Raw genomic sequence first — 57671 nt, 5'->3', positions numbered from 1 at the left:
GCGCCTGTTTGAAAAGGTCCACGGCGCGGTAATGGGCAAGGTTCAGAGTGCGCCGTGGCATAAGCGGCTGATCTTTGCCTGGTCTCTTCGTCAGGGCCGGCGCCAGTTCCAGGCCGATCAGGCCGGACGCAAACGCGCCGGCATCTCTGCCTGGTACCTTCGAATCGCCGACAAACTGGTGCTGGGCAAGCTGCGCGAGGCTCTGGGGGGCAACCTGCTGTTTATGTCCGCCGGAGGCGCCCGGTTGGATGACAAGGTCAACGCTTTCTTCCAGTACATCGGCATTCCAGTGCTGGCAGGATACGGTGCCACCGAGACCACCGCAACCGCAACCTGTAACCGGCTGGATCGCATCGCCACCTCCGGCGTCGGTCTGCCGCTGCCGGATCTGCAACTGCGGATCGGAGAGGATGACGAGGTACTGGTGAAAGCCGATACCGTGATGGCGGGCTATTACAACCGGCCGGAAGACACCGCGGCGGCGTTTGTGGATGGCTGGTACAAGACCGGTGATGCCGGTTACCTGGACAACGATGGCTTTCTGCACATCACCGATCGCATCAAGGAGCTGATGAAAACCTCCAACGGTAAGTACATCGCCCCGCAGCGGGTCGAAGGGGTGGTGACCCTGGAGCCGATGGTGGAACAGGTGGCCATCATCGCCGACAGCCGCAACTTTGTGTCGGCGTTGATTGTGCCTAACTTCGAGCTGCTGACCGAGTGGGCGACTGCCCAGGGATTGTCGTTTGGCAGCGACCATGAGCTGGTCAGCCTGCCCGAGGCGCAAGCGGAGATCCAGCAGCGCATCGATGCCCTGCAGACCGATCTGGCCCGCTACGAGCGGGTGAAGCAGATCTGCCTGCTGCCGCGGCCGTTCAGCATGGACAAGGGCGAACTGACGCCAACCCTGAAACTGCGCCGCAAAGTGATTGGCGAAGTGTTTGCCAAAGAGATCGAAGCGATGTATCACCGCAAGCACTGAGTGGAATGACCCACAGCGCCCTCGCCGGTTCACGCCGGCGGGGGCTTTTTTGTGGCCGGGATTGGCGAAACTGCGGCGCAGGGGACATACTCAAGTCGTTATTTTGGGAACGTTGTTTCAAGCTGTTAAGGTCAGGATGCCGCACCGCCTGAGTAATGGATGAGTTGCCATGCCCCCAAAACAGATACTCGCTTTTCTGCTGTGCCGTGACCGCGCTTTGCGTTGCCTGTTGTATGCCTGTGTCCCTGCATTGCTGTTTTACGCCCTGTCGCTGATGACGATGTCTGCCGCCGGATTTGAACTGATGGAGATATTGCGGGATCCGGCCCAGCAGAGCGGTCAGTCCAGTTTTCTGGGCTTTTTGTCCAACATCGGTACCTGGGTCTGGGTGTCGGCTACCGCCATCCTGGTGTTCGCCCTGTGGTGTGGCCGGGGGCGAAGGCATGGCGAGCTGTTGCTGCTGATGGCGGCGTTGTCATCGATGCTGGCCATTGACGACTTCTTTATGATCCACGACCGCTACGTCAACCAGAAGATCTGCTATCTGGCCTACGCCCTGTTTGCGCTGGCGTTGGTGGCGCGCCATTTTCGCACCATAGTCTCCAGCCAGGGGTTTGCCTTCTTGCTGGCAGGCGGCTTGCTGGCGTTGTCCATCGTCACCGATCTGATTCAGAACCGGCTTCCCATGGATTACGCCCACGTGCAGGTGGTGGAGGAGGGGTTTAAGTTTATCGGCGCCGTCACCTGGCTCTACTTCAGCGGGCGAATGGCGGCGATGGCGTTGCAGCCATCGGCGGAGAGTGCCATCAAAAAGCCCCGCTCGATGGCGGGGCTTGAGGAGACTCGGCTTACTTGATGCGCATGCCAGGTTTGGCACCGGAGTCCGGCGACAGGATGTAGAGTTCATCCTTACCCGGGCCGGCGGCCAGCACCATGCCTTCGGAGACACCGAACTTCATCTCACGGGGGGCCAGGTTAGCGACCATCACCGTCAGGCGGCCTTCGAGATCTTCCGGAGCGTAGGCGGATTTGATGCCGGCAAACACCTGTTTGGTTTCACCGCCCAAGTCCAGCTGCAGCTTCAGCAGTTTCTTGGCCTTTTCGACATGCTCGGCCTTGGCGATACGGGCGACGCGAAGATCCACCTTCATGAAATCGTCAAAGCTGACGGTGTCGGCGATGGGGTCTTTGGCCAGCTCGTCGTTGTCACCCTCTGCCTCGGCAGCCGGCGCCTTAGGCGCTTCAACCACCAGGTTCTCTTTGGATGCATCGACCATGGCCGCAACCTTGTCGGTTTCCACGCGTTGAATCAGCGGCTTGAACTTGTTGATGCCGTGACCGGTCAGGGTGGTGTTGATGCCGTCCCAGGTCAGTTCGCTGCCCAGGAACGCCTCGACGTCGCTGGCCATCTGCGGCAGTACCGGCTTGAGGTAGATCATCAGGATGCGGAACAGGTGAATGCCCATGGAGCAGACCTGATGGGCCTTGTCTTCCTGGCCATCCTGTTTCACCAACTGCCACGGCGCCATATCGGCGATGTAGCCGTTGGCCTTGTCCGCCAGTGCCATGATTTCGCGCATGGCGCGGCTGAACTCGCGGCCTTCGTAGCATTCGGCGATGCTGTCCTGGGCGGCCTGGAACTCGGCCAGCAACTCAGGGGCATCGACTTGCTCGGACAACTTGCCGTCGAAGCGCTTGCTGATGAAACCGGCGGTACGGGAGGCGATGTTCACCAGCTTGCCGACCACATCGGAGTTTACCCGCTGGGTAAAGTCCTCCAGGTTCAGATCCAGATCGTCGATGCGGTTGTTGAGCTTGGCGGCGTAGTAGTAACGCAGGTACTCGGGGTTGAGGTGATCCAGGTAGGTGCGGGCCTTGATAAAGGTGCCGCGGGACTTGGACATCTTGGCACCGTTGACGGTGACGTAACCGTGGGCATAGACACTGGTGGGTTTACGGAAACCGGCACCATCGAGCATCGCAGGCCAGAACAGGCTGTGGAAGTAGATGATGTCCTTACCGATGAAGTGGTACAACTCGGCGTCGGAGTCGGCCTTGAAGTAGTCATCGAAATTCAGATCATCGCGCTTGTCACACAGGTTCTTGAACGAGCCCATGTAGCCAATAGGCGCATCCAGCCAGACGTAGAAGAACTTCTCGCCGTTGGTGCCGGGAATGTCGAAGCCGAAGTAGGGCTTATCGCGGCTGATGTCCCACTTCTGCAGGCCCTGCTCAAACCACTCCTGCAGTTTGTTGGCCATCTCCTCCTGCAGCGAGCCGGAACGGGTCCAGGCTTGCAGCATCTCTTTGAAGGCCGGCAGGTCGAAGAAGAAGTGCTCGGAATCACGCAGGATCGGAGTAGCACCGGAGACCACGGATTTGGGGTTCTTCAGATCCGTCGGGCTGTAGGTGGCGCCACAGTTGTCGCAGTTGTCGCCGTTCTGGTCATCGCTGTCGCACTTAGGGCAGGTGCCTTTGACGAAACGGTCCGGCAGGAACATCTCTTTTTCCGGATCAAACAACTGGCTGATGGTGTTGGTTTTGATGTAGCCGGCGTCGTTAAGACGGGTGTAGATCAGGCTGGCAAATTCGCGGTTCTCTTCACTGTGCGTGGAGTGGTAGTTGTCGAAACCAATCTGAAACTCGGCAAAATCGGCCTGATGCTCTTTGGCCACCTCGGCGATCATCTGCTCCGGTGTCATGCCCAGCTGCTGGGCTTTCAACATAATCGGAGTGCCGTGGGCATCGTCGGCACAGACGTAGGTACAGTGGTGCCCTCTGAGTTTCTGGAAACGAGACCAGATGTCGGTTTGGATGTACTCCAACATGTGTCCCAGGTGAATCGGACCGTTGGCGTAGGGGAGGGCGCTGGTAACCAGAATCTTTCTTTGTGGAGATGCCATTTTATCTCTTGCATGCAGTGAATTACGGAAGAACAGCCAGTTTAACCGATAGACGGCGCATTTTCATCCATCCAGTGTGTTGTTGCTTGCATATTGCACACGCGAAAGAGGAGAGTTCTGGTACACTTGGCGCAATCTCTCAGTACGGAGCGTGAGCGTGAATCCGAATCCCATTAACGATCAGCTGCCCGAGGCCCTCTCTGCCAAGGTTCTGTCCATCCTTTCCACCCAAATCGATCCTTTCCTGAATCAGAACCTGGTTGAAGCCGGTCTGGTGCGCAGCCTCGACCTCGACGGTCGTTGCCTCAAGCTTGGATTGGTGTACCCCTATCCCTGTCAGAGTAAATACCGCCAGCGGGTGATGGCCCTGACCAATGCCCTGGCCAAACTCGAAGAGATTGACGAGGTGGAGTGCGAGATCGGACTCAGCGTTCCCCAGGTGCAGGCCGAAGGACAGGCGGAAGCCGTCAAAGGGGTGAAGAACATCGTTGCGGTTTCCTCCGGTAAGGGCGGCGTCGGCAAGTCCACCACTGCGGTTAACCTGGCCCTGGCCCTGGCCAGCGAAGGCGCCCGAGTGGGACTGCTGGACGCTGACATCTACGGCCCATCCGTGCCGATCATGTTGGGCGTCAACGACTTCCAACCGGTGAGTACCGACGGCAAAACCATGGAGCCGGCGTTTGCCCATGGTCTGGCAGCGATGTCCATCGGCTTTATGGTCACCGAAGACCAGGCGACCGTCTGGCGCGGGCCAATGGCCGCCGGGGCGCTGGTGCAACTGTTGAATGAAACCAACTGGCCGGATCTGGATTATCTGGTCATCGACATGCCACCGGGCACCGGTGACATTCAGCTGACCCTGTCCCAGCAGGTGCCGGTGGCCGGCGCCGTGGTGGTCACCACGCCACAGGACATCGCCACCGCCGATGCCCGCAAAGGCATCACCATGTTCAATAAGGTCAACATTCCGGTACTGGGTATTGTTGAGAACATGAGTTACCACATCTGTGGTCAGTGCGGCAGCAAAGAGCATCCGTTTGGCACTGGCGGTGGTCAGGCGACCGCCGAACGTTACGATGTACCTATGCTGGGCGAACTGCCGCTGAACGTGGCGATTCGTGAAGCGGTGGATGGTGGCAACCCGACCGTGGTAGCGGATCCCGACGGCGACATCAGTGCCCAGTACAAGGCGATTGCCCATAAAACGGCGGCGGCATTGGTGAACCTGTCCGAGCCGACCGCGCTGGAGATCGAGATTTGCGACGAGTAGGCGCCCAGCGCGCCTATGGTTCACACTAGTATTATTTCTTTCACTTTTATCTGAAGTACACATCATGGTTAATGAACAACAATGCGTTATCATCGGCATCGCCGGTGCCTCAGCTTCTGGCAAGAGCCTCATCGCCAGAACCATTTGCGACGATCTGCGTCAGGATTTGGGCACCGACCAGATTGCCATGATTACCGAGGATTGTTATTACAAGGACCAGAGTCACCTGTCCATGGAGGAGCGGGTTAAAACCAACTACGACCATCCCAATGCCCTCGACCATGAGTTGCTGTGCCAGCACCTGGCGGCGCTGCGTAACGGCGAGTCAGTACAGGTTCCCAACTACTCCTACGTGGAGCATACCCGGATGCAGGAGAGCACCCAGGTCACTCCGAAGAAGGTGATCATCCTGGAAGGGATTCTGCTGCTGACCGACCCGAACCTGCGCCAGCACATGCACGCGTCGATCTTTATGGACACGCCGCTGGACATCTGCCTGCTGCGCCGCGTGCGTCGCGACGTCGAGGAGCGCGGTCGGACCATGGATTCGGTGCTGGAACAGTATCAGCGCACTGTACGGCCGATGTTCATGCAGTTTATCGAGCCTTCCAAGCAACATGCGGACATCATTGTGCCTCGCGGGGGTAAAAACCGCATCGCCATTGATTTCCTCAAAGCCAAGATTCGCCAGCTGGCCAGCTAACGGCCGCGGTAATAATAATAAAAGTGTACCCAAAGGTTTAAGGGATAGAACTATGCGTCTTACCGACATTGAGATTGAACAGCACCTGGACGACGGCCTGGTGGTGATGGAACCACGACCGACCCAGGATAAGATTTCCGGGGTCAGCGTGGATGTGACCCTGGGCGATAAGTTCCGGGTGTTTAAAGACCACACCTGTGCCTCCATCGATCTGTCCGGCCCCAGAGACGAGGTTCAGCGGGCGCTGAACAGTGTCATGAGCGACGAGATCGCCATCGGCGAAGGAGAGGCCTTCTACCTGCACCCGGGCGAACTGGCCCTGGGCGCGACTCTGGAATCGCTGACTCTGCCGGCGGACATCGTCGGCTGGCTCGATGGTCGCTCGTCGTTGGCCCGCCTGGGCCTGATGGTACACGTGACCGCCCACCGCATCGATCCCGGCTGGTCCGGTCAGATTGTGCTGGAGTTCTACAACAGCGGCAAACTGCCGCTGGCGCTGCGCCCTGGCATGACCATCGGTGCCCTGAATTTTGAAAAGCTGAACATGGCCTGTGCCCGACCGTACAATAAGCGCAGCAATGCCAAGTACCGGGATCAACAGGGTGCCGTGGCCAGCCGGATCACCCAGGACAGCTGATGCCGAACTGGGTCGATGGCCAGCGCAAGGATGAGCTGGCAACCGCAGACAGAGGCCTGAACCTAGGGGATGGCCACTTCAGCACCCTGAGGGTCAGCGGCGGCCGTATCCTGGCCTGGCCGTTGCATCGTCAGCGGTTGCAACACGCCTGTCAGCGCCTGTCGATGGGACAGCCAGACTGGGACTCGCTGCAACGTACCCTGGATCAGGCGCTGGCTCACTGCGACCCGTCCGAGGCGGTGATCAAGGTGGTGATCACCCGTGGCTGTCAGGGCCGTGGCTATGATCCCTTGCTGGATCGCCCGCCGACGGTGATCGTCTCGACCTTCGACTACCCGCAGCACTACCTGGAGTGGCAACGACAGGGGGTGACGCTGGATACCGCCCGACTGCGCCTCGGGACGCAACCGGCGCTGGCGGCCATGAAGACCCTGGGTCGACTGGAGCAGGTGCTGCTGCGGCGGGAACTGAAGCTACACAACGCCGATGATCTGCTGGTGCTCGACAGTGACAACCGGATCATCGAAGCCAGTGCCGCCAACCTGTTTCTGATTCAGGGTTCAACCCTGATCACACCGTCGCTGGCCCGCTGTGGTGTGGCAGGGGTGATGCGTCATCAGTTGCTGCGCAGCGCCGCCGACCATGGCTGGACGCTGCAGGTTCGTGATGTCGTGGGCGCCGACCTGGACCGCTGTGACGGTGCCTTTATCACTAATGCTCTAATGGGGGCGGTGCCGGTAATTGGCATCGACGGCCGTCCGCTGCCTATCCCTCACTCTTTTTCTGACATTCAGCGCTTACTACTATGTTGAAATCTCTGGCCGCCAAGGTGGTGCTCTCCCTGTTCAGCCTGATTCTGGCTGGTGTTATCGGTGCTGCCTACCTGGTGCATCAACTGGATGTGCAACTGAACCAGCCACTGCAACTGGGCGAAGTCACCGAGTGGCGACTGCCCGAGGGCTACAGTGTGAACCGGGTGGCCGATAACTGGTCCGGGCGTGGCTGGGTAGAGACCTCGTTCTGGATTAAGCTGGCGGTCAAGCTGGATCCGCAACTGGCCCACATCAAGGCCGGCACCTATGATCTGGATCCGTCTCAATCGCTGAAGCAGACGCTGGCAATGCTGGTCAGCGGCGACCAGAAAGTGTTTCGCATTACCCTGGTGGAGGGCGAGACCGTTGCCCAGGCGCTTGAGCGGATTGAGGCCCATCCCCAGCTGCAACGGACGGTAGAGTCTCCGCAGCAACTGGCGGCGCTGATCGGCTTTGACGGCGACAATCCGGAGGGGATGATCTTTCCGGACACCTACCAGTTTCACGCCGGTGACAGCGACCGTGGCCTGCTGAAACGGGCCGCCGAGCGTCTGAATCAGGAGTTGGATCGTGCCTGGGCGTCGAGGCAGTCGACTTTGCCTATTGGCTCGGCCTATGAGATGTTGATTCTGGCGTCCATCATCGAGAAGGAGACCGGCCTGGGCAGCGAACGGCCGCTGATCGGCTCGGTGTTTGTCAACCGGCTCAACAAGCGGATGCGGTTGCAGACCGATCCGACGGTGATCTATGGCATGGGCGATGCCTACCAGGGCAACATCCGTAAACAGGATCTCAGACAGATGACGCCGTATAACACCTACCGTATTCACGGCCTGCCACCGACACCCATCGCTATCGTCGGCCGTGAGGCGTTGATGGCGGCGGCACAGCCGGTCAGCAGTCACTATTACTATTTCGTCGCCCGGGGGGATGGCAGCCATCAGTTTTCCGAAACGCTGCAGCAACACAACCGGGCCGTTAACCGATACATAAGAAAGCGATAATGAATCAACCGAAGTTTCCCTCATTTGTGGTTATCGAAGGCCTGGAAGGGGCGGGTAAAAGCTCTGCCATTGAACGGGTCAACCAGTGGTTTGCTCGCCATTTTCCCGATCTGGAGCGGGTCAATACCCGCGAGCCCGGCGGCACGCCGCTGGCGGAAGAGATTCGCGAGATCTGGAAGCGGCCACGGCAGGAGGCGATGGCGCCACTGACCGAGTTGTTGATGGTGTACGCCTGTCGGGCCCAGTTGGTCGAGTCGGTGATTAAACCGGCCATCGCCGCCGGTAAGGTGGTGATAGGCGACCGCCATAACCTGTCATCGGTGGCTTACCAGGGCGGCGGACGAGGCCTGGAGCAGGAGGTGGCCGGACTGTCCGACATCACCCTGGGGCAGTTCAAACCCTGCCTGACCTTGTACCTGGACATCGAGCCCAAGCTGGGCCTGGAGCGAGCCCGCGGCCGCGGTGAGTTGGATCGCATCGAACTGGAGAGCCTGGATTTCTTTGAGCGGGCCCGGCGGTGCTACCTGGATCACGCCGCTACCGATCCCGATACGGTCACCATCGATGCCTCCCAGACCATCGAGCAGGTACAGGCGGACATCGAAGCCGCCCTGGCCAAGGCGCTGCTGTGAATAGCCTGCCCGGATCGCTGGCAGCCATGCCCTGGCTGACTCCCAGTTGGCAGTTGTGGCAACAGGCGCGCGCCGGTCATCGCCTTAGCCACGGCTGGTTGCTGTGTGGCGGAGAGGGGGTGGGCAAACACCGCCTGGCGCTGGCGCTGGCCCACAGCTTGCTGTGCGAACAGGGCAGTGACTGCGGTCTGTGCCGGGGCTGCCAGCTGTTGGCCGCAGGCAATCACCCGGATTTCATCGAACTTAAGCCCGATGGCAAGATGATCAAGGTGGAACAGATCCGCGCCTTGCTGCAGGAGCTGTCCCACACCGCCCATCAGGGCGGGGCAAGGGTGGTGGTGGTGCATCAGGCCGATGCCATGAACGGCGCCTCTGCCAACGCCCTGCTGAAGACCCTTGAAGAGCCCGCCGACGGGGTGCACATTTTGCTGGTCAGCGATCACGTTAACCGCTTGCTGCCGACCATCGCCAGTCGCTGCCAACGTCTGTTGGTGGCCTCGCCGACCCTGAGCCAGAGCCAGGCCTATCTCGGCCAGCCGGCGCTGCCGCCGGAGAAACTGGCCCGCTACCTGAAGCTGCTGGGGGGACCGCTGGCGCTGCATCAGGCGATGGAGCAGCAGCGTCTGGAACGAGTCGACGCCTGGCAACAGGCCTGGCAACGCAGCCTGCACAGCGGGCTGCTGGACGCCGAGCTGGTAAAGCTGGATGCCGACGACGCGGCGCTGGCGCTGAAACTGCTCTATATTGAACTGGTAGCAGATCAAAAAAGCTATATCAATCAGGTATACAGCCGTTTGCCACTGGCACGGGCCGTGGCCGATGCCTATCAGACCTTTCAGTTACAGTCGGGTTTGAATCATGTGGCGGTGTTCCAGCAACTTCTGGGCCATGCCTGACCCCGCAAGACAGGAGCGTCAATGGAGCGATTGCACTGCCAGTTTGCCAACGCCAATCAGCTGTATCTGGCGTACATGGGGTTTTTGTCCGAAGGCGGGCTGTTTTTTCCCTCCTTGTCGCCCTGGCAGCTGGGCCAGAGAGTCTGTGCCAGTTATCGTCTTCCCGATGACCCGCAGGAGCATCGTTTCGACGGGGTGGTGGTGTGGCTTAATCCGGTGGCCGACAAGGAGCGGCCTCAAGGGGTCGGCGTACGCTTTGGCGATGATCACAGTCGCCATCGACACCGCATCGAGCAGGTACTGGCAGATCAGTTGTCCTCTACCCAATTGACCTCAACCCTATAAGCCCTTAAGCTCTGTCGCCTTATTTTTTTCCGGAGTAACCCACCCGTGCTGATAGATTCCCATTGCCATCTGGATAGACTGGCCGAAGAGCCCACCCCTGAGTCGCTGGCCCCCGTAGTGCAACGGGCCCGGGATGCCGGTGTGCAGCAGATGTTATGCGTCTCCGTCAGCCAGGCCGGCTATCAGCAGATGAAGGCTCTGGTGGAGCCGTATCAGGATGTGCTGCTGTCCTGCGGGGTGCACCCGCTGGATATTAAAGAGGGATTTTGTCGCGACTGGCTAGAGCGCGAAGCGGCGGACTCGCGCGTGGTCGCCATCGGTGAAACCGGGCTGGATTACTACTACAGCAAGGACAACATCGCCGATCAACAGCAGGCGTTTGCCGAGCACATTGAGGTGGCCAACCGACTTAACAAGCCGGTGATCGTTCACACCCGGGATGCGCGCGAAGACACCATCGGCATTCTTAAAGATGGCCAGGGCGTGCAGGGAGTGTTGCACTGCTTTACCGAGAACTGGGAGATGGCCAAGGCGGCACTGGATCTGGGGTTGTACATCTCCATCTCCGGTATCGTTACCTTCCGCAACGCCGAGCAACTGCGGGACGTGGTGCGAAAACTGCCCATGGATCGCCTGTTGGTGGAGACCGACTCACCCTATCTGGCACCCATGCCTTACCGGGGCAAGCAGAACCAGCCGGCCTATGTGAAAGAGGTGGCCCAGTTTGTGGCGGACCTCAAGCACGTCTCTTACGACGCGCTGTGTCAGCAGACCGGGGACAACTTCCACGCCCTGTTCGGTCGTCGTTGATCGGACTGTCGCTGCCATGGTGACGGTGATTGGACCGTCACCATGGGTGCAAGCTGGGTTGGCGGTGCGGCGGGCCAAATTGCAGACAAAAAAAAGCCCATAACCACTCCAAGTTGTCACAGGCTTAGGGGAACTGTTCGGGCACGCCGCAGCGCACCTGTATAAAATCTCATCTAAAGGTAGCTGAAAAAAACTGCTTTGACCAATCAGTGAATCGTATTTTTTTGTTCGATTCGCTGTCTGGTTTAATGCTGCCTTTTTCCGCTTTACTTTAGTGCGACTTTATCCCTGACCAGCTCCCGGGGCAGTGAATTTTTCAGTTTGTTATTCACCCATTTGGCCAGCCCCAGAGGAAAGCCCCGATAGCTGACAATCACTTCACCCTTCCGTTTGTCCGAATTGTCCATGGCCACATCCCGCCCTTGCAGGTACTGCACTGCCTGAGCGTCATCCAATGCCATCGATGACGGGCTGTCCTGGCCCAGCAGCATCACCGCCTGGTGGCTGATCTTGATGCCATGTTTGTGGCACTCGGCCACCTTGAGTCCCAGCCGCTGCATTCGAATCTTATCGATAAAGGCATCGCTGCCTTTGGGAAACAGCCACAGCTCTTTGTCCCGGCTCATCAGGGTATGGCTGTCCGGTAGGCTAAGGCCAAACTGGCTGTGCAGGTGCGCCTCCAGTTCCTCGGCCTGCTTGCGGCTGGCAAAGCCGAACGGGAAACGACCCAGGCGGGGCTTTCGGTAGTCGCTGTCTACCGGCTGGGTCTTTCGGATGGCGGCAATAAAGAAGCCTTCGCTGTCGAACACCTGCGGCCAGATGTGCAGGAAGCCCTCACGGGTGATCGCCTTATGGGCATCGCCAAACAGGCCGGTCAGGTCTTCAAAGGCCACCGCGTCGGGGAAGCGCTGCTGCAGGTGGTGGCAGACATCCTGGTTTTCTCTGTGGTTCAGGGTACAGGTGGAGTACACCAGCACGCCGCCGGGCTTGAGGGCCACAAACGCCGATTCGATCAGGTCCCGCTGCATGGCGGCAATGGACTCGGTGGACTCCAGAGACCAGTTATTGAGGGAATCCGGATCCTTTCTCAGGGTGCCTTCACCGGAGCAGGGGGCGTCCAGCAGCACCGCATCGAAGGTTTCCGGCAGGGTCGGGCCAAACACCCGGCCATCGAAGTGGGTCAGATTAACGTTGCCGATCCCCAGTCGCTGCAGGTTGGCGTGCAGCCCTTTGAGCCGGGATGCGGAGTATTCATTGGCGATCAGTACCCCCTCATTATCCATCCAGGCCGCCAGTTGAGTGGTCTTGGAGCCGGGTGCCGAGGCCACATCCAGCACAGCCTGGGCGTTGTTCACCAGACTGGCCATGGCGGCAGGTGGCATCATCGATGAGGCTTCCTGAATGTAGAACAGGCCGGCCAGGTGCTCGATGGTATTACCCAACATGGTGGACTCATCGTCACGGGTGAGCCAGTAGCCGCTGTCGCACCAAGGCACAGGTTCAAAATGCCAGCCCTTAGGCCGCATCATCTCAATGAACGACGGGCAATCGATTTTCAGGGTATTGATGCGAATGGATCGGCGCAGGGGCATCTGGCTGTAACGGACAAAGTCGTCCATGGTAAGGTGTTCTGGTAGGATCTCGCTGATGGAATTGAGGAAATCCTGTCTTATGTGCGCCATGGTCTGTACCAACATCGTGAAAAAACGGCGCCAAATATAGCATAAAGCGGTTTTGAAAAGGGGATCCGGGTGTTAAATCGATTGTGGCTGGGGCTGTTTGTTTTGGGAACCGTCTCCGGAATCTGGCAGTGGCTGATGCATGATCAGGCGCTGATCTTCACCCAGATGACCAACTCGTTGTTTGAGATGGCCAGCTTAACGGTGGAGATCGCCATCGGTTTGCTCGGGGTACTGGCGTTGTGGCTGGGGCTGATGCGCATCGGCGAGCAGTGTGGCCTGATGGAGTGGCTGGCCGCCCGCCTGTCACCCTTGTTTTCGCGGTTGATGCCGGAGGTGCCAACGGGCCATCCGGCGCTGGCGTCGGTGACCATGAACCTGGCTGCCAACGCCTTGGGCCTGGACAACGCCGCTACGCCTATGGGGTTGAAGGCGATGCGGGATCTGCAAAGCCTCAATCCTACTCCCCATGTGGCCACCAATGCCCAGATTCTGTTTCTGGTACTCAATACCTCGTCAGTCACCCTGCTGCCGGTCACGGTGTTTATGTACCGGGCGCAGCAGGGGGCGGCGAACCCCACCGATGTGTTTATTCCCATCTTGCTGGCGACCCTGGCGTCGACCCTGGCGGGTCTGATTGCCGTCGCCAGTATTCAGCGAATTCGGCTGCTGGACCGGGTCGTGGTGTTGTGGGGCGGGGTGGCCCTGGCGGCGCTGCTGGCGTCCATCAGTTACCTGATGACGCTGTCGGCCCAGGCGCTGGAGCAGGTGTCGTCGCAGATCAGTGGCCTGGTGCTGGCCGCCGTGGTGATGGTGTTCCTGGGGTTGGCGAGTCATCGAAAAATCAATGCCTACGATGCCTTTGTCGGCGGTGCCAAGGAGGGGGTGTCGGTGGTGTTGACCCTGCTGCCTTACCTGTTGGCCATGCTGGTGGCCATCGGTTGGTTTCGGGCATCCGGGGCGCTGGACGGGGTGCTGTCGGCCTGTGCCGCGTTATTTCACGGTCTGGGCATGGACACCCGCTTCGTCGATGCGTTGCCCACCGCCATCATGAAGCCGCTGAGTGGCTCAGGGGCCCGGGCGATGATGGTGGAAACCATGGCGGTGCACGGGGCGGACTCCTTCGCCGGGCGGCTGGCGGCGATGTTCCAGGGATCGACGGAAACCACCTTCTACGTGTTGGCGGTGTATTTCGGTTCGGTGGGGATTCGCAACGGCCGCCATGCGGTATTCTGTGGCCTGACCGCGGATCTGGCTGGCATCTCTGCCGCCATTGCCGTGGCTTATCTGTTTTACGGCTGATAGAGACGGGATCAAAAAAGGCGCCGACGGGCGCCTTTTTGGGTTTTAGAAGCTGGGCCGCCACCTGAGCCACTGTTTCTCGGCCTGCTCATACAGGGCAAAGCGGGTAAGGGGCTTGACCTTGTTGTCGTCGGTGGTGCTGGATTCGGTGGCAAAGGCGATGCCGCCCATCAACAGGGTATCCAGGGATTCGGTGTGAATCTCGGCGCCGCTGAACAGCCCCACTTTGACCGATAGGCCACTGGCGTTCCAGAAGCGGCTACTGGTATTGACCAGGTGACGATACCGGGGTTTGAGTTCGATGGTGATCTCCACCCGGCTGGCATCTTTGGCCAGTCCGTGTCGAACCACTTCGCCCACGGTGATCTGCCGATACAGTACCGGACTGCCGATCTTGACCGAGCCCAGTTGAGACTGAGTCAGCACCAACCGCAGTGACTGCTCATGCTCGTCCGGTGCCGGGGGCTCGGCCAGTGCCTGAAACTCACGCTGTCGCGGGCCGTCTTCGATGCCGGGCAGGGCGGACAGGTGGTTGCCCAGTACCAGGTTGGCAACGTTTTTGGTGCCGGTCAGACCCAGCTGGGCTTCGGCAACGTAGAAGCGGGCTCCCTCCACCAGGAAGCGTTGTTGCCACTGGGGATCCAGCGTCAGGGTGGCTTTGAGCCGCTTCAGATCCGGGGTCAGTTGCAACCGTTCCACCAGGCCCAGTTGCTGCTGATGGTATTTCACCGGCGCGCCCTGCTGGATGTCGGCATCGGCATCCAGGTAGACGGTGGCGCGAACCTTGGGGCTCAAGGCATCGTTGCGGTTGAGGTACAACCATTTGTCCCGTTCGCCGGTGCCGGCGCCGGCGAGGTTATCAAAGGCGATGCCGCCGCGCAGCAGGGCCATGGCGGCGGCGGTGTCGATCTCGAACTGGGTCAGGGACCCGCTGATGCGGACGCCACTGTATTTCCAGAAGCGGGTCTTGTCGGAGATCAGGTGCTGATAACGGCCCTCAAGGGCCAGTTTGATCTCAAATTGGTCACCCTTGAGCTGCAGGTCGCGGACGTTACCGACCTCCATTTGGCGGTAATAGACCGGAGCGCCGATGGCCAGGCCATCGGCCTTGTCGCTGTTAAGCCGCACCCAGAACGGTTTCGGGGCCTGGCTCTGTTCGAAATCATCCAGCAGTGGGTAGCGGGGGACAGGCGTGGCGTCGGCGGCTGCCGCCCGGGAGAAGCTGATGCCGCCATTGAGCAACTGGCTGAACGGGGCGGAGGAGACTGACAGGGCTTTGAGATCGGCGCTGATGTCCAGTCCCTGTGCCAGCCAGAAGTGGCTATCCTCTCCCACCAGTTGGTGATAGGGCGCGTTGATCCATACCTTGATGCCGATGCTGCCCTCTGACTCCAGGTCGACGCCGGTGACTTCCCCCACCGGCAGTTGCTTAAAGCGAACCGGTGAGCCCACATTCAGGCCAGCGGCATCCTCGCGGTACAGGGTCAGGGCGATACCGTCCCGACTGCTGTCCGGTGCGACACTGGCCAGTTCGAAGCGATATTGCGGTTCGCCGCTGCCGGGTTCGACGCTGATGAAGTCGCCCAGCAACAGGTTGCCGATGTGCTTGGCGCCGGTCAGGGAGAGTTGCCCCTTGACCTGCCAGAACTCGCTGCCGCTGACCAGCAGGTGGCGGTAACTGTCGCGGATGGCGGCGTTAAGTCGCACTCCGTATTCTCCGGCGCTGATGTCGGTCAGTTCGCCGATGTCAACGCCGCGCAGGCGAATCTTGCTGCCGGGCTTCAACCCCTCGGCACTGTCGGCGTTGAAGCTGATAAAGTGATCCTGGGTGGCGGCTTTTCGATCCGGGTACAGCTTGAATCGGGCACCGCTGGCCGCCGGTTCGCCCACCTCGGGCGAGTCAAAGGCGATGCCACCGGTCAGCAATGAGGCCAGGCTCTCCAGCTCTACCTTAACTCCGGACAGCGAGGCGTTGGCTTTTAGCCCGCTAACGTTCCAGAAGTGGGAGTTTTCCTTGACCAGCGGGGCATAACTGCGATCAATTTGTGCGGTGACCTGCACCTTTTTGGTTTCCGGATCCAGTACCGACTGCAGAATGTCGCCTACCTTCATCTGTTGGTAGTAAACGCTGGAACCGGCGTCCAATGAGCCGCCTTTATCGGCTTCAAGATGAATGATGGTCGCGTCATCGACAGAGGCCGGTGCCATGGTGTCGGCATTGAACCGCAGCCTGCGTTTGCCTTCGCCGGGCTTCATGGCGATGTAGTTGCCGGAGAAGAGCGCATCCAGGCCCTCAACACCGGTAATGGACGCCTTGGGGCTCACCAGCCAGAAACGGGTATCATGACGGAGGAGGTCGTCGACGGTGTGATCCATCTTAATCAGGACGTTCACCGATGAGCGGTCGCCACTGAGATCGACTTCGCGCACCATTCCGACCACCAGACCCTGGTATTTCACCAGGGTCTTGCGGGCTTCGATGCCATTGGCATCGGGGAATTGGATGCGAATCTCGGTGCCTTGCTCCTTGATGTAGGTAAACAGCAGCCAGGCTCCAAGAATGACCGCCAGGATCGGCAGTATCCAGATGGGAGAGAGTAGCTTTTTGCGCCTCACACGAGGGGACTGATTATTGTTCATGTTCGTCTTCAAGATCCCAAAGTAAACGAGTATCGATGGCTTTTGCCGCAAATTGGGTGAACAGAATCACCATGGCAAAAAAGGTGGCGGCGGGGGCCGGTTTGGCGTCCAGCAACTGTCCCATGTTGATCAGGCTGGCAACGATGCCGATCACAAACAGATCCAACATCGACCAGCGGCCGATAAATTCGATAATGTGGTAGAAAAACATCAGCCGTTTGCGGCCGACCCGCCATTTCAGGGTGATGGTCAACAGAATCGCCATCAAACCGGCAATTTTTAGAATCGGAACCGCGATACTGGCCACAAACACAATGATGGCGATACCCAGCATGCCTGAGGTCACCAGAGACACAATGCCGGTATAGATGGTGTCGAGCACCATCACACCCTGATTGGTGGTTTGGGTAATGGGGTAAAAGTTGGCGGGGCCCAGCATCACCATGGCGGTGATCAGCAGCGCCCAGGCGTGCTGCAGGCTGTTGGGCTTGCGCCGGTGCACCGGGGTGTGGCATCGCGGACAGTGGCTGAGCTCGGCCACCACGTTATGGCAACCGCTGCACAGCTTCCATTGGCGGTCGATGCCGCGCTCACTGTCGATAGGTCTGGTCATAGCGTTGCCACATCAGGTCGTGGTTGTATTCATATTGAACATAAAAGGTAATCACAAACAGCAGCATAAAGCAGAAGGTACCGGCACCATAATGCAGGTCGGCGAAATCGCCGAGTTTGAATGCCGCCACCAGGAAGCTGATCAGGTACACCTCCAGCATTGCGATTTGATCCAGCATCGGGTGCCATTTAATCAGTTGCCGGGCCAGGGATTTGCCAATCTTGAGTTTGAGCAGGATGAGCTGGCCGAGTATCGAGATCAGTACCAGCAACGGCGCCAGCACTCCGGCGGTAAAGATGGCGGTGCCCACCAGCCAGAACCCCTGCTCAAAGGTGATGACGGCGCCAAAGGCGATGGTAGCCTGGCGGACACTCCCCAGCAGATTGACTTCGAGAATCGGCAACAGGTTGGCGGGGATAAACAGAATCAGGGCTGTCAGGGCCAGGGCGGCCAGGGCGCTGTGGTCACAGTAGGGTGAGTCGGCCAGTCGACTCTGGCAACGAGGGCAGAAAAGCCGCATCCCTTTTGGGAGTGCCCGGCGACGAACTATCTGGTCGCAATGAGGGCAGAGGAGGGAGCAATTCGACAAAGTTTACCGCCACTTAGATGAAGTAATAGGACCTATGATAGCGAAACCCGTAATAAATTCGCCATTTTTTGCTCGGAAAGCCATTTAAATTGGTCTAACCAGCGCTGCGGACTTGACTGGGCTTTGAGAAATTGGGTTAATGGCAACCTTATGTGACTTAACCACTATGATGATGTCGACCCCTATTAACAATTCCTACTCAACTTTGGTCAAACAGGGCCGCGCCCTGATCGAAGGTGAGCCCAATCTTATCGCCAATCTGGCCAATCTCTCCGCTCTTATCTATAACTCGGTCTCGGATCTTAACTGGGCCGGATTTTATATGGTGGACAGTGACAGTACATTGGTGCTTGGGCCGTTTCAGGGGCAGGTTGCTTGTGTGCGCATCGAGATTGGCAAAGGGGTGTGTGGCACCGCCGTGGCCACCGACAGTACCCAGAGAGTTGACGATGTGCACGCCTTTGCCGGCCACATCGCCTGCGATGCAGCCAGTAACTCTGAACTGGTGGTTCCGATCCATTACCGGGGCAAGGTGATCGCCGTCCTTGATCTGGACAGTCCGCTCATCGGGCGGTTCCAGCAACAGGACCAGATTGGCTTTGAAGCCCTGATAACCGAGTTAGAAGCTCATCTTGAAAAGGTGGGTTTGTAAATGAAAGAACTGGTCACAATCCACAGTTACCTAGTCGATGCCGAAGGCATTGGCGACTGGGAAGGTGAAGAGGAGATTGCTGCAGATAATCTCAATCGCCTCTATCATGCAGTTTATGACGCGGCCGATGACGACATGGAGCCCGCTTCCCTGGAATCCATGTTGGATGCCATCTGGCCGTATTGGCAACACAATCCCGAATTAGTCGAGTTGGACGATGATATGATTGCAGGGTTCGTTGAATCCCTGTTTGACCACTTCGCCAACCAATCGGGACAGGAAGAGTTTAATGACTACTGAGAACCAAACCAAGCTTTCCGACACCAAGGCGGTAATCGCCTTTCTGTGTGAGAAGTTTCCAAACTGTTTTAGCCTTGAGGGCGACGCCAAACCATTAAAAGTTGGCTTGTTCCAGGACCTGGCTGAAGCCCTGGCCGAAGACGAGACTGTGAGTAAAACCCAGTTGCGTCAGGCGCTGCGTCGTTACACCAACAGCTGGCGCTACCTGCGCTGCGTCAAAGCTGGCACCCAGCGTGTTGATCTGCAAGGTGAAGCTTGCGGTGAGATCGATGCCCAGCACGTTGAGCATGCTCAACAGGCGCTGAAAGAGAGCCAGGAAAAAGCCAAGGCTCGTAAAATTGAGCAGGGCAAGCAAAACAAAGGAAACCCTGAGGCAAAGAAACGGTCTAAGCTGAAGAGTAAACCCGCTTCTGCCCCTCGCGCCAAGGCCACCGAAACCAAGCGTGTAGAGAAGCCTCGTCCCGAACTGAAGACCGTTGAAGCTGCGGCTTTGAGTGTTGACCAGAAGGTTAAAGTTCAGTTGGGCCGGGCGCCGGCCAGCGGTGTTGTTGTTGATATCAACAAAGATGACGTTCAGGTCCGTCTGGATTCAGGCATGACTGTTAAAGTGAAGGCATCACACATTCGCATCTGAACCAAAGTGGTCTAAAGGAGTAAAGTATTGATGGTGAAAACGAGTCCTAAAATGACCCGATTGGCAACCTGGTTTGCTGGTGCGTTGTTCAGCGTCCAGGCGCTGGCACTGAGCCCGGTAATCACTCAAGATGAGATTCCCGTACTGGCGCAGGAAGCCCAGCACAAGGTGGCAAGCAAGCGGGTTACGAACCTCTTTTCTCGTTCTCACTATCGAAAGTTTGCGATGGATACCGAGTTCTCACAGCAGATCTTTGATCGCTACCTGGAGCAACTCGATTTCAACAAGAGCATCTTTACCCAGTCCGAGGTGGACGGCTTTAATCGCTATCGCGATGGTTTTGCGGCGGCAATTCAAAAGGGTGACATGAAAGATGCGTACAGCATCTATCAGGTGGCTCTGGAGAAGCGCTATAACCGCTTCAGCTATGCCCTGAGCCTGCTGGACAAGCCGTTTGATTTCGATCAGGCCGGCGACAAGTACTACTTCGATCGCGAAGACGCCCAGTGGGCCCGGTCAGAATCTGACTTGGACGAACTGTGGCGCCAGCGGGTCAAGAACGATGCCCTCAATCTGAAACTGACCGGCAAAGAGTGGTCCGAGATTAAGGAGATGCTGGGTAAGCGTTACAACAACGCCCTTAAGCGCCTGAGTCAGACCCACTCCGAAGACGTGTTCCAGAACGTGATGGGGGCCTTTGCCTACAGCATCGAGCCCCACACCAGTTACCTGTCTCCCCGTAACGCCGACCGTTTCCAGACCGAGATGAACCTGTCTCTGGAGGGGATCGGTGCGGTGTTGCAGGTGCGCGACGATTACACCACCATTCGCTCTCTGGTTCCGGGTGGCCCGGCAGACAGCAATGGCGGCCTCAAACCGGAAGACCGCATCACCGGTGTCGGTCAGGAAGGGGAGGAGATCGTCGATGTCATCGGTTGGCGTCTGGATGACGTGGTTGAGCTGATCAAAGGGCCGAAAGGCTCGAAGGTTACCCTGGAGATTCTGCCTAAGAAGGGTGGCAGCAATGCCAAGCCTAAAACCGTTGTCATCGTTCGTGACAAGGTGAAGTTGGAAGACCGGGCGGTAAAATCGGAAGTCTATGTTCCAAGTGACGGTCCCTATCAGGGGCGTCGCCTCGGTGTTATCGAAATCCCGAGTTTCTACGTCAACATCTCTCAGGATGTGGCCAAAGAGTTGGAAAAGCTGGAGGCGGAAAACGTTGAAGCCATCAGCATCGACTTGCGCAATAACGGTGGTGGCTCCCTCAGTGAAGCCACCCTGTTAACCGGCCTGTTTATCTCTCAGGGACCCGTGGTTCAGATTCGCGATCAGCGAGGTCGCATCAACATCAACCGCGACGGCGACGGCCGCATCAGCTACTCCGGTCCGATGACCGTGCTGGTGAACCGTTACAGCGCTTCTGCGTCGGAGATCTTTGCCGCCGCCATGCAGGACTACGGTCGTGGCATGGTGATCGGTGAGCCGACCTTTGGTAAGGGAACGGTGCAGCAGCACCGCAGCCTGAGCAAAGCGTACGATCTGTTCGAGAAGCCCATGGGGCACGTTCAGTACACCATCGCCCGATTCTACCGAATCAACGGTGGCAGTACTCAGTTGAAGGGGGTCACTCCGGACATCGAGTACCCGAGTTTCTTCGAGCCCGGTGAGTACGGTGAGTCTCAGGAAGACAATGCGCTGCCTTGGGACTCGGTGCCAAAGGCCCATTACGACACCGTTAATGAAGTGCCTAAGACCATGGTCAGTACTCTGACGGCCAACTACCTGAAGCGCACCGACAGCAACCCTGAGTTTGGTTACCTGAAGGAAGACATCAGCGAGTACCGCGCCGAGAAAGACAAAGGCTACGTCAGTCTGGTGAAATCCGAGCGTGAGGCCAAACGGGAAGCGGACGACGCCACCGAGCTGAAGCGCACCAACGAACGGCGTAAGCGCCAGGGCCTGGAGCCGCTTAAGCAGCTGGAAGACGCCGGTGATGACGACGAGATGGCCATGGATGACAGCGCCGAGGACAACGATTACCTGCTGGCTGAGTCGGCCAACATCACTTTTGATATGGTGGACTGGAGCCGTCTGGCCAAGCAGAAGTAAGTGTGGACTTTTATTGAAAAAACCGCCTACGGGCGGTTTTTTTATGTCTGTTTGAATTTGCCGGTTATCGGGACATCAGCCTTGTCCGGCAGCGGCTGCTCAGCCGCCGCGCATTGAGACGTCAGAACGCGAATTGAACTGGCCCATCAGCATTAGGTTCATGAGTTGATGCGGTTGAGCCTAGTAAAACTGAAAAACTCGCGCGCGGTCACCGCACTCTGTCTGCCAAACCGTTACAACCCTCCACCGACTGGTATTCCATGGAGTAGATGATATGGCAAGGCGTCCGCCACAACAGCAATGCAGCGATGAAACCCTGGCTAGCCAGCTTAGGCTGGATGAATTGACGCTGTTTAACCTGGTGGCTAAATACGGCAGTTTTAGCACCGCAGCCAAGCAGTTGGGGATCAGCCAGCCAACGGCCAGCCGGCGTATACGGCGACTTGAAGAGAGTCTGAATCTGCGATTGTTCGAGCGTACCACCCATACCGTGACGCTCACCGAACTTGGGGCGCAGTTCCTGAGCCACAGCCAGAGGTTGAGTACGGATTTTGAAAATACCCTCAGTTTTGTGCGCCAGACGCAGGAAGAACCGGCCGGAGCGCTCTCCGTCGGTATGCCTCAATGGGTATTGCAGGTATTGGGTACGGAATTTTTCAATCACTTTCTAAGCGTCTATCCCCGGATTCAACTGGACTTCCATAACCTCTCTCCCGGGCGGTTGCTGATTGATGGCATTGAATCGGCCGAGATGGACTTGATGATTCACGCTTTCCTTCCCGCGGACCGCAAAGTAATTGCCCGGCCCGTTAAACAGTTCAATATCGATTTTTACGCCAGTAAGGAGTACCTGGCGGCATCGGCCCCCATCAGCCACCCGATGCAGTTGCCCCAACATCGTTGCCTGTTTGTTCGAAATCAGTTCTGGCAGCGGGGGGAGTGGCAGTGGAGCGACGAAGGGCAACCCCGGTCGATGATCATCAATCCCATCGCCAGCTTCGAGACATTTAGCCCGGCGCTGGACTGGGCACGTCAGGGGGCGGGTGTAGTCTGGTGCCCGGAGGAACTGGTGGATCGCAAGGACAGTGACGGGCGCCTGGTGAGGTTGTTCGACGGCCGGCATGCCACCAGGATGACACTGAACGGCATCTACCCATCACGTCGGTTGTTGTCGCCCAAGGTGAGCGCCTTTCTGGACGCGCTGACTGATTTTTTCCACTAGGGTTATGCATCTGAAGCATAAGCGGTTTCGGTTCGAACCTCTAAAAAACCTTAAGTTTCAAAATTATAATTTTGAATTACTTTGATGGTACTTTTTAAGGGGAACCAATGACAACCGAACCTTCTCAGACTCCGACCGGGGCTCCGGTGGATCTTGAACGACGTAAACTGTTTAAGTTGAGCGCAGTGGCGGCGGGGCTCGCTGCCTCTGGTGGCGCCGCGGCCTGGGTCGGAAATCGAATTCAGGGAGTGCCTTTTGAAGGGGGGTTCCCCATGCCGGTGGATGAGGCGGTGCTCAAGCCTTTCGCCCAACGAAACTGGATCTTTTCCCAGGCGGCGTCGGAGACCATGCGCCGGAAGCATCCCGAGCGTGATCGGCTGTTTGCCGAGATTGCTGGGGCGCCAGGATGGACGTTCAACGATGGCCTGTTTGCCGCTTCCGATTACACCCGCCCCCCTGAGCAATGGCAGAGTGACAAGCCCGGCTATCAGCAGATCGACTGGGCTCTGTTTTGTGCTGCCTCCCATCCCCTGGATTATCTGGGCAAGATGGCCAAATTCGGCCAGCCCAATGCTCCGGGGATCTGTAGCTGGGAACAGAAGAACCTGGCGCCTCACCAATGGCAATTTAACTCAAAACAGGATGCCGCCGTTCGAATTAAGCGGGCCGCTAAGCTGTTTGGTGCAACCCGGGTGGGGATTACCTATAACGATCCGCGTTGGAATTTCGAGCCGATGTTCGACATGTTCCAGGACAAGGAGGTCTCATGGGAGGAGTATCCGTTTAAGCCCAAGACCGTCATCGTCATGCTGCACGAGATGGATTATGACGGAATCCGCACCTCGCCGGCGGCGACCTCGGTGGGGGCAGTGAACAAGGGCTATACCGATATGGCGGTGACTGCCGGCTCTTTGGCCGACTTTATCCGTCGTCTCGGTTACCAGGCGGTCGCGTCCCACAACGACTCCATCAACAAAGTCGCCTACGGCATCATGGCCGGGCTGGGTGAGGGGGCCCGAAACGGTGCCTTGGTTGCCCCTGGCCTGGGGCCCAGAGTACGGATCTCCGCAGTGTTGACCGATCTTGATTTCGTTGAGTACGACAAGCCAAGGAACTTCGGCATCATGGAGTTTTGTCGTCATTGCAAACTGTGCGCCGACCGCTGCCCCTCCGATGCGATCACCACCGACGATGAACCAAGCTATGCGCCGACCTACAAGGACGCCGATAACCCGGATATCGGCTGGCATGGCCAGAAGGGGGTGCTCAAGTTCTATAACGACGCCAAAAAATGCTACAAGTTCTGGCACGACAATAACGTTGCCTGTACCAACTGCATCAAGGCCTGCCCCTGGAACAAGCCGGATTTCTGGCACCATAGGTTGATTGACGCTTCAAACACCTTTACCAAGGGGCCAATCCATTCCTTTATGAGAGAGATGGATACCCTGTTTGGTTACGGCAATATGGATGTGACCAAGGCTCATAGCCTGTTTTGGAACAAGGAGGTTTAAGATGATGGGACTGCAATGGTATTTAATGGGGATGCTGACCGTGGTGGCATGGAATGCGGTATCCAGCATCGGTGCGCGTTACTGGCTGGATTGGAGAGCGTATCTCGGGCTGGCCGCTTCCGCCGCCCTGGTGTGGCTCACCATCGGTTGGTCATGGGCCTCCTTTGCCGAGGGGGAAGCCCAATCTGGGGCGATGGGGCTGATGATTTTCGGACTTGGTGGACTGCTGACGCTATCCTGCACCTGGCGATACTTCATCGCTCCCAGGCCGCGGTTGCTCAAGCGTTAGCGGCGTAACCGCAGCCTACCGGGTCGCTAAAACAAACCGCCTTCGGGCGGTTTTTTCGTGCCTGACACCGCCGCTGTTGGTGGCAATAGGCCAAAGGCCATGGCGACTAACGGGATCTATCACTGACTTTATGGCCGGCCGCGGCAAGCCGTCGGGTAGCAGAGGGCAGAGGTGGTTCGAATTGGGGGCGGTGGCTCCATTTATCGCTGATTGTGCTGCCGTGTGGGGCTCGAACTGCTGCCCCGGGGCTGGGCATCCTGCGGCGATTGTGCTAAATCTAAAGGATAAGCAACATTATATTAACAATAACAGAGCTCTAGGGCAGTACGCCCATTGGCACAGAGCCGTTGCACCGGCTTAGGGAGTAGCAAGGATGTCACAGAATCATGGACAGTGGACCAGCAGGTTTAGTTATGTACTGGCGGCCACCGGCGCCGCTGTGGGGCTGGGTAACATCTGGAAGTTTCCCTATATCATGGGGGAAAACGGCGGCGGCGCCTTTGTACTGGTGTACCTGGTGTGCATCGCCCTGATTGGTATCCCGGTGATGATGGCCGAGGTGATGATCGGTAAGTTCGGTCGTCAGACTCCGGCGAGGTCGGCGGTGTTGATGGCCAAGGCGTCCGGTCGCTCCTCCGCCTGGCGGGTGACCGGTTGGGGCGGGGTCGCGGCCGGATTTCTGATCCTCTCCTTCTATGTGGTGATTGCCGGTTGGGCGGTGGCTTACACCTGGTACGGCTTCAGTGGCCGCTTTGAGAACCAGGGAGCCGAACAGATCGGCTTGTTGTTCACAGAACTGAACGCCGGCCCCTGGGCCCTGATGGGGTGGAGTGGCTTTATTGTGCTGGGTACCGTGCTGGTGGTGGGCAAGGGGTTACAGAAGGGGCTGGAAAAAGCGGTCAACCTCATGATGCCAATCCTGTTTGTACTGTTGGCCATCATGGTGGGTTATGCCGCCGCTACCGGTAACTTCAGTGAGGCGGTGCAGTTTATGTTTGCCGCCGACTTCTCAAAACTCAGCTGGAACGGGGTACTTATCGCCCTCGGACACAGTTTCTTCACCCTGTCACTGGCCTCCGGCATTATGATGATGTATGGCGCTTACCTGCCGGACAACACCTCGTTAGTGAAAACCTCGGTGTACATCGCCATTATGGATACTCTGGTGGCCCTGATGGCCGGGTTGGCGATCTTTCCCATCGTGTTTGCCAACGGCTTGCCGGCAGGAGCCGGACCGGGCTTGATATTCCAGAGTTTGCCCATCGCCTTTGGCCAGATGCCACTGGGGCAACTGTTTGGTGGCAGCTTTTTCCTGATGGTGGTCGTTGCGGCGTTTACCTCCTCCATCGCCCTGATTGAATCCAGTGTCGCCTGGCTGGTGGAAAATCGCGGCCTCAGCCGTTGGCAGGCGTCGGCGTCGGCCGGCTTTGCCATCTGGCTCGCGAGTCTGTTGACGGTTTTCTCTCTGACCGGCGCCGAATGGAGTGTGGTGTCTTTGTGGGGCGACATCCGTATCAGCTTCTTTGACCTGCTGGACTACATCACCGCCAACATCATGCTGCCCCTGGGAGGCTTGATCATCGCAGTGTTTGCCAGCTGGGCGGTGTCCGAGGAGATCAGCCGGCGCACCCTGGACACCACGCCGGCGCTGTATCGGTTGTGGCAGCTGTCACTGCGTTTTGTGGCTCCGGTGGCGATTGTGGCGGTGTTCCTCAATCTTATTGGTGTGCTGAATCTCTGACCGTCAGAGGACCGATTCAACAAGCGCCGCCCGTCGGCGCTTTTTTCTGGGCGGTGAAAACTGTTTAATTGTCCAGCGGTTGAGGGCTGCTGCACTGGAACCGTAAGAATTCTTGGTATACTGGGCGTCATCGTTCAAACCGGCATTGGCCATTACTTGCCCTGTGGACAGGGTGGGGCCCGCACACCTAAGTGCTGGTTCGGTTATCGCCGCGAAGGCACAGACTAACGCAAGGAGAATCGCAGCATGTCTCAACCGACAGCGCGCCACCGACTGGATTACGCTCCCAGTGATTTTAGCATCGACACCCTCAATCTGATCGTTCGGCTGGATGACCATCAGACCCGGATTGTGGCCACCAGCCAGGTACATCGCCGGAACGAGGCGGCGACCACCCTGATGCTCAGTGGCGAGTCGATGTCCCTATTGTCGGTGTCCATCGACGGCCAGCCACTGCCTCAGTCCCGCTATCAGGTGCAGGATGACCAGTTGACGATTGAGGCGGATCTGCCTGAGTTTGAGCTGGTGATTGAAACCGAGATCGATCCGGCCAACAACACTGCCCTGGAGGGATTGTATAAATCGCAAGGGGTGTTCTGTACCCAGTGTGAGGCCGAGGGCTTTCGTCGCATCACCTATTTCCTCGATCGTCCCGACGTGCTGGCGCGCTACACCACCCGCATCGAGGCGCCAAAGGCCGACTACCCCTACCTGTTGGGTAACGGCAACAAGATCGACAGCGGAGAGCTGGAAAACGGCTGGCACTTTGCTACCTGGGAAGATCCGTTCCCGAAACCCAGCTATCTGTTTGCCCTGGTGGCCGGTGACTTCGACCGTCTCGATGATCATTTCGTTACCCGTAGTGGCCGCCGGGTCGAGCTGCAACTGTTCGTGGATAAAGGCCAGGAGCAACGCGGTCACCACGCCATCGCCAGCCTGAAGGCGGCGATGAAATGGGATGAGGATCGTTTCGGCCTGGAGTACGACCTGGACATCTACATGGTCGTGGCGGTGGACTTCTTCAACATGGGCGCCATGGAGAACAAGGGCCTGAACGTGTTTAACTCCAAATGCGTGCTGGCCGACGGCGACAGTGCCACCGATGCCGAGTTCGACCGCATCGAGTCCATCATCGGCCATGAGTATTTCCACAACTGGACCGGTAACCGCATCACCTGTCGCGACTGGTTCCAGTTGAGTCTCAAAGAGGGATTGACGGTGTTTCGGGATCAGGAGTTCTCCTCCGATCTGGGTTCCCGGGCAGTGAACCGCATCGCGGCGGTGAAAACCATCCGCGGCGTCCAGTTTGCCGAAGACGCCGGCCCGATGGCGCATCCAATTCGCCCTGAGAAGGTGATTGAGATGAACAACTTCTACACCGTCACCGTCTACGACAAGGGGGCGGAGATCATTCGCATGATGCACACCCTGTTGGGCGAGGACGGGTTCCAGAAAGGGATGCAGTGCTACGTTGAACGTCATGATGGTCAAGCGGTGACCTGTGATGACTTTGTCCAGGCGATGGAGGATGCCAGCGGCGTGGATCTGACCCTGTTCCGTCGTTGGTACAGCCAGTCCGGCACCCCTCACCTGAGCGTGACCGAACACTATGATGCGGCCAAAGCCCAATACACCCTGATGTTCCGCCAGCACACCGCGGCGACGGCGGATCAGGCCGACAAACTGCCGCTGCACATTCCGGTGAAACTGGAACTGCTGGACAGCCAGGGCAACGCCATCGCCGCTATGGTTGACGGGCAGCCCTTTAATGGCCTCTACAGCCTGATGGAGGAGCAGGGCACGTTGGTCCTCGATGGCGTCAATGAAGCCCCGGTGGCGTCGTTGCTGCAGGAGTTCTCGGCGCCGGTGAAACTGGAGTTTGCCCAGGATGAACAGGCGCTGTGCCTGCTGATGGCCCACGCCAACAACGCTGTGGCTCGTTGGGATGCGGCCCAGAGCCTGCTGACCGGAGCCATCTACAGTGTCTTTGATAATGCCGATGTATCGTTGTCCCGGTCACTGGTCACCGCTTTCGAGTCGGTGCTGGTCAACGAACGGGTGGACGCGGCTCTGGTTGCGGAACTGCTGAACCTGCCGTCCGTAGCGACACTGCTGGACGGTCGTCCAGGCAGCGATGTGGTGAAGTTGTATCAGGCTCGGGTTGAGATCCAGAGGCAACTGACCCGTGCCCTGAAGCCGGTTATCAGCAGCCGTTACGACGCCTGCCAACAGCAGCAGAAGCAGGGGCAGGCCGATGCCGCCATCCGCAGCCTGAAAAACACCCTGCTGGAGTTGCTGGCCCTCGATGGTGACGATGAGCGTGTCAGTCGCCAGTTTGCCGAAGCGGACAACATGACCGACAGCCTGGGGGCGCTGACCGCCGCCAATCGCGCGTTGTTGCCGGGCCGCGAAGATCTTATGAGTCGCTTTGAGGCCCGCTGGCACGACGATGTGCTGGTGATGGACAAGTGGTTTAGTCAGACGGCGATGGCGCCACAGAGTGTTGACAAGGCTCTGGGTGCCATCGAGGCCGCCATGAGCCATCCGCGTTTCGATATGGCCAACCCTAACCGGGTTCGTGCACTGATTGGTGCCTTTGCCGAAGCCAACCCGATGGCGTTTCATGACGTCAGCGGCAAAGGGTATACGTTCCTGGTGGAGCAACTGAAAACCCTTAACGGCATCAATCCTCAATGTGCCGCCCGCATCATTACACCGCTCATCGGCTTTAAGCGTCATGACGCGACCCGTCAGCAGGCGATGAAGGCCGGCTTGACCGAACTGATGGCGATGGGGGATCTGTCCCGGGATCTGTATGAGAAGGTATCCAAGAGCCTGAGTTAAGGAAACGGCGGCGGCGCAGGCCGCCGCCCATCTACTATGAGTCAATATATCTTCGATCTCGGCATCAGTGCCAACCAGATGCAACGTTACTATCAGGGCCAGGTTCAGGTGGTCGTGGTGCGCAGCCTGCAGGGCAAGGTGATTCACCTCCATCCGCGGTTTTTGCGTCCCTTTGTTTCCGCCAACGGCGTACATGGCCGGTTTAAACTGACTCTGGATTTAAACGGTCAATTTAACGAATTGATAAAAATCAGCTAACTTCTTGTTGGTCAAAGCATAGAGTTTTTACTTCAAACGCCTGTTGTATTTTTGACTGTTTTTGTTTGTTGGCGCAAAAATGCTTAAATTCAAGAGCTTACGCTCAGATGCCCCGGCCTGTCTGCCCCAGAATCAAATTTCGACTCTGACTTAGCCAGAAAAGTTGAGTTAACTCCCTAAAAATTAACCTGTTTCTCCCTCCTAAAAAGGTTGCGGCACTGTGTGTGTTGTTGTAACAATGGGGTTAATGTGTCGTTACTTGGCGATGCATGCCAAAACAACAAATTCAGGGAAGGGAGAACCGCGATAATGAGACAAGGCGCATTGGTTTTTCGCCGCTCAGCGTTGGCTGCCAGTATCGGATTGATATTGTCAGGTCCTGCTGCAGCTGTCACTTTCAATTGGGGAGAGATAGAGGGGAGTTTTGATTCGACCTGGACAGTGGGTGCTGCGTGGCGGGTAGAAGACCGCGACTACAGCAAGATTGCCAAATCCAGTCAGCCTGGCCTGGACTGGACCGGGTACGGATTCGATTTTGCCAACAGTCGTTTTAACGAAATCTACGGTGGCGACCAGCTGTTTGCCATGCCGGGTTCTTATTCAGCCAACGGCGATCTGGCAAACGTTCTGTATGATCAGGGCGATACCTTCTCTGAAATCTTCAAAGGCCTGCACGAACTCGAGTTGGTGTATGACAACATGGGGATCTTCGTTCGAGGCATGTACTTCTATGACAAGCGCATGGAAGATTCCGACTTTGATTACCGCAACCCGGTTTCCGGGGCCAAATACGATGTGTGTGATGACGATAAGGCGTCCGAGTACGCCTGTTCCGACATTCGACTGCTCGACGCTTACTTCTTCGCGGACTGGGACATTGGCGACATGCCGCTGTCGGTTCGCGTCGGTGAGCAGGTGGTCAGCTGGGGCGAAAGCACCCTGATTGCCCATGGCATCAACAACATCAACCCGGTGGATCTGGCGCGTCTGCAGGCACCGGGCTCGGAGCTGAAGGAAGCGTTTATTCCGGTCGGCATGGTATGGGCGTCGTTGGGGATCACCGAGAACCTCAACTTCGAGGCGTTCTACCAGTATCGCTGGGAGCAGACCCGCCTGCCGGTGACCGGCACCTACTTCTCCAGTAACGATTTCGCCGGTGCCGGTGGTTACGCCAACAACGCCCAGTTGGGTTTTACGTCCAATCCGGACAACACCCTGGATTGGTTGCTGCAGCAGTACAGCCAGCTCAGCATGGTAGCCGGACAGGCTGCGGAAGCGGGCGGGGCGGCTGGACTGGCTCAATTGGCGCCGTTTGCGTTGGCTTACCCCACCAAGGCCACCCTTATCGGCCATGAAAATGAGCCCGATGATCAGGGCCAGTTCGGTTTGAAGCTGGGCTATTTTGCGCCGCAGTGGAACGACACCGAATTTGGCTTCTACTTCATGAACTACCACAGTCGTCGCCCGCTGATCAGCGGCCAGACTGCCAACTTTGGCGCCGACGCGGTGGCGGCGGATCTGGCTACCCTGGCCGGCCTTAATGGTGACGTCAGTCGTCAGGACCTGCTGGATCTGCAGACCTTCTCCAAGGCCGAGCTGGAGTACCCGGAAGACATTAAACTCTATGGTGTCTCCTTTAACACCACCATCGGCGATACCTCGGTAGCCGGTGAAGTGGCTTATCGCCAGGATGAGCCGCTGCAGATTGATGATGTAGAACTGCTGTTTGCGGCGATGCCGGAGCAGTTGTACAACGCCGACCCGGTAACCTACGCCATCTTTAAAGATCTGTCCCAGTACACCCTGCCAGACGGCTCCAAGGCCGGCCCGGGTGAACGTGCACCGGGTTACGTACTGACCGACAGTACTCAGGTACAGATGACTCTGACCCACATCTTCGGCCCCAGCATGGGCGCGGACAACTTCCTGATGCTGGCCGAGATTGGCGGCGTGTGGTTGCACGACATGCCCGATGAAGCGGTTCTGCGGATGAACGGCCCAGGTACCGAACGTGCCGGTTCGGCCGGGCGGGAAGACAACCTGGCGGTTCTGGACATTCTCCACAACGGTCCTGAGGAGGACGACTTCCCAACCGACTCCGCCTGGGGCTATCGCCTGATCGCCAAGTGGGATTACTCCAACGTGGCCTTTGGCTGGAACATGTCACCACGTCTGGTGTTCTCTCACGACGTCAGTGGTACCACTCCGGACCCACTGTTCCTGTTTGTGGAAGAGCGCAAGTCGGCCTCGGCTACGCTGAGCTTCGATTACCAGAGCCGCTGGTCCGCCGATCTCAGCTATAACGCTTTCTGGGATGGAAAGGGTTCTACTAACTCCATGGAAGACAAAGACTTTGTCTCCTTTAACCTTAAGTTCTCTATCTAACGGGGGAGAGGGGAAATGAAAAAATTCAGTATTATTGCCGCAGCACTCGCCGTATCGTGCAGCTTTGGTGTCGCCGCCAAGGTGACTCCGGAGCAGGCCAAGGCTTTGGGTTCCACTCTGACTCCGGTTGGCGCAGAGAAGGCGGGCAACGCCGATGGATCCATTCCCGCCTGGGATGGTGGCATCACCCAGGCGCCGGCAGATTATCAGTCCGGTCAGTTCCATACCGATCCCTACGCCGGCGACGCGATGTTGTACTCCATTACCGCCGCCAATGTGGATCAGCATAAAGCCTTGCTGACCCCGGGTATCATCAAGATGTTTGAGATGTATCCGGACACCTTCAAGATGGACGTGTATCCGACCCATCGCAGCGCCTCCTACCCTCAGTTTATCTACGACGCCTCGGTGGCCAACGCCACCACCGCCGAGTTGGTAGCCGGCGGTAACGGCCTGAAGAACGCCGCCATCGGGGTGCCGTTCCCGATGCCGACCAACGGTCTGGAAGCGATCTGGAACCACATCCTTCGCTATCGCGGTACCGATGCCCACATTCTGCGTGGTCAGGCAGCCCCGACGGCTGGCGGCAGTTACACCCTGGTGAAGACCGACGAGAAGATTAAGTTCCTCTACTCGCGTCAGGATGCCAACGCCGTTGCATTGGAGAAAGACAACCTGCTGTTCTACTTCAAGCAGGTCGTGACCTCTCCGGCTCGACTGGCCGGTACCGCGCTGCTGGTGCATGAAACCATGGATCAGGAGAAGGAGCCGCGTAAGGCCTGGACCTACAACACCGGCCAGCGCCGGGTTCGCCGGGCTCCGAACGTGGCCTTCGACACCCCGGGTACCGCCTCCGACGGCATGCGTACCACCGATGACTTCGATATGTATAACGGTTCGCCATCGCGCTACAACTGGACCCTTAAGGGTAAGAAAGAGTTGTTGATTCCGTACAACAACTACAAGTTGCACGGTGCCGATATCAAGTACAAACAGATCCTCAAGCCGGGTCACATCAACATGGATCTGGTGCGCTGGGAGAAACACCGGGTGTGGGAAGTGGAAGCGACCCTCAAGGATGGCATCAGCCACCTGTACAAAACCCGAACCTTCTATCTGGATGAGGACAGCTGGCAGGTGAGCCTGGTCGACTTGTACGACAAGCGTGACGAGCTGTATCGAGTCGGTATGGCACACGCGGTCAACTACTACGACCTGCCCACGGTCTGGACCACCCTGGAGGTGTTCTATGACCTGAGCTCCCGCCGTTACCTGGCCATGGGTCTGGATAACGAAGACGGCGTTGCCAGCTTCGAAGAGGAGTTCAGCGTCAAGAAGGAGTTTACCACCAACTCACTGCGACGCAGCGGACGTCGCTAATCCCATCACAATAAGAATAGGGGGCACTCCGGTGCCCCCGCTATGGAATATAACTATGCGGTATACAATGTTATTTCCGCTTGTGCTGATCGGAACGCCCGTACTGGCGGATGTCCCCACTCCATTGCCTAATCCGGCAATTCATGCCACCAAAGCAAGCGTCAGTCCGATGATGAGCCTGGCTCAGACCTCGAATGGAATGATTGCGGTGGGCAACCGGGGTCACGTTCTGTATTCACCAAGCGGTAAGGGCGAGTGGCAACAGGCCAAGGTACCGGTCAGCACCATGCTGACCCGGGTGGTGATGGTCAATGACAGCCTGGGCTGGGCCCTGGGTCATGACGCCACCATACTGCGCACCGACGACGGCGGCGCCAGCTGGCAGGTACAGCAATGGTTGCCGGAGGTGGAGATTCCGCTGCTCGACGCCCATTTCTTCGATAGCGACAACGGCATCACCGTCGGCGCCTACGGCCAGCTGTTTCGAACCGCCGATGGTGGCAAGCACTGGCAGTTTGAGTTTCTCGATTCACTGCTCATCGAAGACGATCGACTCTACCTGGAGGAGATCCGCGAGGAAAGTGAACAGGACTACCTGGCCGAGCGGGCAGCGATGCTGCCTCACATCAACGGCATCACCGAACTGAAAGACGGCTCCTTGTTCATCGTCGGCGAGATGGGGCTGATGGCCCGTTCCACCGATCAGGGCAAGACCTGGACCCGGTTGCCGGAAGTCTACTTCGGCTCTTTGCTGGATATGGTAGAGACTCAGGGGGGCGACTGGGTGGCTTTCGGCCTGCGCGGCAATGTATTTCAGAGTACCGATCAGGGTCAAAGCTGGTACCCGTTGGAGGTCGACACCCTGTCCACCTTTAACGGTGGCCGGGTCATGAGTGACGGCAGCGTCATCCTGGTTGCCAACGGTGGCATTCTGGCGCGCCGGAAAAAAGACAGCGACGATTTTGTCGTCCACCAGGTGGCCAAGGGCCAGGATCTGGTGGATGTAGTGGAAGGCCAACCCGGTCAATACTGGGTGGTCGGTTCCCACGGTGTTCAAGACATCACCATAAAGCAGTAAGGAGCAGTTATGACCACAAGGATGGTGAATTGGATTGAACAGCTGTTGTTCCGGCAACGAAAGCTGGTAATGGTGGTTTTTGCCATTGCCACCGTGGCATTGGCATTCAGTGCCGGCCAGTTAAAGATGGACGCGGCCTTTACCAAGAACATTCCGCTCAATCACCCCTACATGGCCACCTATCTCAAACACCAGGAGCAGTTTGGCGGTGCCAACAGCATCATGGTGGCGGTAGAGGACAGCAGTGGCAATATCTTCAACCCCAAGTTTTTTGAAGTGCTGCGTGAGATTCACGATCAGCTGTTCTTCGTTCCCGGTGTTAACCGCAGCCTGGTGAAATCCCTGTACTCGCCCTCAACCCGGTTTACCGAGGTGGTGGAAGATGGCTTCCAGGGCGGACCGGTGATTCCCGCCGATTTCAGGCCGAACTCGGAAGGGCTGGCGGTGGTCAAGGGCAACATTGAAAAGGCCGGTGCCGTCGGACGGTTGGTGGCCGATGATTTCAGTGCCGCCATGGTCAGCGCTCAGCTACTGGATCGCATCGCCCTGAATGAGCAGGAGCGGGCGGAAGCGCAGGCCCTGGGCCTGACCGAGATGACCAAGCCCATGGACGTGCTGGCACTGGCCGAGACTCTGGAGCAGGAGCTGAGGGTCAAGTATCAGGACGACCAGATTAAGATTCACATCATCGGCTTTGCCAAGATGGCCGGTGATGTGGCCGAAGGCGCGGCCGGTGTGGTGGCGTTCTTCGTTATCGCCCTGTTTATTACTGCGCTGATGGTGTGGTATTTCTGCCGCAGCATCAAATTGACCCTGCTGCCGTTGCTGTGTTCTCTGATCGCCGTGGTGTGGCAGTTAGGGGGATTGACGGTACTCGGCTTCGGTCTGGATCCGATGTCGATTCTGGTTCCTTTCCTGGTGTTTGCCATCGGCGTCAGTCACGGGGTGCAGATGATCAACGCCGTCGGCCATAAGGTGGCCGAAGGGCACAACGCCAAGGCGGCAGCCCAACTGGCGTTTCGCAGCCTGCTGATCCCCGGTGGCGTGGCGCTGCTGTCGGACACCATCGGCTTTCTGACCCTGCTGTCCATCGACATCGGCATCATTCGCGAGCTGGCCATCACCGCGTCATTGGGGGTGGCGGTGATCATCCTTACCAACCTGGTGCTGCTGCCGGTGTTGCTGTCGTTTGTCAGCTTCAGTGACCGGTACCTGGCCAAAATGCGCATCGCCCATGCCTCGGTATCGCCGGTCTGGAAGGGAATCTCGGTATTCGCCTCCAAGCGCTGGGCAGTGATCATCGTCTCGGTGGCCGTGGTGCTCTACGGTGCCGGTTACCTCAAATCGCAGCAGATGAAGATTGGCGATCTGCATGCCGGGGCGCCGGCGCTTAAGGCCGACAGCCGCTACAACCTCGACACGGCCTTCATTACCGACAAGTTCTCCATCACCACCGACGTACTGACGGTGATTGTGGAGGCCTTCCCGGAAGCCTGTACCTACCACCACGTACTGGAACGCATCGATCGGTTCCAGTGGCAGATGGAGAACGTCCCCGGCGTCGAGTCTGCCGCCAGTCTGGGGTCGGTGGCGCGGGTGGTCAACGGCGGCTTTAATGAAGGTAATCCACGTTGGCGGGTGCTGCCGAGAACCACGGCGACCCTGGTGCAGTCGGTGGCTCAGATCCCCACTTCCACCGGACTGTTGAACAACGACTGCAGCGTGATGCCGGTATATCTGTTCCTTAAGGATCACAAGGCGGTCACCATCGACACCGTGGTCGCGGAAGTGAAGAGGTTGACAGCGGAATACGACACCGATGAGCTGAAGTTCCGACTGGCCTCCGGTCCGGTAGGGGTCATGGCGGCCACCAACGAAGCGGTAGAAGCGGCGCAGACGCCGATGATGCTGTACGTCTACGGCGCGGTGTTCCTGTTGTGTCTGGTGAGCTTCCGATCCATTCGGGCCACCATTGCGGTGATTGTGCCCTTGTATCTGGTGTCTACGCTGGCCCAGGCGTTGATGAGCATGCTGGAGATTGGCCTCACGGTATCGACACTGCCGGTGATCGCACTGGGGGTAGGGATCGGCGTCGACTACGGCATCTACATTCTGTCGAGCATGTCGATGCTGTTGCGCGAGGGCATGCCGGTTCAGCAGGCTTACCTCAAGGCGCTGTGCGATCGGGGTAACGCGGTGGTGTTCACCGGCATTACTCTGGCGGTAGGGGTCAGTACCTGGGTGTTCTCGGCGCTGAAGTTCCAGATGGACATGGGGATAATGTTGACGTTTATGTTCCTAGTGAACATGTTAGCCGCGATTATTCTCCTACCGGCAATGGTTAAGTTGTTGTGGTTTAATCGAAAAGCTTGATTGCCTAAATAGCCACCATGAATAAAAAGGCCGCATTTGCGGCCTTTGTTGCATAGAAAGCGTGCATTATTGACGCTTTTTTCAGATCTTCCTGTTTAACCGCCTATAACCGCTATTTTCGAAAGTGGTTTGTGCTCACAGTTCCCAAAAAATGGTGATACACTTCGCTTCAAGTCGCGGGGCCGAAGGGGCCACTGCGGCTGGAAAAACCATAATAAAATACTGGTGCCATTGCAGCAGAGGGAATAAGCAACATGGCTAATAACGATTCCATCCCTTCCGTTCTTCTAGACAACGTTGTGGCCCTCATCCACAACAACATGCCGAAAAAAGAAGCCACGCTTCTGGAAAGTTTCGCGCACTCTCTCTACGGGACCCTGTCCCGAGACGATCTTTATGCCCGCAGCGACAGCGACCTCTATGGCGCGATTCTCAGCCTCTGGAACAGCCTCAATTCTGTAACCGAAGGATCGGCGTTCAACCGCGTGTTCAACCCGGCCCAGAGTACCCACGGCTGGCAGTCCAACCACACCGTGGTTGAGATGATTCAACCGGATATGCCATTTTTGGTGGATTCGGTGTCCATGGCCCTGAATCGCATCGGTGTGACCTCGCATCTGTTGATTCACGTGCCGCTGGCCATCAGCCGCAACAAAGAGGGGCGCATTACAGCCCTGCGGTCGCTGGCGGACGCCAAGCCCAAGGATGAACGTACCGCGGTATTCCTGATCGAGGTGGATAACCTCACCACCCAGGAGGAGATCTCCGGACTGGAGAACGAACTCAACTCGGTGGTTGCCGACGTCGAGTCGTCGGTGAACGACTGGGAAGCGATGCGCGCCCAGATGGCCGAAACCGTCAAGGAGATGATTGCCACAGACAGCGAGGGCAAGCATAAAGAAAGCTCTGAATTCATGCAGTTCCTGCTGGATCACCATTTTACTCTGCTCGGCTTCCGTCGCTACGACCTCAAGGCAGTGGCCGGCGACATCGAACTGGTGCCGCTGATGGAAACCGGGCTGGGGATGATGCGCTCCAAAGAGAGCGGGCGAGAAAATCTGTTGCTGTCGACCCTGCCCGAGGCCGCCCGCCGTGAAGCACTGAGCGAGCATCCGCTGGTGTTGACCAAAACCAATTCCAAGAGCCGGGTACACCGTCCGGCCTACATCGATTACATCGGCGTCAAACGTTTCGACGACAAGGGCAAGGTGATCGGCGAAGACCGTTTCATCGGCCTGTACGCGTCTACCGTCTACAACCGCAGCCCCAGAGGCATTCCGCTGCTGTCCGGCAAACTGGATCGGGTGATGCAGCGCTCTAAGCTGGCACCGAAGTCTCACGATTACAAAGCACTGATGAACGTGCTGGAAACCTACCCGAGGGACGAACTGATCCAGGCTACCGAGCAGGAACTGCTTGAATTCGGCCTCGGCGTGCTGCAGATGCAGGACCGCGACAAGGTGCGGTTGTTCCTGCGCAAGGATCTGTTTGGTCGCTTTATCTCGGCCATGGTGTACGTCTCTAAAGACCGCTATAACACCCAGCTGCGCGTCAATACCCAGCAGCTGCTGGCGGAGTATTTCCAGACTCAGGAGGACGTGGAGTTCACCACCTTCTTCTCCGAGTCAACCCTGGCCCGAACCCACTACCTGGTTAAAGTGGAAGATAACGATATGGATATTGATGTCACTGAGTTGGAAACCAACTTGGTTGAGCTGACCCGCTCCTGGGAAGACAAGGTCGACAGCGCGCTGCGCAAGACCTTTGGCCAGGCCAAGGGCAAGGCGATCGCCAACAACTACATTCCCGGATTTCCCCGTAGCTACAAAGAGGATGTGTTGCCCTCGGCGGCGGTGGTGGATGTGGCCAAACTGGCCAAGCTCAGCGACGACCACAATCTGGGAATGCTGTTCTACCAGCCACAGGAAGCGGTGCTGGACAGCAACCACGTGCGCCTGAAGTTGTTCCACAAGGATGAGCCCATCCACCTGTCCGACGTGCTGCCGATGTTGGAAAACTTTGGCCTGCGGGTCATTGGCGAGCGCCCATACTGCATCAACACCACCGACGGCCAGGTGTACTGGGTGCTGGACTTCAACATGACCCTGTCCGGCAACATCGACGCCGACATCAATGCCTCACAGCAGCGATTCCAGGATGCCTTTGCCAAGGTCTGGTCCGGCGCACTGGAAGACGACGGCTTTAACCGGCTGATTCTGTCCGCCGGCCTCTGCGGCCGAGAAGCCAGTGTGCTGCGCTCCTACGCCAAATACATGCGACAGATTGATGGCACCTTCTCACAGAGCTACATCGAAGAGACCCTGAGCCATTACCCGCACATCGCCACCCTGCTGGTGAAGATGTTTGATCGCAAATTCAACCCGAGTTCGAAAGCCAAGCGGGATTTGGAGCGGCAGATAGAGCTGGCCAATACCTACCTGGACGATGTCAACAACCTCGACGATGACCGCATTATTCGCCGCTTCATCGAACTGATGCAGGCGACCCTGAGAACCAACTTCTACCAACGCTGTGAACGCGGCGGCGAAAAGAGCTACATCTCTTACAAGTTCGCGCCGGCGATGATTCCCGAGATGCCACTGCCGCTGCCTAAGTTCGAGATCTTCGTGTACTCGCCACGGGTGGAAGGGGTGCACCTGCGCGGGGCCAAAGTCGCCCGGGGTGGACTGCGCTGGTCCGATCGCCGCGAAGATTTCCGTACCGAAGTGTTGGGCCTGGTAAAGGCGCAACAGGTTAAGAATACCGTTATCGTTCCCTCCGGGGCCAAGGGCGGTTTCGTGTGCAAAAACCTGCCGACCGAGCGGGAACAGATGCTGGCGGAGGGCAAAGCCTGCTACCAGATCTTTATCAGCGCGCTGCTGGACATCACCGACAACATCGTCGCCGGTGAACTGACGCCACCGAAGCAGGTAGTGCGTCACGATGAGGACGACCCCTACCTGGTGGTGGCCGCCGATAAGGGCACCGCAACCTTCTCCGACATCGCCAACGCCATCTCCGAAAGCTATGACTTCTGGCTCGGTGACGCCTTTGCGTCCGGTGGCCAGTTTGGTTATGACCACAAGAAGATGGGCATCACCGCCCGCGGCGCTTGGGAATCGGTTAAGCGCCACTTCCGCGAACTGGGTGTCGACTGCCAGACCACCGACTTTACCTGTCTGGGGATTGGCGACATGGCCGGCGACGTGTTTGGTAACGGCATGCTGCTGTCCCGTCACATTCGCCTGAAGGCGGCGTTTAACCATCAGCACATCTTTATCGACCCGGCCCCCAACGCCGAAAACAGCTACGTGGAGCGGGAGCGGTTGTTTAACCTGCCGCGCTCCAGCTGGGAAGACTACGACATCACCTTGATCTCCGCCGGTGGCGGCATCTTTAGCCGCAGCGCCAAGTCCATCAAACTGACGCCGCAGATCAAATCGATGATCGGCACCACCAAGAACCAGTTGCCGCCTAATGAACTGATCCGCCATCTGCTGAAGATGGAGGTGGATCTGATGTGGAATGGCGGCATCGGCACCTATGTGAAGGCCAAGAGTGAAACCGATGCCGATGTGGGCGATCGCGCCAACGACGTGCTGCGCATCAACGGTGGCGATCTCAAGGCCAAGGTGGTGGGCGAGGGCGGTAACCTGGGGCTGACCCAGTTAGGCCGTATCGAATACGCCATCAGCGGCGGTCGCATCAACACCGACTTTATCGATAACGTCGGGGGCGTGGATTGCTCCGATAACGAGGTCAACATCAAGATTCTGTTGAACCAACTGGTGGCAGAGGGAGATCTGACCGTTAAGCAGCGTAACCTGTTGCTGGAAAAGATGACCGACGAAGTGGCCGAAATCGTGTTGCGCGACTGCCGCGACCAGGCTCAGAGCATCTCGGTCACCCAGGTGGACAACGCCGATCAGCTCAAAGAGCAGATTCGCTTTATGCAGCATCTGGAGAAATTAGGCAAGCTGGATCGGTCGCTGGAGTTCCTGCCCAACGAAGATGAACTCAATGAACGCCTGGTTGCCGGTGTCGGCATGACCCGGCCGGAGCTGTCGGTCCTGGTAGCGTACGCCAAGATGGTGCTCAAGGAGCAGTTGGTATCGCCGGAGATCACCGACAACGAGTTCCTGGCTCGCCGCCTGGTGAACTACTTCCCGCAAGAGTTGCAACAGCGTTTTGCCGAGCAGATGGGCAAACACCCTCTGCGTGGGGAGATCATCGCTACCGACCTGGCCAACGACATCATCAATGACATGGGGCTTAATTTCATTCAGCGTATGCAGGATGAGACAGGGGCCGCAGTGGAAGAGGTCGCGATATGTTACTCTATTGCCTGTCAGGTATTTGATCTCGTAGATCTTAAGCAGCAGATCAACGCTCAGGACGACGTGGATGCCCACCGTCAGAGCGAACTGTTGTCGCAGGTGCGCCGCACCATTCGCCGGGTAACCCGCTGGTTCCTGCGTCATCGTAACCGCAGCCTGAGCATTGAAGCGGTATCGACCTTCTACCGAGGTGTGGTGGAGGAGCTGGATGCCGGCTTCGATCGCTTCCTGGTGGAGGACGAAGTGGCGCAGTTGGCCAAGGACGAAGACGCACTGGTAGAACAGGGCGTGTCCGTCGAGCTGGCGCGACGCATGTCGCATCTGAGTACACTGTTCTCAGCGCTGGACATTGCCGAAGTCGCCAAGTCAGAAAAGAAGCCGGTTGCCCTGGTGGCCGAGACTTACTTCAAGCTCGGTGCCGGCATCGAACTGCACTGGTTCCTGAACCAGATCAGCGAGCAGCCGGTCAGCAACCATTGGCAGGCACTGGCGCGGGCCGCCTTCCGGGAAGATCTGGATTGGCAGCAGCGACTGCTGACCTCGGTGGTACTGCGTAACTGCGAAGGCGAATGCCAGGCCGACAACATCATCAACCTCTGGGTTGAGGCAAACGAACAAACCTTGGATAGATGGCTACACATGATGGCAGAGTTCCACAGCTCCAAAACACATGAATTTGCAAAATTCTCTGTTGCCCTACGGGAGCTCAACCTGTTGATCATGCGTTGTGATACCAATGGTTAATCATTAGCGAATCAAGCCTCGGTTTCTACCGGGGCTTTTTTTAGGAAGGAGAAAAAAAATTGTTTTATAAGATTGCGCAGAAGTTTCTATTTCAGACCAGTCCTGAGTTTGCTCATAACTTTGCAATCACCTCCCTGCGTCATACCGCTAATACCCCGCTGTCTGTGTTTTACAGCCAGACTGTCCCTTCAGCACCGGTAGAGTGTATGGGCATCACCTTTCCTAACCCGGTCGGCCTGGCCGCCGGCATGGACAAAGACGGTGAAAGCATCGATGGCTTTGCCGCCATGGGGTTCGGTCACATCGAGGTCGGTACCGTTACGCCACGGCCACAACCGGGTAACGACAAGCCGCGGGCATTCCGGTTAAAGCCGGCGCGGGCCATCATCAACCGTATGGGATTTAACAATAAGGGCGTTGATAATCTGGTTAAGAACATCAAAGCCAGTAATCCAGGCAATGCCATTATTGGTGTGAATATCGGTAAAAATAAAACCACGCCTTTGGAAGAGGGCAAGAACGATTACCTGTATTGCATGGATAAGGTGTACGACGTTGCCGACTACATTGCGGTCAATATCTCATCACCCAATACTCCCGGCCTGCGAACTCTGCAATTTGGTGAGATGCTCGATGATCTTCTCGGTAGCTTAAAAGATCGCCAAACAGTGTTAGCTAAACAGTTTGATAAATACGTACCCATCGCATTGAAGATCGCCCCGGATCTGAGCGATGAGGAATTAAAACAGGTGTGCGATGCACTGTTGAAATTTAAGTTTGATGGCGTCATTGCCACCAATACTACCCTCGACCGCGATCCGGTTAAACACCTGCCTGAGCACAGTGAAGCTGGCGGACTCAGCGGCGCACCCTTGACCCAGCGCTCTACCGAAGTGATTCGTAAAGCCGCCGAATACCTCGATGGCAGATTGCCAATCATCGGGGTAGGGGGGATCGACAGCGACAAGGATGCGATGGACAAAATTGATGCAGGCGCAAAAATTGTACAGCTGTATACCGGCTTTATTTATAATGGTCCCTGCTTAATTAAATCGATCACCGAGGCTTTTCTTAAAAGATAACCTTAATTGATCAAATATTAGTCAGGCCGCATTATTGCGGCCTTTCTTTTTTCCAAGGTTTGCGATCGGCGATCCAAAAAGGATCGAATAAGAGATCCCCTTGATATATAATTGATCGTTAAAATAATTTATTTTATTTCTTGCCCAAAGCTTAATTTTTATATTAGTATAATTTTCATCCAGTAAATAAGGATGCCACTCATGTTGCTCATGCCTACGGTCAATTGGCGCTGGTTCTTCGAACCGCAACACTCCAGGTTAGCACTCGACCTGGGGGATGAGATGGTGTTTGTCACTCCCTACGACGCCAGTCAGATTATTCCCGATGCCCTGCAAGGTATGGTATTCAGTACCGAGCATGCCGACTGTTATACCCAGCTGTTGTCCGAACTGGGCAATCAGTTGACCCTGTCGGAACCGCAGCAGGTACAGATTGCCATCAATGCCACGGCGCTGGCGTTCTTTGCATTGCCGAGAATGCCGAAAAGCTGGTACTTCCACCACAGCAATAACATCGTCTACAGCCGTGTGGGTAAACTGTGTCAACTGGACACCGACCTGGGCAGCGGCCTGTTTATGGTGGTGCAGTCGGAAGAGCGCAGCTCGCTGGTGATGCTGCTGTCCGAACCGCTATCGCTGTCTGCCAGTAAAACGCTGCCCTGTTTCCAGCCCATCAAGGTGATGAACGATCGACTGGTGCCGGCGCAACTGGCGAAACGACGGGCCCACTCCGCCGCCTGATCCCCCGTGGCGTCCCTCGGCGGATCCTTTCGCGCTTTTTCGTCAGTCAGTTAGCTTCTAAGGCACAACTGGTGCATTTTGCATCACTATCCGGGTAATTGAGCGGTACGAACGCCCGCCATCAAGGTATAATGGGTGTTTTGTATCTTAATTGCCGGAATGCCATGAAGCGCTTTTACGCCGCCGTACCCAAGGGTCTAGAGTACCTGTTGGTCGATGAACTTAACCAACTAGGAGCCGAAGAGGTCCACGAGGGCCTGGCGGTTGTCCATTTCCAGGCGGATCTTGCCACCGCATACCGCATCTGCCTGTGGTCCCGCCTGGCCAGCCGGGTGGTGATGGTAATCAGTGATTTCGAGATCACCGATGCCGATGACATGTACCACAAGGTCAAAGAGATTCACTGGCCGTCGCTGTTTTCCAGCCTGCGCGGCTTTATGGTGGATTTTCATGGCACCAACCGCGAAGTGCGCAACAGCCAGTTCGGCGCCCTCAAGATTAAAGACGCGGTCGTCGACTGTTTCAGCGAAGACAGCGGTCAACGCCCCGGCATCACCAAGACCGATCCGGACATCAAGATCGACTGTGTCCTTAAAGGCGGTCGGCTCTCCGTTGGTCTGAACTTCTCCGGCGCACCACTGCACCAGCGCGGCTACCGCCTGGATCACGGTCAGGCGCCTCTGCGGGAGAACCTGGCGGCGGCGATGCTGATTCGCAGTGGCTGGACCAAGCATCAGGATCAGGCCCTGGTGGACCCGTTCTGCGGCTCGGGCACCCTGTTGATTGAAGCGGCATTGATGGCGGCGGACAAGGCGCCAGGGCTGCAGCGTGAACACTGGGGTTTCTACGCCTGGAAGGGCCACGACGATACGCTGTGGGAGGAGTTGTCCAACGAAGCCCAGGTTCGTGGCGACCGCGGTGCCCGCAGCTGCAAGACCCGCTTCATCGGTTCCGATCTGGACAGCCGGGTGGTGGGCATCGCCAAGCAAAACGCTGCCCGGGCCGGAGTCGATAAACTGATCAAGTTCAGCCAGCAGGATGCCCTCAAGGCCCGTCCCGAAGTCAAAGAGCCTGGCTTTATCGTCACCAACCCTCCCTACGGTGAACGTCTGGGTAACCTGTCCGGCATGATTGGCCTCTATTCCGATCTCGGTCGCTCGCTGCGCGGTCACTGGGGCGACTGGAGATTGAGCCTGCTGTGCAGCGACGACATGCTGTTCAACGCCCTGCGGATGCGCAGCGACAAAGAGTACAAGCTGTTTAACTCCAACCTGGAGGTGAAACTGGCCAACTACCAGATTCGCGCCCGCCAGGAGCAGGAGTCCAGCGAACCGGCCCAGCCTCGGGGTGGGGAAGAGTTTGGTAACCGACTCAAGAAAAACCTTAAGCAGCGCGCCAAGTGGCTCAAGGGCGAGGATATCGACAGCTTCCGGCTGTACGACGCGGACCTGCCTGATTACAACGTTGCCGTTGACCGTTATCAGGACTGGGTGGTGGTGCAGGAGTACGCGCCACCAAAAACCGTGGATGAAGCCAAGGCCAAATCGCGACTGGTGGACATCATGTGGCAAATTCCTCAGGTGCTGGATGTCCACCCGGACAAGATCGTGCTTAAGACCCGTCAGCGCCAGAAGGGCAAGAGCCAGTATCAGAAACAGAAGTCCCGCTCTATCGATCTGAACGTGATGGAGTACGGTGCCTGCTTTAAGGTCAACCTGACCGAATACCTGGATACCGGACTGTTCCTGGATCACCGCCTGGCCCGCCGCCACATTCAGCAGCACAGCAAGGGGAAGGATTTCCTTAACCTGTTTGCCTACACCGGCTCGGCATCGGTGCACGCGGCGCTGGGTGGAGCCCGCAGTACCACCACGGTGGACATGTCCAAGACCTACCTGGCCTGGGCCGAAGAGAACTTCGAGCTGAATCGCATCAAGGGACGCCAGCATCAGTTCATCCAGGCCGACTGCCTGGCCTGGCTGGAGCGCTGCAACCAGAAGTACGACTTTATCTTTATCGATCCGCCGACGTTCTCCAACTCCAAGCGGATGGCCACCACCTTTGATATTCAGCGGGATCACCTGCGGCTGATGACCGATCTCAAGCGTCTGCTGCGTCCCGGTGGCACCATCTTGTTCTCCAACAACAAGCGCAACTTCAAGATGGATCTGGACGGCCTGGCCGATCTGGGCCTGAAGGCTCAGAACATCAGCGATAAGACCATGTCGCCGGACTTCGCCCGCAACAAGCACATTCACAACGCCTGGTTGGTGGAGCATGCCTGAGTACACCCTGTTTCATACCGATGGCTGCCATCTGTGTGAACTGGCCCAGGCGCTGGTGAACGAGGCCGGGCTTCAGGTTCAGCGCCAGGACATCATCGATTCCCCCGAGTGGGTAGCGGCGTATGGCGAACGGATTCCGGTGCTGCGCCACAGCAGTGGCCGCGAACTGGGCTGGCCTTTTGACGCCCTGACTTTGACGCAGTTTACAGACGACCAATCATCATGAGCCTAATCAGAATCAACAATGGCCAACTGGCCTTCGGACACACGCCACTGCTGGATCACGCCCAGTTCATTCTCGAGTCCCATGAGCGGGTGTGTCTGGTGGGCCGTAACGGCGCCGGCAAATCCAGTCTGCTCAAAGTCCTGGCGGGCTTGCAGGAGATGGACGATGGTACCCTGGGCATGGACACCGGCATCAAGATTGCCTACCTGCCTCAGGATCCGCCACGTCAGCAACAGGGCAGCGTCTACCACTATGTGGCCCAGGGACTGGCAGAGGTGGGAGAACTGCTGGAACGCTACCAGAGCCTGAGTCTGCTGGTGGCCGAGGATCCCAGTGACAAGAACCTGTCGAAGCTGCACCGGTTGCAGGAGCAGATGGAGGAGCACGGTGCCTGGGGCGCCGAGCAGCAGATCAGCCAGACCCTGAGCCGACTGAACCTCAATGGCGACACCGCTATGGGCGATCTCAGTGGCGGTTGGCAACGCCGGGCCGCCCTGGCACGGGCGCTGGTGCGTCAGCCGGATGTGCTGCTGCTGGACGAACCTACCAACCACCTGGATATCGACGCCATCGAGTGGCTGGAAGAGATGCTCAAAGGCTTTGCCGGCAGCATCGTGTTTGTCAGTCACGACCGTGGCTTTATTCGCCGCACCGCCACCCGGATTGTGGATCTGGATCGCGGTAAGCTCAGCAGCTTTCCCGGAGATTACGCCCACTACCTGGTGGCCAAAGAGGAAGCGCTGCGGGTCGAAGAGGAGCAGGCGGCGGAGTTTGACCGCAAGCTGGCTCTGGAAGAGACCTGGATTCGTCAGGGGATCAAGGCGCGCCGTACCCGTAACGAAGGCCGGGTGCGTGCACTCAAAGCGATGCGTCAGGAGCGGGCCGAGCGCCTGAGCCGTCAGGGCAATGCCAACATGCGCATGGAGGGCAGCAGCCTGTCCGGCAAGCTGGTGTTCGACATTAAGGGGCTGGGTTTCTCCTGGCCGGACAAAACCATTGTCGCGCCGATGGACCGCATCGTGACCCGTGGCGACCGCATCGCCATGATCGGTCCTAACGGCTGCGGTAAATCGACCCTGATTAAGCTGCTGCTGGGTGAACTGGCACCGCAACAAGGTGAAGTGAAGCAGGGCACCAAACTGGAAGTGGCCTATTTTGACCAGCATCGTACCGATCTGGATCTGGATAAATCGGTGCAGGACAACGTTGCCGAAGGCAAGCAGACGGTCACCATAAACGGTAAGGATCGCCATGTACTGGGTTACCTGCAGGACTTCCTGTTTGCGCCGGCCCGGGCCCGCAGCCCGGTTCGCAGCCTCTCCGGAGGTGAGAAAAATCGACTGTTACTGGCAAAACTGTTCCTGAAGCCGGCAAATTTGTTGGTTATGGATGAACCCACCAACGATCTGGATGTCGAAACTCTGGAATTGCTGGAAGCCAAGCTGGCGGAGTACAACGGCACCCTGCTGCTGGTGTCTCACGATCGTGAGTTCATCGACAACACGGTCACCAGTACCTGGTGGTTTGGTGGTAATGGCTTATGGCACGAGTACGTGGGGGGTTACAGCGACGCCCATCGCCTCGGCGCCCGGTTCTTTGGCGAAGAACTTCAGCAACAAACGTCTGAAGTGGCTGATAAACCGGCGAAAGAGGAGAAAAAATCGGAGCCGGTTAAAGCTAAGAAGCTTTCCTATAAATTACAACGTGAACTTGACGCGCTTCCTGCTAAGATGGAGGCCCTCGAGGAGGCCATTGAGGCCTTGCAACAACAGATTGCGGCTTCCGGGTTCTTTGACCAGGACCCGAATGAGACCAACCGCATCCTGGCAAAACTGGCTCAGGATGAACAAGAATTGGAACAGTGTTTCAGCCGATGGGAAGAGCTGGAAACAATGCAAAATTCAGGCTAAGGGGAAAGAATGAGCCTAGTGAAGTGTAACTATAAGAAAACCACCCTGGCGATGGCCCTGATGACGGCATGGGGCGCGCAGGCGGCTACCGTTGAATGGAACGCCTACGAAATCGTCAATTTGGATGAGATGTTTTCTTTGTCATCCAGCCAGCTGCCTGCTACTCGTAACGGCTATGGTGGCGACATCAACAACCAGGGTGTGGTTTTGGGCATTGCCCAAGGCGTGAACGACACCTCTGGTGTAGAAGACGACGGCATTATCGGCGAAGTGGAAGACGTGATTTTCCCCACCGTCGATGCATTGAGCCCGGACATCAGCCGCGCGTTTCAGGGCAATAACTTTGCCTACGAGATTAATGAAGGCAACGGCTGGACTGCGATTCACAGCCCGATCAACAACCAGAGTGCGCCGGATGACACCGAAAACGACGCCACCTCCGACGCGTTTTACTTCGGCATTAAGGCCGACGGTGATGTGCGGGTAGGGCGCACGTCGGGCACCCAGTCCAAGGTGGCCGATCCCACCCCGGACGAAGGCGATGAAGATCCGTTCTTCTACGTTCGCGATTTTGATGCCCGCGGCGTGGTTCAATCCGGTGGCAACGAGACCCAGCTTGTTCCCCCTTACACCGAATACACCTCAGAGGTGTCCGGTTCGTCCACCGTGGATATCGGTGGCTACTCGGTGGCGGCCGCCGTCAACTCCCTGGACCAGGTTGCCGGTTACGTCGGCACCACCCTGGCCAGCGGCTCAGAGGACGTGATCGACAGCTGTTGGAACGTCTTCCTGGAAAACCCGACCACCGCTAACCCGATGGACGTGTGTATTCAGGCGCAACAGAACAGTGGCACCGTTCAATACCAGGTGCGTCCGGCCGTTTGGCAGCTGGATCCGGCCACCGGAGCCGCGACCCTGACCAAGACCCTGGATCTGCCGTTTACGCCACTGGACAGCGACACCACGGTGTACACCGCCATGGGCCTGGGCATTAACGCCGCCGGCGTGGTGGTCGGCGAGTCCAACCAGCGTAACGACAGCAACAACCTGATGTCCTACCGTTGGGCCCAGATCTGGATGCCGGACGGCACCATCGTCAGCCCCAGCAAGTTGAACATCGAAGGGTTACGCGGCTCTACCGCGACCGCCATTAACGACAACGGCATCGCCGTCGGCACGGTTCAGCGCTACATCAGTGGCTACCCGAGAACCAAGTTCTGGGTGTACGACGTCAACTCCGATGAAGAGTATTACACCGAACCGAGCGACTTTAACCCCGGCGGCCAGACTGACCTGTCGTCGCTGGCAAAAGACATCAACAGCAATGGTCTGGTGGTCGGTAACATTGAGGTGGATGTGCAAGCGCAGCTGCCTCGCCGCCGCAACGCCTTTGTGTATGACTATGCGGCCGACCAAGCTGGTGACAGCAATGCATTTGTTAACCTCAACAACCTGCTGACCTGTAACTCTCGCGGCTATGTGGCTGATGAGAACGGCAGTGTGGTGGATGACGAAGGCAATCGCTGGTCGAAGTTCATGATCACCGATGACACCACCTTCGCTCAGAGCATTACTTACGAGGCGGATTTCACCATTGTTGAGGCCAACGGCGTTAACGACAACGGTGACATTGTCGGTACCGCGCTGGTGCAGTTGCCGCGAGTAAAAGTGGAAGATGGCAAGGTGGTGACCGAAGAGGTGACTGACCCGGAAACCGGTGAGACCGTCACCAAGATCGTCATCGAGACCGATGGCTTCGGCAAGCCGATTACCGATCAGTTGCCGCGTCCGGTAGTGATGCGCGCCAACGGCGGTGCCAGCAGCTGTACCATTCCGCTGGAAACCGACGGCGACTCCACGCCGAACGAGCGCTCCGGCGCTTCGCTGCCACTGGGCTGGGTATTGGCACTGCTGCCTTTGGCCTGGTTCCGCCGCCGCCGCTAAAGCGTAGACTCAAGCACAACCAGAAGAGGAGCATAGCTCCTCTTTTTTTTGCATAAAATAGTACGTTTTTTCTCAGTAATTTAACTGAAAATCTTTTCTGTCGTCATAAATGGGGGTTGAACCCTGGCAAAAAATCGCCAATAGTGGTGACTGAGGCGTTAGCCTCCTCAACCTGTAGACGGCAAAAAAGAAGGATGAGCGTTAAATGAAGAGACAAAAACGGGATCGTTTGGAAAGAGCACAAGCACGTGGGTTTCAAGCAGGTTTGTCAGGGCGTTCAAAAGAGAATTGTCCCTATCAGTCGATGGACGCCAAAATGATGTGGCTGGGTGGATGGCGTGATGCCATCGACAGTCGGGTTTCCGGAATGTTTAACAAGTAGAATTCGCAGTTCGTCTAACATGAGCCTCCGTTTACGGGGGCTTTTTTGTGGCAGATGCCAGGCTGGCATTCGCGGGCGTGTATCGGGTCTGGATTGCGGCGAGAATCGGAGTACACTCAAAGCATTAGACATTTTTTTCATCACAGCAGGGAAGGGCTATGAGCGACTCCAGCGTGTACCAGTTCAGTGCGCAATCCAACCGACACGACACCATCGAATTTGAGCAATACCGCGGCCAGGTTCTGTTGGTGGTCAATACCGCCAGTGCCTGTGGTTTTACGCCCCAATATGAGGGGCTGGAGAAACTGCAGCAGAAATACAGTGATAAGGGATTTTCGGTATTGGCGTTTCCCTGTAACCAGTTTGGCAGCCAGGAATCCGGCGATGACGAGGCGATACGCTCATTCTGCGATCTGCAGTTCAATATCAGCTTTCCGCTGTTTGCCAAGATCGAGGTTAACGGCCGCAGGGCACACCCACTGTATGTGTGGCTGAAAAAGCAGAAAGGGGGGTTGCTGGGGGACGGGATTAAGTGGAACTTCACCAAGTTCCTGATCGACCAACAGGGCAAGGTGGTGAAGCGCTACGCGCCCACCACCAAGCCGGAACAGATCGACAAGGACATTGCCGCGCTGCTTTAGAAGGTGCTGGTGTCCTGGAACACGCCCACTTTCAGATCGGTCGCCTGGTAGATCAGGCGGCCATCGACCATCAGGTCGGCGTCGGCCATGCCCATGATCAACTTGCGGTTGATGGTGCGCTTCAGGTGAATGTGGTAGGTCACCTTCTTCGACGTTGGCAGAATCTGACCGGTGAACTTCACTTCACCCACACCCAGCGCACGACCCTTACCTTTACCGCCTTGCCAGGCCAGGAAGAAGCCAACCAGCTGCCACATGGCATCCAGGCCCAGACAGCCAGGCATTACCGGATCGGACTCGAAGTGGCAATCGAAGAACCACAGGTCCGGGTTGATATCCAGCTCGGCGATCAGTTCACCTTTACCAAACTTACCGCCGGTATCGCTGATGCGGGTGATGCGATCCAGCATCAGCATGTTGTCCTTAGGCAGACGCGGGGCGTCTTCACCAAACAGGGCACCATGGCCGCTGGCGATCAGTTCTTCTTTGCTAAATTGGTCGACCTTCTCAACGGGCAACTCGGCAGTAGCTTGCATAGCACGACATCCTCTAATTAAGATGCCCCCAGATTAGCGAACACGTGTTCACTAAACAACTCCGATCAGCTGAGTCTCAGTCGCTCTTTGATGCGATCCAGCAGTGTCAGTGGCTCCTCACCTGCACCGACCAGTTGAGCCAATCGCAGTTGCACCTTGCCATACAGGCTTTCTTGCGGGTATTGGTTGTCTTTATCCGCCTCGGCCAGGGGAATGTCACTGACCAGCTCCAGCGCCTGCTCCACTTTATCGACCTGATACAGATGGAAGCGCTTTTCAAGCACCGCTTGAATTACCTCATCACTCAGATTCAGCTGACGCATGTTAGCTGATGGTAAGATCACACCCTGGTCTCCGGTAAGGGTGCGGCTGTTGCAAACCCGAAAGAAGCCTTCAATTTTCTGATTGATACCGCCAATTGCCTGCACGTTACCGAACTGATCCACGGCGCCGGTCATGGCCAGATTCTGAGCAATGGGCGCATCGGCGATGGCGGAGATCAGGCTGCAGTATTCCGCCAATGACGCGCTGTCGCCATCAATGGTCTGGTAGGATTGCTCGAACACGATGTTGGCATTGAGATGCAAAGGGGCATCGCGGCCAAACAGCCGGTACAGGCAGGCGGACAGGATCATCATCCCCTTGGCGTGAATGTTGCCGGCGAGATCCGACTTGCGCTCCACATCCGCCACTTCACCGTCGCCGTAATGCACCGTGGTGGTGATTCGGGCCGGCTCGCCGTAACTGTGGCCACAGTAATCCACCACAGTCAGACCGTTGATCTGGCCAACGGCCTGGCCCTGGGTTTGCACCAGCACCATCTGCTCGCGGATCGACTCGTGGGACGACTCCTCCAGTGCGTTGTGCATCTGGCTCTGCAGGGCGAGGGCGGCAATGATCTCATCCTCGCTGACCTCGGCACCGGTGTTGGCGTCCAGTAACTTGAACAGCTTATTGATCTCGGACCAGGACAAGCTGAACTTCCCCTGGTGCTCCACCAGGCGGCTGGCATGGCGGGCCAGACGTTTGGCAGCGGCCGGCGACAGATCGCGTTGACACAGTCGCTGGCATTCGGCGTTGGCGGCGGTCATCCACTGGCTTTGCTGTTCGGCGGTTACCGCTTCCATCTCAGGCTGGCATTCGCCGTAGAGGTTGATGACATCGGAAAAGTTGCTGTCAAAACCGTTGAGGTTATCGTAATCGGCGGCGCTGCCGATGATCACCAGCTGGCACTGTACCGGCAATAAACGGTTACCCTGTGGGTAGTGGCCGGTTTCCAGAGCCTGCTTCAGCGGCCACCATACCGACGGCCGGTCCAACAGGTACTCCACCGGAATCACCAGCAAACGGGTCTGGCTCAGCAAACCGGTGCTGATGCTGCCATCGGTATGAGTGTGACCATAGAGCGCCTGACGAGATAGGATGCGATCCACCACGACAGAATCGGACACCGTGTCGGTGCCGGCCTGGCGACCGCTGGCACTGCCCAGGGACGATGATGAGGGCAACTGTTGCAAATCATTCAGCACCGCCAGACCGCTTAAGCCGGCCGTGTTGCATAAATACAGATGATTGGCGCTTTGAGCCAACAGCGCCTGCCAGCAGGCGATCAGCCGGCTCTGACCCAACAACAGGGTAGGGTACTCGAGCGTGGCATTCGGGGTGGCGGACTCAGAAAATTGTGGAAAAAGCTGGGTCTCTAGTAAGCGATAACTTTGGCGGTTGACCAACTGGCCGTACTCCATCAGCGGAAAAGCCGCCAATATACCACACTTCAACGGCCAAAATGGCACCCAAGGGCAGGGGGCTGATCTCGGATTAGTGATGTGATACTGTATATTCATACAGTTATCGTAAAAAGGCGCACTTAGTGAACCCGCACGCACCGGCCATGCCATTGTTTGACACCCTTAAACACTTCGATCACCCTAATGAATATATCAATAAATACATAGCGTTACAGATTGAAAGCGGGGTGTCAGACGCCGGACTGACCTATGAGTTGGCTTACGACTGGCTACTGGAGCAAAAAGCCGTTGAGAACAACTTCAAAAGCCATCGCAGTGAACTGACGACCTTTTTCCATTGGTTGTGGCAGGTTGAGCAATGTTCAATTTTACAGGTGGACCGACGCAGCCTGGCGCGTTACCTGGAGTTTTGTCAGCAACCGCCAACCGGGTTGATCGGCTTTTGTAATGTGCCGCAGTTTCAACTTAAAGATGGCGAGCGTCGGCCCAATCCCAAGTGGCGACCGTTTCTGGGCAAGAAGGATCTGGGCCAGGAGCTGGCGTATCAGTTGTCTCATTCAGCCATTCGTACCAAGCTGGCGCTGCTGTCGGCATTCTTTTCCTATCTGATTGATGTGGACTTTGGCGATCGCAATCCGGCGGCGATTTTGTTGCGTGCCGGGCGCTACAAGAACAATCAACAGCACCTGACGGCCCGGGAAGACGATGAAAACCTCAAAGCCTTTAGCGAACTGCAATGGTCTTATGTGATGGCGTGCGTAGACCGGCTGGCCGAGCAGCAACCAGATGAGCATCAGCGTAGCCGGTTTTTAATCAGCCTGATGTACAGCTGTTATCTGCGGATATCGGAGGTGGCGGCCAGGCCCGGTTTTTCACCGGTGATGGGCCAGTTTCGGCGGGATAAGAAAACCGGCGTCTGGGGCTTTTTTGTGCCGCTAAGCAAATCCGGTAAATCGGGAACCGTGGCGGTTTCCGACGCGCTGCTTGCCGCACTCAAGCAGTATCGCGGCCATTTGGGCTTATCTGAGTTACCGGCGCCGGACGAACAGACGCCATTGTTTGTGCGTCATAAGGCGTCAGCCCATGGACGCGATGCCGGCGTGCGCCACGCCAATCTCGGAATTCGCCAGATACGGGAAGTGATTGACGGCATCATTGCCAGCGCCGCTAATGAAGCCGAGGCCGATGGACTCAGCCAGGACGCGGCAGAGATGCGCACCATGACCACCCACAGTTTGCGCCATACCGGCATCAGCCACGACATCAACATTCACCAACGGCCGTTGTCCCATGTGCAGGCCGACGCCAGGCACGACAGCATCGATACCACGTCGCGGTATCTGCATACCAGTCGGGTTGAACGGCATCAGAGCGCAGCGCGTAAACCCATGGATGGCCTGGCGAATCAGGGATAATGCCGATAACGCTATTTATCGGCTTCAAATGCGGGACCTGTTTCCAAGGGCCCGCAACCAATACGCAATTGCGCACAATGTATATTATGGTAAATATGATATAGGAAGAACGAAGCGCCTGTTGATCGGTTGCTGCTGTACCTTTCATTCCTGGCGCCTGCTCTACCCAGATTACTGACCACTTAAAACAAGCATCGCGTTGCCTACGCACCGTCGAGACTCCGTACACGGTCTCAACGGTGTGCGACAACGCCTTACCCCTGGCGCCAGCCACAATGGCGACAGGAGTTCAGACCTCTATATATAGAACAGCTGCTCCTGGCTTACCCCGTTGTCACCAAAACGGATGAGGCCAGCGCCGGTGATGTCACCGATTTGCCACTTACACCAGGCCTGGTCGCCATCGACCATGACATCGGAGATCACCATCTCATCGCCGAGCTTTTTTAGCTCGGTAATGTATTGAGGTAAATCTCCTTTTTCATAGACAGCACCATCTTTGTCGAGAAGCTTATAGTCGGCCGTTACATTGGCACCAATTACCTGAGCATCTAGGCTTCCAAAGCCACTGGCATAGCCACCTAACTTATCTTGTGCTGACATAGTGTTGTCCTCGAACCGTCTGTGGATAGCTGAAACACCAACGGATTATAGTTGCTGGTCGCAATGGCCACCGCTGCGCCTGACAAAGTCCGGCCATAAGAGCCGTTAACAAGCCCGGTTTTGAACCACGATGCAAGCACTAGTGATTTGTATCAAGGAGGATTGTCGGTACTGAAACAGGCGGGTCTGTTATTTTATCGCCGGATGACCAGCCAGTGTTCCGGTTCGACGTTGCCAGGAAACGCTTTGATATGAGAAACAGGACGCCAATGGCATTGCCAATAGCGCAGCAGTAAAACATGAGGTGCTGGCCTGGTAACGGCCGCCCTGCCCTGTGGCTGTACCCGGGACTCGGGTTTGATGAATGTCACCCTAAGTAGATTTGCGTTCTTGGTAGCTTGTACCCATTCGGGCACGGGAACGCACCTGTTTATGGCCTGGCGGTTGTTAATTCCGGCAGAGCAATCACACTGCGCCGAGATGGCCCAAACGCAGAAAGAGTGTTGGGTTATCGACACCTCTCACTAGTTTTCAGGATTCCCAGGCTTTAAAGCGGTCCTGGTATTTGAAAACCTCAAATGACGGAACTCGGCCATTGAGCATGACCGGAACGTTTATGCCGCTTCGATCACCGCCATCACACTCAGGCGGCCACACCATCCACTCAACATCGTAGTACCACCACCCTCCTTCAGACTCTGTGGTTCTCTTTAATGCACAAGCACTGAATTGAGGGTCGGCCCATGGGTAGGCCTTAAGCATTTCTGCCACCGCATTTTTGGATGCGTCGATAGCCTGGCGTGGCGATAAGGGTGGAAACGCGTCACTGTCTAGCCAGGGAGGAGCACCTGCGCCCTCTTCTGCTTCGAAGGAGAATTTAAACAGGTACTCTTCAAAGTAATAGGAGTAGATCGTTAACATTATGATTTCCCGTTAGCATGCCAATGCCGAACTAAGTTGTGAACTGCCCGCCAGGCCGATATACCTCTGTATTATCGACCAGCAAGGCAATACGGTGCTTCATGTAAAGCACCGATGCACTCTACCACGCAATGGCTCCCTATAAGCCAACATCGTCTTTACAGAGAGGAGAGGGCTCATAATTACTCGGCTTCTGACTCACAATCTATCTATCTTTCTCAGGTAGTAGACTGTGACCAAAATGAACGCTACAAGGAAAGGAAAGCCCATCATTGCGAAAGTCCCATAGAGGTCTGGGTCAGTTGCACCGCCCCCCATGGTCCATAGTAAGCCAGCCCCAAAGCCAAATAGCAGTGTAAAAATGGGAAAAAGTACAAACACAAGTTTTACTGTACCTTTCTCGTTTCGTTTTTGTAATTGATTACCTACTGATTCCATTTTTCTCCCATCTCCATGTAGAAACTTAACGTCCGCTTAATTGGTTAACACAGCGGAATTAAGCAATTATGCGTTGTTAGCCATTGTTGCTAGACTCTGGTTGGGAAAGCTCGGCTTTAGGAACACCAACATAGTACAAGACTGCCAAATAATTAAACATTGGTATGACCCCTGCCAAAACTGCTAATTTCCAACTTCTGTTTTTACTTCTGGCCAGCAAAAAACAAAGCCCCGCAAGTGCGATAGCTTGAAGGAATAACCCAAAAACCATTGGGGGTAGCTCACCAGTACGCATCATTTGGAATATATTCAAAAAACCTCCGTTATGAGTGATAGAGTGTTAACGCTCCACTTAGCGGGAGCAGACTGCCCGGCTATACTCCGCGAGGCACGAGCACATCCGGCCGGGCTAAGATCCGACTACGTTGTCTTGTTAGGTATTGCTGTACCAAATTAACGCAAACCAGGCTGCTAATATGATGAAAAAAGTGCTCAACAATCCGTTTAGTCCAATCAATGTCAACCAGCCTTTCGACTCCATCCGATAAAATGCTCTTTGCTTAGATGTCAGCAAAGACGCTGTTGAAAAAACAGACATCAAAGCTGAGACACCCAATACCGGAAAAATTACATAGATGAACAAAAGCCCAAGACCTCCGGCTGTACTTGCAGATGCACCATCGCCAAGCCAGGAAAGTGACTCCCAGCTTATTAAAAGGGCCAAAAATATCAAAATTGGACAAGATAACTGAACTACACGCATATTACTAAATACCTAGCTGTGAAACCTCTAGACATCATGATTCCCTGTGCGAGTGTCGGCCTCCTGCGTTTTATCGTGGATTAGTAAAACCAGAGCCACACTGTTTGTTGAATCACGCAATCAAACACCGCAGGAGGTCGACATGGTTAAAGCTAACACACTTTTCGTCGGGCTGGATGTGCACAAAGAAAGCACTGATGTTGCATTAGTTTCTGACACGGTGGGCGATGCCGTGTGTTACTACGGAACCATCCTCACCAACCTAAGAGCCTTCGACAAGCTGTTAAAACAGCAGGCTGCCAAGGCCAATAAACTCTGTGTTGTCTACGAAGCCGGTCCTTGTGGCTTCTGGCTTTATC

General features: G+C 56.9%; 46 protein-coding genes and 1 pseudogene (1 of these 47 running past the window's edge). 37 read left to right on the top strand and 10 right to left on the bottom strand.

Going from position 1 to position 57671, the window contains the following annotated elements; all coding sequences use genetic code 11:
* Together BLT77_RS13585 and BLT77_RS13580 are read left to right on the top strand one after the other, a co-directional pair.
* Positions 1 to 982: the 3' portion of an AMP-dependent synthetase/ligase gene (locus tag BLT77_RS13585; protein WP_245709950.1), read on the top strand. The gene continues 830 nt to the left of window position 1, outside the view; only the last 982 of its 1812 coding nucleotides appear in the window; its start codon lies off the left edge, out of view; it ends in the stop codon at positions 980 to 982.
* A gap of 169 nt (positions 983 to 1151) precedes the next feature.
* Positions 1152 to 1838, top strand: a complete 687-nt coding sequence (locus BLT77_RS13580) for an oxidase (protein WP_176819315.1) — start codon at positions 1152 to 1154, stop codon at positions 1836 to 1838.
* On the opposite strand, the gene metG is transcribed toward BLT77_RS13580, so the two are convergent.
* The gene (metG, locus tag BLT77_RS13575; RefSeq protein ID WP_090366241.1) at positions 1831 to 3885 is read right to left on the bottom strand and encodes a methionine--tRNA ligase; all 2055 of its coding nucleotides are present in this window, start codon (positions 3883 to 3885) and stop codon (positions 1831 to 1833) included. The two genes, BLT77_RS13580 and metG, sit on opposite strands and share 8 nt — an antisense overlap.
* Before the next feature lie 157 nt (positions 3886 to 4042).
* Here metG and apbC point away from each other — a divergent pair, with 157 nt between their 5' ends.
* From apbC to BLT77_RS13530, 9 genes are all read left to right on the top strand, one after another.
* On the top strand, positions 4043 to 5155 hold the full coding sequence (gene apbC, locus BLT77_RS13570; protein ID WP_090366239.1) for an iron-sulfur cluster carrier protein ApbC: 1113 nt from the start codon (positions 4043 to 4045) through the stop codon (positions 5153 to 5155).
* Positions 5156 to 5219: 64 nt separating this feature from the next.
* Positions 5220 to 5858: a uridine kinase gene (udk, locus tag BLT77_RS13565; protein ID WP_090366236.1), complete on the top strand. Its 639-nt coding sequence runs from the start codon at positions 5220 to 5222 to the stop codon at positions 5856 to 5858.
* 52 nt (positions 5859 to 5910) lie between these two features.
* Positions 5911 to 6495: a dCTP deaminase gene (gene dcd / locus BLT77_RS13560; RefSeq protein WP_090366233.1), complete on the top strand. Its 585-nt coding sequence runs from the start codon at positions 5911 to 5913 to the stop codon at positions 6493 to 6495.
* Positions 6495 to 7307: an aminodeoxychorismate lyase gene (pabC, locus tag BLT77_RS13555; protein WP_090366231.1), complete on the top strand. Its 813-nt coding sequence runs from the start codon at positions 6495 to 6497 to the stop codon at positions 7305 to 7307. Before dcd ends, pabC begins: the two co-directional genes overlap by 1 nt.
* Positions 7301 to 8311, top strand: a complete 1011-nt coding sequence (mltG, locus tag BLT77_RS13550) for an endolytic transglycosylase MltG (protein WP_090366228.1) — start codon at positions 7301 to 7303, stop codon at positions 8309 to 8311. Before pabC ends, mltG begins: the two co-directional genes overlap by 7 nt.
* Positions 8311 to 8943, top strand: a complete 633-nt coding sequence (gene tmk / locus BLT77_RS13545; RefSeq protein WP_090366226.1) for a dTMP kinase — start codon at positions 8311 to 8313, stop codon at positions 8941 to 8943. The genes mltG and tmk overlap by 1 nt, the downstream gene beginning before the upstream one ends.
* Complete coding sequence (holB, locus tag BLT77_RS13540) at positions 8940 to 9839, top strand: DNA polymerase III subunit delta' (RefSeq protein WP_090366224.1); 900 nt, start codon at positions 8940 to 8942, stop codon at positions 9837 to 9839. The genes tmk and holB overlap by 4 nt, the downstream gene beginning before the upstream one ends.
* A 21-nt stretch (positions 9840 to 9860) precedes the next feature.
* Positions 9861 to 10184 carry a PilZ domain-containing protein gene (locus BLT77_RS13535; protein WP_090366221.1) on the top strand — a complete coding sequence of 108 codons (324 nt, stop codon included), beginning with the start codon at positions 9861 to 9863 and terminating at the stop codon, positions 10182 to 10184.
* Between the two features lie 45 nt (positions 10185 to 10229).
* A complete protein-coding gene (locus tag BLT77_RS13530) occupies positions 10230 to 10994 on the top strand; it encodes a TatD family hydrolase (RefSeq protein WP_090366218.1) in 765 nt (254 codons plus the stop codon).
* Between the two features lie 266 nt (positions 10995 to 11260).
* Here the strand turns inward: BLT77_RS13530 and rsmF are convergent, their stop codons facing one another.
* Positions 11261 to 12676: a 16S rRNA (cytosine(1407)-C(5))-methyltransferase RsmF gene (gene rsmF / locus BLT77_RS13525; protein ID WP_090366396.1), complete on the bottom strand. Its 1416-nt coding sequence runs from the start codon at positions 12674 to 12676 to the stop codon at positions 11261 to 11263.
* Between the two features lie 69 nt (positions 12677 to 12745).
* On the opposite strand from rsmF, the gene BLT77_RS13520 reads away from it, so the two are divergent.
* Positions 12746 to 13975 (top strand): nucleoside recognition domain-containing protein, encoded by a 1230-nt coding sequence (locus BLT77_RS13520; protein ID WP_425431736.1) that lies wholly within the window; start codon positions 12746 to 12748, stop codon positions 13973 to 13975.
* 45 nt (positions 13976 to 14020) lie between these two features.
* Here BLT77_RS13520 and BLT77_RS13515 read toward each other — a convergent pair whose 3' ends face one another.
* The 3 genes from BLT77_RS13515 to BLT77_RS13505 are packed head-to-tail and all read right to left on the bottom strand — an operon-like array spanning position 14021 to position 17748.
* The gene (locus BLT77_RS13515; protein WP_090366216.1) at positions 14021 to 16615 is read right to left on the bottom strand and encodes an MlaD family protein; all 2595 of its coding nucleotides are present in this window, start codon (positions 16613 to 16615) and stop codon (positions 14021 to 14023) included.
* Positions 16605 to 17228: a paraquat-inducible protein A gene (locus tag BLT77_RS13510; protein ID WP_090366214.1), complete on the bottom strand. Its 624-nt coding sequence runs from the start codon at positions 17226 to 17228 to the stop codon at positions 16605 to 16607. The genes BLT77_RS13515 and BLT77_RS13510 overlap by 11 nt, the downstream gene beginning before the upstream one ends.
* Positions 17206 to 17748, bottom strand: coding sequence for a paraquat-inducible protein A (locus BLT77_RS13505; RefSeq protein ID WP_245709949.1), 543 nt, complete (start codon positions 17746 to 17748; stop codon positions 17206 to 17208). Before BLT77_RS13505 ends, BLT77_RS13510 begins: the two co-directional genes overlap by 23 nt.
* A gap of 235 nt (positions 17749 to 17983) precedes the next feature.
* Between BLT77_RS13505 and BLT77_RS13500 the strand changes: the two genes are divergently transcribed.
* The 23 genes from BLT77_RS13500 (at position 17984) to BLT77_RS13390 (ending at position 50888) form a co-directional block, all read left to right on the top strand.
* Complete coding sequence (locus BLT77_RS13500; RefSeq protein ID WP_425431735.1) at positions 17984 to 18469, top strand: GAF domain-containing protein; 486 nt, start codon at positions 17984 to 17986, stop codon at positions 18467 to 18469.
* Positions 18470 to 18769, top strand: a complete 300-nt coding sequence (locus tag BLT77_RS13495; RefSeq protein WP_090366208.1) for a hypothetical protein — start codon at positions 18470 to 18472, stop codon at positions 18767 to 18769. It begins immediately after the preceding gene.
* Complete coding sequence (gene proQ / locus BLT77_RS13490; protein WP_090366205.1) at positions 18759 to 19403, top strand: RNA chaperone ProQ; 645 nt, start codon at positions 18759 to 18761, stop codon at positions 19401 to 19403. The genes BLT77_RS13495 and proQ overlap by 11 nt, the downstream gene beginning before the upstream one ends.
* Positions 19404 to 19454: 51 nt before the next feature.
* Positions 19455 to 21512 carry a carboxy terminal-processing peptidase gene (gene prc, locus BLT77_RS13485; protein ID WP_090366200.1) on the top strand — a complete coding sequence of 686 codons (2058 nt, stop codon included), beginning with the start codon at positions 19455 to 19457 and terminating at the stop codon, positions 21510 to 21512.
* Between the two features lie 274 nt (positions 21513 to 21786).
* Complete coding sequence (locus BLT77_RS13480) at positions 21787 to 22734, top strand: LysR family transcriptional regulator (protein ID WP_090366195.1); 948 nt, start codon at positions 21787 to 21789, stop codon at positions 22732 to 22734.
* 107 nt (positions 22735 to 22841) lie between these two features.
* Positions 22842 to 24248 carry a reductive dehalogenase gene (locus tag BLT77_RS13475; RefSeq protein ID WP_090366192.1) on the top strand — a complete coding sequence of 469 codons (1407 nt, stop codon included), beginning with the start codon at positions 22842 to 22844 and terminating at the stop codon, positions 24246 to 24248.
* 1 nt (position 24249) lies between these two features.
* Positions 24250 to 24537 (top strand): tetrachloroethene dehalogenase, encoded by a 288-nt coding sequence (locus BLT77_RS13470; RefSeq protein ID WP_090366190.1) that lies wholly within the window; start codon positions 24250 to 24252, stop codon positions 24535 to 24537.
* Positions 24538 to 24910: 373 nt separating this feature from the next.
* A complete protein-coding gene (locus BLT77_RS13465; RefSeq protein WP_090366186.1) occupies positions 24911 to 26278 on the top strand; it encodes a sodium-dependent transporter in 1368 nt (455 codons plus the stop codon).
* A 246-nt stretch (positions 26279 to 26524) separates the two neighbouring features.
* On the top strand, positions 26525 to 29122 hold the full coding sequence (gene pepN / locus BLT77_RS13460) for an aminopeptidase N (protein WP_090366184.1): 2598 nt from the start codon (positions 26525 to 26527) through the stop codon (positions 29120 to 29122).
* A 36-nt stretch (positions 29123 to 29158) separates the two neighbouring features.
* Positions 29159 to 29380: a DUF2835 family protein gene (locus BLT77_RS13455; protein ID WP_090366181.1), complete on the top strand. Its 222-nt coding sequence runs from the start codon at positions 29159 to 29161 to the stop codon at positions 29378 to 29380.
* 309 nt (positions 29381 to 29689) lie between these two features.
* Positions 29690 to 31765, top strand: coding sequence for a DUF1302 domain-containing protein (locus BLT77_RS13450; RefSeq protein ID WP_090366178.1), 2076 nt, complete (start codon positions 29690 to 29692; stop codon positions 31763 to 31765).
* 15 nt (positions 31766 to 31780) lie between these two features.
* On the top strand, positions 31781 to 33145 hold the full coding sequence (locus tag BLT77_RS13445) for a DUF1329 domain-containing protein (RefSeq protein WP_090366175.1): 1365 nt from the start codon (positions 31781 to 31783) through the stop codon (positions 33143 to 33145).
* A gap of 67 nt (positions 33146 to 33212) precedes the next feature.
* Complete coding sequence (locus BLT77_RS13440) at positions 33213 to 34223, top strand: WD40/YVTN/BNR-like repeat-containing protein (RefSeq protein WP_176819314.1); 1011 nt, start codon at positions 33213 to 33215, stop codon at positions 34221 to 34223.
* Between the two features lie 9 nt (positions 34224 to 34232).
* Complete coding sequence (locus tag BLT77_RS13435; protein ID WP_090366170.1) at positions 34233 to 36596, top strand: efflux RND transporter permease subunit; 2364 nt, start codon at positions 34233 to 34235, stop codon at positions 36594 to 36596.
* 254 nt (positions 36597 to 36850) lie between these two features.
* A complete protein-coding gene (locus BLT77_RS13430; protein ID WP_090366167.1) occupies positions 36851 to 41677 on the top strand; it encodes an NAD-glutamate dehydrogenase in 4827 nt (1608 codons plus the stop codon).
* Between the two features lie 59 nt (positions 41678 to 41736).
* Complete coding sequence (gene pyrD, locus BLT77_RS13425) at positions 41737 to 42759, top strand: quinone-dependent dihydroorotate dehydrogenase (RefSeq protein WP_090366164.1); 1023 nt, start codon at positions 41737 to 41739, stop codon at positions 42757 to 42759.
* Between the two features lie 201 nt (positions 42760 to 42960).
* Positions 42961 to 43500 (top strand): cell division protein ZapC, encoded by a 540-nt coding sequence (locus tag BLT77_RS13420; RefSeq protein ID WP_176819313.1) that lies wholly within the window; start codon positions 42961 to 42963, stop codon positions 43498 to 43500.
* 164 nt (positions 43501 to 43664) lie between these two features.
* On the top strand, positions 43665 to 45785 hold the full coding sequence (gene rlmKL / locus BLT77_RS13415; RefSeq protein WP_090366158.1) for a bifunctional 23S rRNA (guanine(2069)-N(7))-methyltransferase RlmK/23S rRNA (guanine(2445)-N(2))-methyltransferase RlmL: 2121 nt from the start codon (positions 43665 to 43667) through the stop codon (positions 45783 to 45785).
* Positions 45778 to 46011, top strand: coding sequence for a glutaredoxin family protein (locus BLT77_RS13410; RefSeq protein WP_090366156.1), 234 nt, complete (start codon positions 45778 to 45780; stop codon positions 46009 to 46011). Before rlmKL ends, BLT77_RS13410 begins: the two co-directional genes overlap by 8 nt.
* Entirely contained in the window at positions 46008 to 47921 is a 1914-nt protein-coding gene (gene uup, locus BLT77_RS13405) for an ATP-binding cassette ATPase Uup (RefSeq protein WP_090366153.1), read from the top strand. The genes BLT77_RS13410 and uup overlap by 4 nt, the downstream gene beginning before the upstream one ends.
* A gap of 9 nt (positions 47922 to 47930) precedes the next feature.
* A complete protein-coding gene (locus BLT77_RS13400) occupies positions 47931 to 49865 on the top strand; it encodes a DUF3466 family protein (RefSeq protein ID WP_090366150.1) in 1935 nt (644 codons plus the stop codon).
* A gap of 205 nt (positions 49866 to 50070) precedes the next feature.
* Entirely contained in the window at positions 50071 to 50247 is a 177-nt protein-coding gene (rmf, locus tag BLT77_RS13395) for a ribosome modulation factor (RefSeq protein ID WP_084144401.1), read from the top strand.
* A 158-nt stretch (positions 50248 to 50405) separates the two neighbouring features.
* Positions 50406 to 50888 carry a glutathione peroxidase gene (locus tag BLT77_RS13390; RefSeq protein WP_028112777.1) on the top strand — a complete coding sequence of 161 codons (483 nt, stop codon included), beginning with the start codon at positions 50406 to 50408 and terminating at the stop codon, positions 50886 to 50888.
* Here BLT77_RS13390 and fabA read toward each other — a convergent pair.
* Together fabA and BLT77_RS13380 are read right to left on the bottom strand one after the other, a co-directional pair.
* Positions 50885 to 51424, bottom strand: a complete 540-nt coding sequence (fabA, locus tag BLT77_RS13385; RefSeq protein WP_090366147.1) for a bifunctional 3-hydroxydecanoyl-ACP dehydratase/trans-2-decenoyl-ACP isomerase — start codon at positions 51422 to 51424, stop codon at positions 50885 to 50887. The two genes, BLT77_RS13390 and fabA, sit on opposite strands and share 4 nt — an antisense overlap.
* Before the next feature lie 65 nt (positions 51425 to 51489).
* Positions 51490 to 53187 carry a S16 family serine protease gene (locus tag BLT77_RS13380; RefSeq protein ID WP_176819312.1) on the bottom strand — a complete coding sequence of 566 codons (1698 nt, stop codon included), beginning with the start codon at positions 53185 to 53187 and terminating at the stop codon, positions 51490 to 51492.
* 128 nt (positions 53188 to 53315) lie between these two features.
* Here BLT77_RS13380 and BLT77_RS13375 point away from each other — a divergent pair, with 128 nt between their 5' ends.
* Positions 53316 to 54587, top strand: a complete 1272-nt coding sequence (locus BLT77_RS13375) for a tyrosine-type recombinase/integrase (RefSeq protein ID WP_090366142.1) — start codon at positions 53316 to 53318, stop codon at positions 54585 to 54587.
* Positions 54588 to 54884: 297 nt separating this feature from the next.
* Here BLT77_RS13375 and BLT77_RS13370 read toward each other — a convergent pair whose 3' ends face one another.
* The 3 genes from BLT77_RS13370 to BLT77_RS20055 form a co-directional block, all read right to left on the bottom strand.
* Positions 54885 to 55190, bottom strand: a complete 306-nt coding sequence (locus BLT77_RS13370) for a hypothetical protein (protein ID WP_090366140.1) — start codon at positions 55188 to 55190, stop codon at positions 54885 to 54887.
* A 531-nt stretch (positions 55191 to 55721) separates the two neighbouring features.
* A complete protein-coding gene (locus BLT77_RS13365; protein ID WP_090366137.1) occupies positions 55722 to 56111 on the bottom strand; it encodes a hypothetical protein in 390 nt (129 codons plus the stop codon).
* 514 nt (positions 56112 to 56625) lie between these two features.
* Positions 56626 to 56862, bottom strand: coding sequence for a hypothetical protein (locus BLT77_RS20055; protein ID WP_143026637.1), 237 nt, complete (start codon positions 56860 to 56862; stop codon positions 56626 to 56628).
* A gap of 592 nt (positions 56863 to 57454) precedes the next feature.
* Here BLT77_RS20055 and BLT77_RS13355 point away from each other — a divergent pair.
* A pseudogene (locus tag BLT77_RS13355) lies at positions 57455 to 57671 on the top strand (IS110 family transposase); the annotation flags it as partial.

Source organism: Ferrimonas sediminum (assembly GCF_900100175.1).
Lineage (GTDB): Bacteria > Pseudomonadota > Gammaproteobacteria > Enterobacterales > Shewanellaceae > Ferrimonas > Ferrimonas sediminum.
This window is presented reverse-complemented; position numbering and strand designations above follow the sequence as displayed.

Bases quoted from the DNA above. Each gene is read 5' to 3' on its own strand.
- udk (WP_090366236.1), top strand. From the start codon at position 5,220: ATGGTTAATGAACAACAATGCGTTATCATCGGCATCGCCGGTGCCTCA.
- BLT77_RS13450 (WP_090366178.1), top strand. From the start codon at position 29,690: ATGAGACAAGGCGCATTGGTTTTTCGCCGCTCAGCGTTGGCTGCCAGT.
- BLT77_RS13495 (WP_090366208.1), top strand. From the start codon at position 18,470: ATGAAAGAACTGGTCACAATCCACAGTTACCTAGTCGATGCCGAAGGC.
- rlmKL (WP_090366158.1), top strand. From the start codon at position 43,665: ATGAAGCGCTTTTACGCCGCCGTACCCAAGGGTCTAGAGTACCTGTTG.
- BLT77_RS13455 (WP_090366181.1), top strand. From the start codon at position 29,159: ATGAGTCAATATATCTTCGATCTCGGCATCAGTGCCAACCAGATGCAA.
- pepN (WP_090366184.1), top strand. From the start codon at position 26,525: ATGTCTCAACCGACAGCGCGCCACCGACTGGATTACGCTCCCAGTGAT.
- BLT77_RS13465 (WP_090366186.1), top strand. From the start codon at position 24,911: ATGTCACAGAATCATGGACAGTGGACCAGCAGGTTTAGTTATGTACTG.
- tmk (WP_090366226.1), top strand. From the start codon at position 8,311: ATGAATCAACCGAAGTTTCCCTCATTTGTGGTTATCGAAGGCCTGGAA.
- rsmF (WP_090366396.1), bottom strand. From the start codon at position 12,676: ATGGCGCACATAAGACAGGATTTCCTCAATTCCATCAGCGAGATCCTA.
- BLT77_RS13440 (WP_176819314.1), top strand. From the start codon at position 33,213: ATGTTATTTCCGCTTGTGCTGATCGGAACGCCCGTACTGGCGGATGTC.
- BLT77_RS13535 (WP_090366221.1), top strand. From the start codon at position 9,861: ATGGAGCGATTGCACTGCCAGTTTGCCAACGCCAATCAGCTGTATCTG.
- BLT77_RS13500 (WP_425431735.1), top strand. From the start codon at position 17,984: ATGATGATGTCGACCCCTATTAACAATTCCTACTCAACTTTGGTCAAA.
- BLT77_RS13430 (WP_090366167.1), top strand. From the start codon at position 36,851: ATGGCTAATAACGATTCCATCCCTTCCGTTCTTCTAGACAACGTTGTG.
- metG (WP_090366241.1), bottom strand. From the start codon at position 3,885: ATGGCATCTCCACAAAGAAAGATTCTGGTTACCAGCGCCCTCCCCTAC.
- BLT77_RS13470 (WP_090366190.1), top strand. From the start codon at position 24,250: ATGATGGGACTGCAATGGTATTTAATGGGGATGCTGACCGTGGTGGCA.
- BLT77_RS13445 (WP_090366175.1), top strand. From the start codon at position 31,781: ATGAAAAAATTCAGTATTATTGCCGCAGCACTCGCCGTATCGTGCAGC.
- prc (WP_090366200.1), top strand. From the start codon at position 19,455: ATGACCCGATTGGCAACCTGGTTTGCTGGTGCGTTGTTCAGCGTCCAG.
- pabC (WP_090366231.1), top strand. From the start codon at position 6,495: ATGCCGAACTGGGTCGATGGCCAGCGCAAGGATGAGCTGGCAACCGCA.
- mltG (WP_090366228.1), top strand. From the start codon at position 7,301: ATGTTGAAATCTCTGGCCGCCAAGGTGGTGCTCTCCCTGTTCAGCCTG.
- proQ (WP_090366205.1), top strand. From the start codon at position 18,759: ATGACTACTGAGAACCAAACCAAGCTTTCCGACACCAAGGCGGTAATC.
- BLT77_RS13365 (WP_090366137.1), bottom strand. From the start codon at position 56,111: ATGTTAACGATCTACTCCTATTACTTTGAAGAGTACCTGTTTAAATTC.
- BLT77_RS13435 (WP_090366170.1), top strand. From the start codon at position 34,233: ATGACCACAAGGATGGTGAATTGGATTGAACAGCTGTTGTTCCGGCAA.
- BLT77_RS13400 (WP_090366150.1), top strand. From the start codon at position 47,931: ATGAGCCTAGTGAAGTGTAACTATAAGAAAACCACCCTGGCGATGGCC.
- BLT77_RS13510 (WP_090366214.1), bottom strand. From the start codon at position 17,228: ATGACCAGACCTATCGACAGTGAGCGCGGCATCGACCGCCAATGGAAG.
- BLT77_RS13580 (WP_176819315.1), top strand. From the start codon at position 1,152: ATGCCCCCAAAACAGATACTCGCTTTTCTGCTGTGCCGTGACCGCGCT.
- BLT77_RS13410 (WP_090366156.1), top strand. From the start codon at position 45,778: ATGCCTGAGTACACCCTGTTTCATACCGATGGCTGCCATCTGTGTGAA.
- BLT77_RS13390 (WP_028112777.1), top strand. From the start codon at position 50,406: ATGAGCGACTCCAGCGTGTACCAGTTCAGTGCGCAATCCAACCGACAC.
- dcd (WP_090366233.1), top strand. From the start codon at position 5,911: ATGCGTCTTACCGACATTGAGATTGAACAGCACCTGGACGACGGCCTG.
- fabA (WP_090366147.1), bottom strand. From the start codon at position 51,424: ATGCAAGCTACTGCCGAGTTGCCCGTTGAGAAGGTCGACCAATTTAGC.
- BLT77_RS13375 (WP_090366142.1), top strand. From the start codon at position 53,316: ATGCCATTGTTTGACACCCTTAAACACTTCGATCACCCTAATGAATAT.
- rmf (WP_084144401.1), top strand. From the start codon at position 50,071: ATGAAGAGACAAAAACGGGATCGTTTGGAAAGAGCACAAGCACGTGGG.
- BLT77_RS13515 (WP_090366216.1), bottom strand. From the start codon at position 16,615: ATGAACAATAATCAGTCCCCTCGTGTGAGGCGCAAAAAGCTACTCTCT.
- BLT77_RS13420 (WP_176819313.1), top strand. From the start codon at position 42,961: ATGTTGCTCATGCCTACGGTCAATTGGCGCTGGTTCTTCGAACCGCAA.
- BLT77_RS13480 (WP_090366195.1), top strand. From the start codon at position 21,787: ATGGCAAGGCGTCCGCCACAACAGCAATGCAGCGATGAAACCCTGGCT.
- uup (WP_090366153.1), top strand. From the start codon at position 46,008: ATGAGCCTAATCAGAATCAACAATGGCCAACTGGCCTTCGGACACACG.
- BLT77_RS13370 (WP_090366140.1), bottom strand. From the start codon at position 55,190: ATGTCAGCACAAGATAAGTTAGGTGGCTATGCCAGTGGCTTTGGAAGC.
- BLT77_RS13475 (WP_090366192.1), top strand. From the start codon at position 22,842: ATGACAACCGAACCTTCTCAGACTCCGACCGGGGCTCCGGTGGATCTT.
- BLT77_RS13505 (WP_245709949.1), bottom strand. From the start codon at position 17,748: ATGCGGCTTTTCTGCCCTCGTTGCCAGAGTCGACTGGCCGACTCACCC.